At 68.8% G+C, this 54801-nt stretch carries 57 protein-coding genes and 4 pseudogenes (1 of these 61 only partly in view); 35 read left to right on the top strand and 26 right to left on the bottom strand.

Features of this window, described 5'->3' with window-relative positions; all coding sequences use genetic code 11:
- On the top strand, positions 1-781 hold the 3' portion of the coding sequence (locus MQH10_RS16575) for a carboxylesterase/lipase family protein (protein WP_242565126.1). Its footprint begins 779 nt before the window's first position; 781 of the gene's 1560 nt are visible here — the last part of the coding sequence; its start codon lies beyond the left edge, outside the window; its stop codon occupies positions 779-781.
- Positions 782-859: 78 nt separating this feature from the next.
- Positions 860-1402: a hypothetical protein gene (locus MQH10_RS16570; RefSeq protein ID WP_242565125.1), complete on the top strand. Its 543-nt coding sequence runs from the start codon at positions 860-862 to the stop codon at positions 1400-1402.
- Here MQH10_RS16570 and MQH10_RS16565 read toward each other — a convergent pair.
- The gene (locus tag MQH10_RS16565) at positions 1384-2286 is read right to left on the bottom strand and encodes a LysR family transcriptional regulator (protein WP_242565124.1); all 903 of its coding nucleotides are present in this window, start codon (positions 2284-2286) and stop codon (positions 1384-1386) included. The genes MQH10_RS16570 and MQH10_RS16565 overlap by 19 nt on opposite strands.
- A 54-nt stretch (positions 2287-2340) precedes the next feature.
- On the opposite strand from MQH10_RS16565, the gene MQH10_RS16560 reads away from it, so the two are divergent.
- The 15 genes and pseudogenes from MQH10_RS16560 to MQH10_RS16490 all read left to right on the top strand — a co-directional run bounded on the left by MQH10_RS16560 (position 2341) and on the right by MQH10_RS16490 (position 14067).
- Positions 2341-3534, top strand: a complete 1194-nt coding sequence (locus MQH10_RS16560) for an MFS transporter (protein WP_242565123.1) — start codon at positions 2341-2343, stop codon at positions 3532-3534.
- 71 nt (positions 3535-3605) lie between these two features.
- Positions 3606-5065: pseudogene (gene guaB, locus MQH10_RS16555) on the top strand (IMP dehydrogenase).
- 3 nt (positions 5066-5068) lie between these two features.
- A complete protein-coding gene (locus tag MQH10_RS16550) occupies positions 5069-5473 on the top strand; it encodes an MAPEG family protein (protein ID WP_242565122.1) in 405 nt (134 codons plus the stop codon).
- A complete protein-coding gene (locus MQH10_RS16545; protein WP_242565121.1) occupies positions 5466-6743 on the top strand; it encodes an RsmB/NOP family class I SAM-dependent RNA methyltransferase in 1278 nt (425 codons plus the stop codon). Before MQH10_RS16550 ends, MQH10_RS16545 begins: the two co-directional genes overlap by 8 nt.
- Before the next feature lie 31 nt (positions 6744-6774).
- Positions 6775-8336: pseudogene (gene guaA / locus MQH10_RS16540) on the top strand (glutamine-hydrolyzing GMP synthase).
- Positions 8337-8364: 28 nt separating this feature from the next.
- Positions 8365-8718: an ArsC family reductase gene (locus tag MQH10_RS16535; RefSeq protein WP_242565120.1), complete on the top strand. Its 354-nt coding sequence runs from the start codon at positions 8365-8367 to the stop codon at positions 8716-8718.
- Entirely contained in the window at positions 8711-9565 is an 855-nt protein-coding gene (locus MQH10_RS16530) for an alpha/beta fold hydrolase (RefSeq protein ID WP_242565119.1), read from the top strand. Before MQH10_RS16535 ends, MQH10_RS16530 begins: the two co-directional genes overlap by 8 nt.
- Before the next feature lie 50 nt (positions 9566-9615).
- Positions 9616-10077 carry a hypothetical protein gene (locus tag MQH10_RS16525; protein WP_242565118.1) on the top strand — a complete coding sequence of 154 codons (462 nt, stop codon included), beginning with the start codon at positions 9616-9618 and terminating at the stop codon, positions 10075-10077.
- A gap of 5 nt (positions 10078-10082) precedes the next feature.
- A complete protein-coding gene (locus tag MQH10_RS16520) occupies positions 10083-10634 on the top strand; it encodes an RNA polymerase sigma factor (protein WP_242565117.1) in 552 nt (183 codons plus the stop codon).
- Positions 10618-10917, top strand: coding sequence for a hypothetical protein (locus MQH10_RS16515; protein WP_242565116.1), 300 nt, complete (start codon positions 10618-10620; stop codon positions 10915-10917). The genes MQH10_RS16520 and MQH10_RS16515 overlap by 17 nt, the downstream gene beginning before the upstream one ends.
- Before the next feature lie 102 nt (positions 10918-11019).
- Complete coding sequence (locus MQH10_RS16510; RefSeq protein ID WP_242565115.1) at positions 11020-11403, top strand: DUF6249 domain-containing protein; 384 nt, start codon at positions 11020-11022, stop codon at positions 11401-11403.
- Between the two features lie 26 nt (positions 11404-11429).
- On the top strand, positions 11430-12008 hold the full coding sequence (locus MQH10_RS16505) for an RNA polymerase sigma factor (RefSeq protein WP_242565114.1): 579 nt from the start codon (positions 11430-11432) through the stop codon (positions 12006-12008).
- A complete protein-coding gene (locus MQH10_RS16500; protein WP_242565113.1) occupies positions 12001-12381 on the top strand; it encodes a hypothetical protein in 381 nt (126 codons plus the stop codon). The genes MQH10_RS16505 and MQH10_RS16500 overlap by 8 nt, the downstream gene beginning before the upstream one ends.
- A 4-nt stretch (positions 12382-12385) precedes the next feature.
- The gene (gene panB, locus MQH10_RS16495; RefSeq protein ID WP_242565112.1) at positions 12386-13219 is read left to right on the top strand and encodes a 3-methyl-2-oxobutanoate hydroxymethyltransferase; all 834 of its coding nucleotides are present in this window, start codon (positions 12386-12388) and stop codon (positions 13217-13219) included.
- Entirely contained in the window at positions 13216-14067 is an 852-nt protein-coding gene (locus MQH10_RS16490) for an SDR family NAD(P)-dependent oxidoreductase (RefSeq protein WP_336605119.1), read from the top strand. Before panB ends, MQH10_RS16490 begins: the two co-directional genes overlap by 4 nt.
- Here MQH10_RS16490 and MQH10_RS16485 read toward each other — a convergent pair.
- Positions 14064-14990, bottom strand: coding sequence for an alkyl sulfatase dimerization domain-containing protein (locus MQH10_RS16485; protein WP_242565111.1), 927 nt, complete (start codon positions 14988-14990; stop codon positions 14064-14066). The two genes, MQH10_RS16490 and MQH10_RS16485, sit on opposite strands and share 4 nt — an antisense overlap.
- The gene (locus MQH10_RS16480; protein ID WP_242565110.1) at positions 14885-15946 is read right to left on the bottom strand and encodes an MBL fold metallo-hydrolase; all 1062 of its coding nucleotides are present in this window, start codon (positions 15944-15946) and stop codon (positions 14885-14887) included. Before MQH10_RS16480 ends, MQH10_RS16485 begins: the two co-directional genes overlap by 106 nt.
- Before the next feature lie 196 nt (positions 15947-16142).
- Between MQH10_RS16480 and MQH10_RS16475 the strand changes: the two genes are divergently transcribed.
- The 4 genes and pseudogenes from MQH10_RS16475 to der all read left to right on the top strand — a co-directional run bounded on the left by MQH10_RS16475 (position 16143) and on the right by der (position 19945).
- Positions 16143-16772 (top strand): tetratricopeptide repeat protein, encoded by a 630-nt coding sequence (locus tag MQH10_RS16475; protein ID WP_242565109.1) that lies wholly within the window; start codon positions 16143-16145, stop codon positions 16770-16772.
- Between the two features lie 139 nt (positions 16773-16911).
- Positions 16912-17965, top strand: a pseudogene (locus MQH10_RS26890) (PQQ-binding-like beta-propeller repeat protein); the annotation flags it as partial.
- 81 nt (positions 17966-18046) lie between these two features.
- On the top strand, positions 18047-18319 hold the full coding sequence (locus MQH10_RS27120) for a PQQ-binding-like beta-propeller repeat protein (RefSeq protein WP_419720785.1): 273 nt from the start codon (positions 18047-18049) through the stop codon (positions 18317-18319).
- 12 nt (positions 18320-18331) lie between these two features.
- Positions 18332-19945 carry a ribosome biogenesis GTPase Der gene (gene der / locus MQH10_RS16465; protein WP_242565108.1) on the top strand — a complete coding sequence of 538 codons (1614 nt, stop codon included), beginning with the start codon at positions 18332-18334 and terminating at the stop codon, positions 19943-19945.
- Here the strand turns inward: der and MQH10_RS16460 are convergent.
- Genes MQH10_RS16460 through radA form a run of 5 tightly spaced genes read right to left on the bottom strand, consistent with a single transcriptional unit; the run spans position 19905 to position 25122 of the window.
- A complete protein-coding gene (locus MQH10_RS16460) occupies positions 19905-20645 on the bottom strand; it encodes an SDR family NAD(P)-dependent oxidoreductase (RefSeq protein ID WP_242565107.1) in 741 nt (246 codons plus the stop codon). The genes der and MQH10_RS16460 overlap by 41 nt on opposite strands.
- Before the next feature lie 10 nt (positions 20646-20655).
- Complete coding sequence (locus MQH10_RS16455) at positions 20656-21654, bottom strand: bile acid:sodium symporter family protein (protein WP_242565106.1); 999 nt, start codon at positions 21652-21654, stop codon at positions 20656-20658.
- Positions 21651-23135, bottom strand: coding sequence for an amidophosphoribosyltransferase (gene purF, locus MQH10_RS16450; RefSeq protein ID WP_242565105.1), 1485 nt, complete (start codon positions 23133-23135; stop codon positions 21651-21653). Before purF ends, MQH10_RS16455 begins: the two co-directional genes overlap by 4 nt.
- Entirely contained in the window at positions 23132-23752 is a 621-nt protein-coding gene (locus MQH10_RS16445) for a CvpA family protein (RefSeq protein ID WP_242565104.1), read from the bottom strand. Before MQH10_RS16445 ends, purF begins: the two co-directional genes overlap by 4 nt.
- 5 nt (positions 23753-23757) lie before the next feature.
- Complete coding sequence (gene radA / locus MQH10_RS16440; RefSeq protein WP_242565103.1) at positions 23758-25122, bottom strand: DNA repair protein RadA; 1365 nt, start codon at positions 25120-25122, stop codon at positions 23758-23760.
- 126 nt (positions 25123-25248) lie between these two features.
- On the opposite strand from radA, the gene MQH10_RS16435 reads away from it, so the two are divergent.
- Positions 25249-25974 carry a hypothetical protein gene (locus MQH10_RS16435; RefSeq protein ID WP_242565102.1) on the top strand — a complete coding sequence of 242 codons (726 nt, stop codon included), beginning with the start codon at positions 25249-25251 and terminating at the stop codon, positions 25972-25974.
- Here MQH10_RS16435 and alr read toward each other — a convergent pair.
- The 7 genes from alr to MQH10_RS16400 form a co-directional block, all read right to left on the bottom strand.
- Positions 25953-27050, bottom strand: a complete 1098-nt coding sequence (alr, locus tag MQH10_RS16430) for an alanine racemase (protein WP_242565101.1) — start codon at positions 27048-27050, stop codon at positions 25953-25955. The two genes, MQH10_RS16435 and alr, sit on opposite strands and share 22 nt — an antisense overlap.
- A gap of 42 nt (positions 27051-27092) precedes the next feature.
- Positions 27093-28580 (bottom strand): replicative DNA helicase, encoded by a 1488-nt coding sequence (locus MQH10_RS16425; RefSeq protein WP_242565100.1) that lies wholly within the window; start codon positions 28578-28580, stop codon positions 27093-27095.
- A 235-nt stretch (positions 28581-28815) separates the two neighbouring features.
- Positions 28816-31224 (bottom strand): TonB-dependent receptor plug domain-containing protein, encoded by a 2409-nt coding sequence (locus MQH10_RS16420; protein ID WP_242565099.1) that lies wholly within the window; start codon positions 31222-31224, stop codon positions 28816-28818.
- A gap of 193 nt (positions 31225-31417) precedes the next feature.
- Complete coding sequence (rplI, locus tag MQH10_RS16415) at positions 31418-32002, bottom strand: 50S ribosomal protein L9 (protein WP_242565098.1); 585 nt, start codon at positions 32000-32002, stop codon at positions 31418-31420.
- 13 nt (positions 32003-32015) lie between these two features.
- Positions 32016-32282 (bottom strand): 30S ribosomal protein S18, encoded by a 267-nt coding sequence (gene rpsR / locus MQH10_RS16410; protein WP_242565097.1) that lies wholly within the window; start codon positions 32280-32282, stop codon positions 32016-32018.
- 17 nt (positions 32283-32299) lie between these two features.
- Positions 32300-32665: a 30S ribosomal protein S6 gene (gene rpsF, locus MQH10_RS16405; protein ID WP_242565096.1), complete on the bottom strand. Its 366-nt coding sequence runs from the start codon at positions 32663-32665 to the stop codon at positions 32300-32302.
- Between the two features lie 314 nt (positions 32666-32979).
- Complete coding sequence (locus MQH10_RS16400) at positions 32980-33546, bottom strand: peroxiredoxin (RefSeq protein ID WP_242565095.1); 567 nt, start codon at positions 33544-33546, stop codon at positions 32980-32982.
- Between the two features lie 107 nt (positions 33547-33653).
- Between MQH10_RS16400 and MQH10_RS16395 the strand changes: the two genes are divergently transcribed.
- Complete coding sequence (locus MQH10_RS16395) at positions 33654-34610, top strand: phosphoribosylaminoimidazolesuccinocarboxamide synthase (RefSeq protein ID WP_242565094.1); 957 nt, start codon at positions 33654-33656, stop codon at positions 34608-34610.
- 14 nt (positions 34611-34624) lie between these two features.
- On the top strand, positions 34625-35926 hold the full coding sequence (locus MQH10_RS16390) for a metal-dependent hydrolase family protein (protein ID WP_242565093.1): 1302 nt from the start codon (positions 34625-34627) through the stop codon (positions 35924-35926).
- Here the strand turns inward: MQH10_RS16390 and MQH10_RS16385 are convergent.
- The 3 genes from MQH10_RS16385 to MQH10_RS16375 are packed head-to-tail and all read right to left on the bottom strand — an operon-like array spanning position 35923 to position 37562.
- The gene (locus MQH10_RS16385; RefSeq protein WP_242565092.1) at positions 35923-36699 is read right to left on the bottom strand and encodes a sulfite exporter TauE/SafE family protein; all 777 of its coding nucleotides are present in this window, start codon (positions 36697-36699) and stop codon (positions 35923-35925) included. The two genes, MQH10_RS16390 and MQH10_RS16385, sit on opposite strands and share 4 nt — an antisense overlap.
- 4 nt (positions 36700-36703) lie before the next feature.
- Positions 36704-37234: a rhodanese family protein gene (locus MQH10_RS16380; protein ID WP_242565091.1), complete on the bottom strand. Its 531-nt coding sequence runs from the start codon at positions 37232-37234 to the stop codon at positions 36704-36706.
- Positions 37200-37562: an ArsR/SmtB family transcription factor gene (locus tag MQH10_RS16375; protein ID WP_242565090.1), complete on the bottom strand. Its 363-nt coding sequence runs from the start codon at positions 37560-37562 to the stop codon at positions 37200-37202. The genes MQH10_RS16380 and MQH10_RS16375 overlap by 35 nt, the downstream gene beginning before the upstream one ends.
- Before the next feature lie 74 nt (positions 37563-37636).
- On the opposite strand from MQH10_RS16375, the gene MQH10_RS16370 reads away from it, so the two are divergent.
- A complete protein-coding gene (locus tag MQH10_RS16370; protein ID WP_242565089.1) occupies positions 37637-38497 on the top strand; it encodes an MBL fold metallo-hydrolase in 861 nt (286 codons plus the stop codon).
- 160 nt (positions 38498-38657) lie between these two features.
- Here the strand turns inward: MQH10_RS16370 and MQH10_RS16365 are convergent, their stop codons facing one another.
- The gene (locus MQH10_RS16365) at positions 38658-38990 is read right to left on the bottom strand and encodes an SRPBCC domain-containing protein (protein WP_242565088.1); all 333 of its coding nucleotides are present in this window, start codon (positions 38988-38990) and stop codon (positions 38658-38660) included.
- 113 nt (positions 38991-39103) lie between these two features.
- Here MQH10_RS16365 and MQH10_RS16360 point away from each other — a divergent pair, with 113 nt between their 5' ends.
- The gene (locus tag MQH10_RS16360; RefSeq protein ID WP_242565087.1) at positions 39104-39892 is read left to right on the top strand and encodes a thioesterase family protein; all 789 of its coding nucleotides are present in this window, start codon (positions 39104-39106) and stop codon (positions 39890-39892) included.
- Here the strand turns inward: MQH10_RS16360 and MQH10_RS16355 are convergent, their stop codons facing one another.
- The 6 genes from MQH10_RS16355 to MQH10_RS16330 form a co-directional block, all read right to left on the bottom strand.
- Positions 39893-40696 (bottom strand): SDR family NAD(P)-dependent oxidoreductase, encoded by an 804-nt coding sequence (locus MQH10_RS16355; RefSeq protein WP_242565086.1) that lies wholly within the window; start codon positions 40694-40696, stop codon positions 39893-39895.
- Between the two features lies 1 nt (position 40697).
- Positions 40698-41267: a carboxymuconolactone decarboxylase family protein gene (locus MQH10_RS16350; protein ID WP_242565085.1), complete on the bottom strand. Its 570-nt coding sequence runs from the start codon at positions 41265-41267 to the stop codon at positions 40698-40700.
- Positions 41268-41371: 104 nt separating this feature from the next.
- The gene (locus MQH10_RS16345; protein ID WP_242565084.1) at positions 41372-41845 is read right to left on the bottom strand and encodes a hypothetical protein; all 474 of its coding nucleotides are present in this window, start codon (positions 41843-41845) and stop codon (positions 41372-41374) included.
- Positions 41846-41989: 144 nt separating this feature from the next.
- Positions 41990-44047, bottom strand: a complete 2058-nt coding sequence (locus MQH10_RS16340) for a TonB-dependent receptor (RefSeq protein ID WP_242565154.1) — start codon at positions 44045-44047, stop codon at positions 41990-41992.
- Positions 44023-44352, bottom strand: coding sequence for a Plug domain-containing protein (locus tag MQH10_RS16335; RefSeq protein ID WP_242565083.1), 330 nt, complete (start codon positions 44350-44352; stop codon positions 44023-44025). The genes MQH10_RS16340 and MQH10_RS16335 overlap by 25 nt, the downstream gene beginning before the upstream one ends.
- Positions 44353-44672: 320 nt before the next feature.
- Positions 44673-45758 (bottom strand): zinc-binding dehydrogenase, encoded by a 1086-nt coding sequence (locus MQH10_RS16330; RefSeq protein ID WP_242565082.1) that lies wholly within the window; start codon positions 45756-45758, stop codon positions 44673-44675.
- A 163-nt stretch (positions 45759-45921) separates the two neighbouring features.
- Here MQH10_RS16330 and fabD point away from each other — a divergent pair.
- The 9 genes and pseudogenes from fabD to MQH10_RS16285 all read left to right on the top strand — a co-directional run bounded on the left by fabD (position 45922) and on the right by MQH10_RS16285 (position 53522).
- A pseudogene (gene fabD, locus MQH10_RS16325) lies at positions 45922-46865 on the top strand (ACP S-malonyltransferase).
- A 149-nt stretch (positions 46866-47014) separates the two neighbouring features.
- On the top strand, positions 47015-47752 hold the full coding sequence (fabG, locus tag MQH10_RS16320; protein ID WP_242565081.1) for a 3-oxoacyl-[acyl-carrier-protein] reductase: 738 nt from the start codon (positions 47015-47017) through the stop codon (positions 47750-47752).
- Positions 47753-47891: 139 nt separating this feature from the next.
- The gene (locus tag MQH10_RS16315) at positions 47892-48131 is read left to right on the top strand and encodes an acyl carrier protein (RefSeq protein ID WP_056019455.1); all 240 of its coding nucleotides are present in this window, start codon (positions 47892-47894) and stop codon (positions 48129-48131) included.
- A 79-nt stretch (positions 48132-48210) separates the two neighbouring features.
- On the top strand, positions 48211-49494 hold the full coding sequence (fabF, locus tag MQH10_RS16310) for a beta-ketoacyl-ACP synthase II (protein ID WP_242565080.1): 1284 nt from the start codon (positions 48211-48213) through the stop codon (positions 49492-49494).
- Between the two features lie 101 nt (positions 49495-49595).
- Positions 49596-50597: an endolytic transglycosylase MltG gene (mltG, locus tag MQH10_RS16305; RefSeq protein WP_242565153.1), complete on the top strand. Its 1002-nt coding sequence runs from the start codon at positions 49596-49598 to the stop codon at positions 50595-50597.
- On the top strand, positions 50597-51481 hold the full coding sequence (locus MQH10_RS16300; RefSeq protein ID WP_242565079.1) for a YicC/YloC family endoribonuclease: 885 nt from the start codon (positions 50597-50599) through the stop codon (positions 51479-51481). The genes mltG and MQH10_RS16300 overlap by 1 nt, the downstream gene beginning before the upstream one ends.
- The gene (gene gmk, locus MQH10_RS16295) at positions 51471-52130 is read left to right on the top strand and encodes a guanylate kinase (RefSeq protein WP_242565078.1); all 660 of its coding nucleotides are present in this window, start codon (positions 51471-51473) and stop codon (positions 52128-52130) included. Before MQH10_RS16300 ends, gmk begins: the two co-directional genes overlap by 11 nt.
- An 8-nt stretch (positions 52131-52138) precedes the next feature.
- Positions 52139-52471 carry a c-type cytochrome gene (locus tag MQH10_RS16290; protein WP_242565077.1) on the top strand — a complete coding sequence of 111 codons (333 nt, stop codon included), beginning with the start codon at positions 52139-52141 and terminating at the stop codon, positions 52469-52471.
- Between the two features lie 70 nt (positions 52472-52541).
- Positions 52542-53522 (top strand): aldo/keto reductase, encoded by a 981-nt coding sequence (locus tag MQH10_RS16285; protein WP_242565076.1) that lies wholly within the window; start codon positions 52542-52544, stop codon positions 53520-53522.
- Between the two features lie 3 nt (positions 53523-53525).
- Here the strand turns inward: MQH10_RS16285 and MQH10_RS16280 are convergent, their stop codons facing one another.
- Complete coding sequence (locus tag MQH10_RS16280; RefSeq protein ID WP_242565075.1) at positions 53526-54422, bottom strand: hypothetical protein; 897 nt, start codon at positions 54420-54422, stop codon at positions 53526-53528.
- Positions 54423-54801: the final 379 nt, after the last annotated feature.

Here is a 54801-nt window from a genome sequence, read left to right as displayed (position 1 = left end):
GGACGGCTTGGCCTATGCGGCCTCAATCGGTGCCTCCTCCGTCGTGGACCTGCGTCGCCTGCCCGCGGCGCGACTGCTGGAGGGGCGCGCGGGTCTGGTGACCCACCCGGTGGTCGGCCCGCCGGTCCTGCCGGTCTCGCCCTATGACGCCTATGTCAGCGGACAACAGACCCGGGTCCCGGTGCTGATCGGCTACAACGCCGAGGAGGCGCGGTCCCTGATCGACCTCAGGGCGATCACGGCGGGCAGCTATGCGAAGGATCTGGCGCGGGCCTGGGGGCCGCTGCCGGAGGGGATTGTCGCGGCCTATCCCTATGCCGATGACCTGAGTGCGCGTCAGGCGCGCGCGGACCTGGAGCGGGACTTGAGGTTCGGCTGGGACATGTGGGCCTGGGCGAGACTGCAGGCCGCGAGCGGCGCGCCGGCCTGGCTCTACCGCTTTGATCAGCAACCCCCGTTTCCGACCGGATCGGTCAGGGCCGGCTGGGGGGCAAGCCACTTCGCCGAGCTCTGGTACATGTTCGATCATCTGGGCCAGGAGCCCTGGGCCTGGACGCCCCAGGACCGGCGGCTGGCGGACGTCATGGCCGGCTATTGGGTCAACTTCGCCCGCACAGGCGATCCCAATGGCAAGGGGCTGCCGCCCTGGCCGGTCTATGATCCCCGGACTGATCAGGTGCAGAGGCTTGGCGCCGCCATCGCCACCGGACCCAACCCGGATCTTCCCGGGCTGCAGGCCTTTGACCAGACCTATGGGGCCCTGATAGGGGCGGCTCGGTGACGTCAGGCGGGTGAAACAGCTTGACCATGACCGAGCCAGGCGGGCGCTTGGCGGATCAGTCGCCAACCAGAGCCCGCCATGACCCGCCGAATTGGATCCGCCTTCGCCAATGCCGCCCTGTGCCTGGCGATCCTCGCCGCCGGGCCGGCCGCCGCCGCGGCTCAGTCCTGGGCGTTCCTGAAGGGGAGCTATTGGACCGTGCCACAGGAGAACCTGCTGGCCTATGCGGTGAGCCCCAAGCTGCCGGCGCCGCTGCCGTCCCAGGACCAGACCGTCTACCACATCACCGACTATCACGACGGCTTCTTCTGGGGATCGAACGTCACCTCCATCAACGGCAATGTCACCTGCGCGACCCTGCTGGGCTCGGTGACGCCGGACGGGCGTGTGCTGCTGAGCTTCGTCACCACGGCCTCGGACGGGACCACCAGCCAGCAGGTCGGCTACGGCCAGATGACCCAGAGCGACGGCGCCTGGACCATGCTGAACCAGACCGCTGCGCCGAACTTCGCCCACTGGGCCTATATGGTTCAGTCCCGGCCCGGTGACGCCAGCTGGGCGCGCCTGCCGGGCGTGCGCCAGTCGGTGCCGGAGTTCCTCGGTCAGTGTGGAGGGTCTTGAGGCGCCGGCGCAGTCTTCGCGCCCTCCGCCACCAGCCAGGCCCGGAACCGGTCCAGGCTCCGCTTGCCGACGCCCGGCGCGGCGAGCAGGGCGAAGGCGCTTTCGGCCTTGCGGAAGCCATAGGGCGCGACCAGCCGGCCTGAGGCGATGTAGTCCGCGACCAGGGGCCAGGACATGATGGCCGCGCCCAGGCCGGCGATGGCGGCGTCGAGTGCGAAGTGCAGGTGGGCGAAGGGCTGTTCGGGCTTCGGCGGCAGCTCGACCCCGGCCAGGGCCGCCCAGATCGCCCAGCCCTGCGGGTGGGTGGTGGCCGCCAGCCGCGGCGCCTGCAGCGGATCAGCCGCGAAGCGCTCCGCGAGCGCGGGCGACATGACCAGCCCCAGATGGCTCTGGATGAACGGCGTGGCCAGCGGATCGGCCAGGCGGGCGGTCGGCACAATGCGGACCACGGCGTCCGCGCCCCGGTGCGAGGTCGCATGGCTGGCGAGCTCCGCCAGATGCAGCCGCACCTCGGGATGAGCCTCGGCGAAGCGGGCCAGCCGCGGGATCAGCCATTTCACCGAGATGCTGGCGTTGACCGCGATATGCAGGTCCTCCGCCCCGCCGCGGATGCGACCTACGGCGCCGGCGATCTGGTCGAAGGCGGCGGTCAGGGCCGGCAGCAGCTCGCGCCCTGCCTCGGTCAGTTCCAGCCTGTGCTTGGGACCCGAGAACAGCCGCACCCCCAGGGTCTCCTCCAGCGCCTTCACCTGCCGGCTGACGGCCGAATGGGTGACATGCAGCTCCTCGGCGGCGAGCGTCGCCCGCCCGGTCCGGGCCATGGCCTCGAACGCCCGCAGCGCGTTCAGCGAGGGCAGGGGACCGGGTGTGAGATTTTCGAACATAGCCCGACCAATATGTCGGTTTCCGCGAAACCTCAAATGCCGCATAGGCTGGCCATGGCGGCTCCCATCCCCGATCCGACGCGCTCCCCGGTCATCGCCGCCGGCGGACTGGGTCTGGGGCAGATGCTGGCCTTCGGCTCCAGCTTCTATCTGATGGGCGTGCTGGGCGACGGCATGTCGGCCGACCTCCATGTCCGCCCGTCCTTCGCGGCCAGCCTGATGTCGCTCGCCTTCCTGGCCAGCGCGCTTGTCGCCCCGGCCGTGGGCAAGGCGGTCGATCGCCGGGGCGGCAAGGGCGTGCTGCTCGCCTCCAATCTCGTCTTTGTCGCCGGCCTCGTTCTCGTGGGAACCGCGCCGGGCGCCTGGGCGGTCGCCCTGGGTCTGTCCGTGATCGGGATCGGCATGGCCATGGGCCTATACGCCACCCCCTTCGCGATCCTGGTCAGCCTCTATGGCGACCGGGCGCGCCGGCCGATCACCGCGGTGTCCCTGATCGGCGGCCTGGGCTCCACGGTCGGCTGGCCCCTGACGCTCGCCTTTGAACAGCATTTCGGCTGGCGGGGCGCCTGCTTCGCCTGGGCGGCGGTTCAGGTCCTGGTCTGCCTGCCGGTCAACGCCCTGGCGGTCCCGCGCACCACGCCGGAGCCGCATGACCCTGAGGCGCCTGCGGTCCGCATCGCCTGGGACCGGCCGATGATCCAGCTCGCGGTGCTGTTCGCCGGCGCCTGGTTCGTTTCCACCTGCATGAGCGCCCATCTGCCCCAGCTGCTGGCGGCCTTCGGCCTTACGCCCGCCCAGGCGGCGGGCACGGCGGCCCTGGTCGGCGTCGCCGCGGTCAGCGTGCGCTTCGCCGAGATCACCGTCCTGCGCCGGTTCCATCCGCTCGCCGCCACCCGCGTCGCCACCCTGATGCACCCGCTCGGCGCCTTGGCGATCAGCATCCTGGGCGCCGCGGGCGCGCCGCTGATGGCGCTCGGGCAGGGGGCGGGCAACGGCATGCTGACGGTCGCCAAGGGCGTGCTGCCGCTCGAGCTCTATGGCCAGCGCCACTACGCCTATCGCTCGGCCCTGCTGTCGCGGCCGGCCGGCTTCGCCCAGATCGGCGGGCCGGTGATCTATGGCCTGGCCATCGACCACTCCCGCTGGACGGCGCTCGGCCTGTCCGCCGGCCTCTGCCTGGTCATGTTCGCCATGACCTTCGGGCTGAAATCGTCCGCCGCCGCCCCATATAAGGACCTCCCCGCATGACAAGCCGCGACGCGACCCTTGCCCCAGGGGGGCATGACCCCCTATACGCACCCCGCAAAATGGAGAGTCTCATGGAGATTCGCGAAGGGCTTACCTTCGACGATGTTTTGCTCGAACCGGGTGCGTCCGACGTGATGCCCACCCAGGTGGACACGACCACCAAGTTCACACGCGAAATCAGTCTGAATATTCCGCTCGTGTCCTCAGCGATGGACACGGTCACCGAAAGCCGCCTGGCCATCGCCATGGCCCAGGCCGGCGGCATGGGGATCCTGCACCGCAACCTCACGGTTGAGGAACAGGCCGACCAGGTGCGCGAGGTGAAGCGCTACGAAAGCGGCATGGTCATCAACCCGCTGACCATCAATCCCGACACCCGCCTGCGCGAAGTCCGCGAGATCAAGGCGCGCCGCAAGATCTCGGGCTTCCCCGTGGTCGAGCCCGGCTCCGGCAAGCTGGTCGGCATCCTGACCAACCGCGACATGCGGTTCGAGGGCTCCGACGACGTGCCGGCCAAGGCGCTGATGACCTCGGAGAACCTGGTCACGGTCCGGGAGGGCTGCTCCCAGGCCGAGGCCCGCGACCTGCTGCGCCGTCATAAGATCGAACGGCTGATCGTCGTCGACGACAACTACCGCGCCATCGGCCTGATCACCGTCAAGGACATGGAGAAGGCCCAGGCCCACCCCATCGCCGCCAAGGACGCGCAAGGCCGCCTCTTGGTCGGCGCCGCCTCCACCGTGGGCGATGCGGGCTATGAGCGCTCCATGGCCCTGGTCGACGCCGGCGTGGACGTGGTGGTGATCGACACCGCCCACGGTCACAACTCCGACGTCGCCAAGGCGGTCGGACGCCTGAAGCGCGAAACCAACCGCGTCCAGATCGTCGCCGGCAATGTGGCGACCTATGAGGCGCGCGCGCCCTGATCGACGCCGGGGCCGACGCCGTGAAGGTCGGCATCGGGCCAGGCTCCATCTGCACCACCCGCATCGTGGCCGGCGTTGGCGTGCCCCAGCTGACCGCCATCGCCGACGCGGTCCGCGCGGCCAAGGGCACCGACGTGCCGATCATCGCTGACGGCGGGATCAAATATTCCGGTGATCTCGCCAAGGCCATCGCCATGGGCGCCCACGCGGCCATGATGGGCTCGGCCTTCGCCGGCACCGACGAGGCGCCCGGCGAGGTGTTCCTGTACCAGGGCCGCTCCTACAAGGCCTATCGCGGCATGGGCTCGCTGGGGGCCATGGCCTCCGGTTCCGCCGACCGCTACTTCCAGAAAGAGGTCTCGGCCCTGAAGCTGGTGCCCGAGGGCATCGAGGGCCAGGTCGCCTATAAGGGGCCGATCGGCGCCATCCTGCACCAGATGGTCGGCGGTCTTCGCGCCGCCATGGGCTATGTGGGCGCCGGCGACATCGTCCGCTTCCAGGAAAAGGCCCGGTTCATCCGGATCACCGGGGCGGGCCTGCGCGAAAGCCACGTCCACGACGTCATGATGACCCGTGAAGCCCCCAACTATTCGAGCCCGGTTTAGACCATGAACGCAGCGCCGGAACTCCTGCTCATCGGGGCGGCGGTCATTGTCGGGATCGTGCAGCTGCTGTGGGCGACCATCGCGGCCCGCCTGCATCCCGAGCAGGACCTGAAGTGGGCGGCGGGACCGCGGGACGAACACCGCGTCCTGACCGGCGTGGCGGGGCGATTGGACCGGGCCTACCGGAACTTCCAGGAGACCTTTCCCTTCTTCGTGGCGGCGACCTTTGCGGCCTATCTGGTGGCCAAGACCGGAGAGCTCACCCTCTGGGGCGGCCTGCTCTATGTCGGGGCCCGGATCGTCTATGTCCCCCTCTATGCGGCCGGCGCGACCGGCCTGCGCACGCTCGTCTGGTTTGTCAGCATGATCGGCATCGGCATGATCGTGGCGGCGATCTTCCTTGCGTGACGGCGGGCGCCTTGCCGCGGCCATCGAGGTTCTGACCGACGTCGAAACCCGCCACCGCCCCATCAAGCTGGCCTTGAAGGGCTGGGGGGAGGGCGCGCGCTACGCCGGCTCCAAGGACCGCGCCTTCATCTCAGGGCTCGCCATGGACGTCCTGCGCCGCCGGCGTTCGCTGGCCTGGGCCATGGACGACGAGAGTCCCCGCGCCGCCGCCCTGGCCGCCCTGAAATTCTACTGGCGCTGGCCGATGGAGCGCATCGCCGAGGCCGCGGGCGACGAGGTCCACGGACCTGGTCCCCTGACGCAAGCCGAGCGCGCGAGCCTCGACCATCCTCGCGACATCGCCGACGCCCCGGCCTCGGTGCGCGGCGACTATCCGGCCTGGCTTGAGCCGGACTTCGAACGCGCCTTCGGCGACCGGGCCGCGGAGGAGGGGCAGGCCCTGTCGGCCCGCGCTCCCGTCGATCTGCGGGTCAATCTCCTCAAGACCGATCCCGTCCGCGGCGCCAAGGCCCTGGCCCCCCTGAACGCCATCCCCGCCGGGATCCTGCCGACCGCCTTCCGCATTCCGGCTCCCGAGCCCATGGAGCGGGCCGGGGCGGTGGAGACCATTCCCGCCTTTTCCAAGGGCTGGTTCGAAGTCCAGGACCTGGGCTCCCAGATCGCCGCGGCCTGCGCCGGCGAGATCAAGGGCCGCCAGGTGCTCGACCTCTGCGCCGGGGGCGGGGGAAAGACGCTCGCGCTCGCGGCCATGATGGGCAATTCCGGCCAGATTTACGCCTATGACAGCGAGGCGCGGCGCCTCGCCGACACCATCCGCCGCGCCGACCGGGCCGGCGTCCGCGCCATCCAGATCCGCTCGCCGGTGCATGCCGATCCGCTGACGGACCTGAAGGCCAAGATGGACGTGGTGTTCATCGACGCCCCCTGCACCGGCGCAGGCGCCTGGCGCCGCCATCCCGACACCAAGTGGCGGCTGACGCCGGAGACGCTCGCCAAGCGCATGGCCGACCAGGACCTGGTGCTGGACGAAGGCGCGACCTTCGTGAAACCCGGCGGGCGGATCATCTATGTGACCTGCTCGATCCTGCCCCGGGAGGACGAGGACCGCGTCGCCGCCTTCCTCGCCCGCGCGCCGCAGTTCGCCCTGCAGCCCGCCAGCTTCGACCCCGATCTCGCCCGCTTTCTGACCCCGGAAGGCTATCTGCGCCTGTCCCCGGCCAGCGCCGACACCGACGGCTTCTTCGTCGCGGTGCTGGAGCGCGCCAAATGACCTGTCTCACGCCTCGCATCTGAAGACCCGCATGACCCAGACCCCCGCTCACGAACGTGTCCTGATCGTCGATTTCGGCAGCCAGGTGACCCAGCTGATCGCGCGCCGGCTGCGCGAGAGCGGCGTCTATTGCGAGATCCACCCCTATGACAAAGTCGAGCAAATGCTCGAGGCCTACGCCCCCAAGGCGGTGATCCTCTCGGGCGGCCCGGCCAGCGTTCACGAGGACGAAAGCCCCTCGGTGACCCACAAGGTCTTCGAACTCGGCGTCCCGGTGCTGGGCATCTGCTACGGCGAGATGACCATGTGCGCCGAGCTGGGCGGCAAGGTCGAGGGCGGTCACACCCGCGAATTCGGCCGCGCCGAAATCCTGATCGAGCGCGAGAGTCCGCTGCTGGCCGGCTTGGGCGAGGTAGGCTCGAAAGAGACCGTCTGGATGAGCCACGGCGACAAGATCACCGCCATCCCGACCGGCTTCCACGTGGTCGCCGCCTCGGAAGGCTCGCCCTATGCGGTGATCGCCGACGAGGGCCGCCGCTTCTACGGCATCCAGTTCCACCCCGAGGTGGCGCACACCCGCGCGGGGCCTTGATGCTGCGCAACTTCACGCATCGGATCGCCGGGCTGAAGGGCGACTGGACCATGGCCTCCTTCCGCCAGGAGATGGTCGCCAAGATCCGCGCCCAGGTCGGCGACGGCAAGGTGATCTGCGGCCTGTCCGGCGGTGTGGATTCCTCGGTGGCCGCCGTCCTGATCCACGAGGCGATCGGCGACCAGCTGACCTGCGTCTTCGTCGACACCGGCCTCCTGCGGCACAATGAGGCCGAGCAGGTCGTGACCATGTTCCGCGACCACTACAACATCCCCCTGATCCACGTGGACGCCGGCGATCTGTTCCTGGGCGAACTGGCCGGCGTCTCGGACCCGGAGACCAAGCGCAAGACCATCGGGCGCCTGTTCATCGACGTCTTCGACAAGGAGAGCGCGAAGATCGAGGGCGCGGCCTTCCTCGCCCAGGGCACCCTCTATCCGGACGTGATCGAGAGCGTCTCGGCCCGCGGCGGCCCGTCGGCCGTAATCAAGAGCCACCACAATGTCGGCGGCCTGCCGGACTATATGAAGCTCAAGCTGGTCGAACCCCTGCGCGAGCTCTTCAAGGACGAGGTCCGCGCGCTCGGCGTCGAACTCGGCCTGCCGCCGGCCTTCGTCGGCCGCCATCCGTTCCCGGGACCGGGCCTCGCCATCCGCATCCCCGGCGAGATCACCCGGGAGAAGGTCGCGGTCCTGCAGCAGGCCGACGCGATCTATCTCGATGAGATCCGCAAGGCCAGCCTCTACGACAGCATCTGGCAGGCCTTCGCTGTGCTGCTGCCGGTCAAGACCGTCGGCGTCATGGGCGACGCCCGCACCTATGAGGACGTGCTCGCCCTGCGCGCCGTCACTTCGACCGACGGCATGACCGCCGACTTCTTCGAATTCCCCTGGGACGTCCTGGGCCGCTGCGCCACCCGGATCATCAACGAGGTCCGGGGCGTAAACCGCGTGGTCTATGACGTGACCTCAAAACCCCCCGGCACCATCGAGTGGGAATAGGCTAGGTCTTCAGCGCGGAGAACGACGGATGAGCGACGGCGTGACGGTCTATGGCATCAAGGCCTGCGACACGATGAAGAAGGCCCGCACCTGGCTGGAGGATCGCGGGGTCGCCTACGCCTTCCATGACTACAAGGCGGTCGGCGTGGATCGCGCCACGCTGGAGGCCTGGGCCGACCGGGTCGACTGGAAGGTTCTGCTCAACACCGCCGGCACGACCTTCCGCAAGCTGCCCGACGCCGACAAGGCCGACATCGACCGGGCCAAGGCCATCGGCCTGATGCTGGCCCAGCCGTCGATGATCAAACGCCCCGTGGTGGATCTGGGCGACCGCCTGCTGGTCGGCTTCACGCCGGAGATCTTCGCGGCCGCCTTTGGATGATCCGATCCCGGCGCCGGGCGATCGCACCGGCCAGCCGCCGCTGGTGGTCTATTTCCATGGCGCCCCCGGCTCGCCCCGCGAGATCGGCCTGATCGTCGGCGCCGCCAAGGCGCGCGGCCTCAGCCCGGTCTGCCTGCATCGCGCGATCCTCGCCAAGGGCCTGACCGGCGCCGCCCATTTCGACGCGGTGGCCGCCGACCTCCGCGCCCGTGCGGCGGGGCGTCAGATCGACATGATCGGCTTCTCGATCGGGGCCTTCGTCGCCCTGGAGGTCGCCGCCCGGCTGGGCGACCAGGTGCGCGGGCTCGACCTCGTCTCACCCGCCGGTCCCATCGACGGGCCGGACGATCTCAAGGGTGTGGCGGGCGCGGCCCTGTTCCGGATGGCCCGGCGCGCGCCTCTCGCGTTCCGCCTGGCCACGGCCCTGCAGGGGCTGATCGCCCGCATCCGGCCGGACGCCCTGTTCGACATGCTGTTCGCCACCGCCGCCGGCGACGACAAGCCGCTCGCCCAAGACAGCCGGTTCAAGACCCTGATGAAGCCCGTCCTGAAAGACGCGCTGGGCGCGGGCCGGGCCGGCTATGTCCGCGACCTGCAGGCCTATGTCCGCCCCTGGGCCGACGACCTCGCGCGGCTAAGCGCGCCGGTCCGCATCTGGTCGGGCAGCCTCGACACCTGGGCGCCGCCGGCCATGGCGGAGCGTCTGCGCGACCGTCTGCCCGCGGGCGCGGGGATCGAGACCCTGGCGGGTCGCTCGCACTATTCCAGCCTGATCGCGGCGGCCCCGAAAATATTTGAGCGTCTGGCGCACCCGTCTGCATCCGATCCGGCCCGCGGCGGCGACTAGGGGGTGAAAAGGGCGGATGATCCGTCCTGTCCTTCCTACGGAGCCCTTCCATGGAACATGTGTGGTTCAGCTACTGGTGGCTGGTCTTCCCGCTCGGCTGGTTCATCTTCGGCGCCTTCGACCGCTGGCTGAGCTATCAGCGCAGCCGCGACGCCCTCGACCTGATCAAGACCTATACCGCCCAGGGCAAGGAGCCCCCGCCCGAGCTGATGCGCCGGGTGCACGAGGACGCCGCCGACCCGATCCCGCCCGGCGTCGACGCCCGCTACTACAACCGCCACGTCCGGCGCGCCTATCGCCGGGCCTATCGGTTCGGACCTTACGGCGCCATGCGCTCGGCCATCTTCACCGGGGCGGTCGCCGCGGCCTTCTGGTTCTCGGCCGAGATGCACTATGTGCCGGGCGCTGACGGGCCGTTCCGCTTCGTGGCGATCATCCTGGGCTGCATCACCGCCGGCAATCTGGCCTTCGCCATCCTGGGCATGACCTTCCGCCGGCCGGACGTCGACTGACGCCGATGGCGGACCTCGACGACAATCTGGTCGAGGCCGCGCGCACAGGATCGGCCGAGGCCTTCTCCCGGCTGGTGGAGCGTCACCAGCAGGCGCTGCGGGCCTTCCTGCGCCGCGCCTGCGGGAACTGGGCCCTGGCCGACGACCTCGCCCAGGAGACCTTCATCACCGCCTGGGGCCGGATCGAACGCCTGGGGCCGGGGGCGAATGTGCGGGCCTGGCTGTGCGGCATCGGCTATAACAAGGCGCTCACGGCCCTGCGCGCCGATCGCCGGGCCAGACGCCGCGACGACGCCTGGCGGGAAGCCGCCGAGACGCCGGTCGCACCGGCGCCGGAAGATCGCATGGCGCTGGAGCGCGCCATGGCCGAGTTGCCGCTGGAACAGAGGGCCTGCGTGGCCCTTTGCCTGGCGGGGGATTTCAGCCACGCCGAGGCCGCCCAGGCCTTGGACTTGCCGCTGGGCACGGTGAAATCCCATGTGACCCGCGGACGGGCCCGCCTGTTGGCGGCCCTGAACATTGAAGACGAGGAGCCTGTCGATGCCTCCGCCCGATGATCGCCTGAAGGCCCTGTTCGCCGCCGACCTGCCGCCGGCGCGGGATCCGGTCTTCCAAGCCGCCGTGTTCGAGCGCCTGGCCCGCCGGGCCTTCCTGCTGGACATGGCCGGCCTTTCGGCCATCAGCCTGGTCGGGGCGGCTCTGCTGTGGGTGCTGTGGCCGGTGCTGGCGCCGACGCTCGCGGCGGTGGGGCAGGGGCTCGCGCCGGCGGCGCTCGCCCTGGGTCTGGTCGCGGTGCTGATCACCTTCAGCGACGGCCGGATCCTCAACCCGCGAACATGACGAAGAATTCACGGCTTAGGCTGCATCCATAGGGGATGCGGCGCGCCTCTTTCCATACATAGACGGGCGCCAACGCCCGCCCACGGAGAGAAGGAGACCCCATTGCAAGCTGTCATGATCGTCTTGATCATCTTTGGATCGATCGCATCCCTGTTCCTGGTGCCCGCCTATCTGAAGAGCCAGGAGCGCCAAAAGCTGCAGGACACCCTGCGCGCCGCCATCGAGAAGGGCCAACCGCTTCCGCCGGAAGTGATCGAGGCCATGACCTCCGACGTGAAGGTCCGTCCGAAGCCCTCGCCCCAGCGCGACCTGCGGGTCGGCATCGTCTGGGTGGGCGTCGCGGTGGGCCTGGCGGCCATGGGCCTGGCCATCAGCTTCGAGGACGCCGACGCGCTCTATCCCATGTTGGGCATCGCCGCCTTCCCGGGCTTCATCGGTCTGGCGTTCATCTTGATCTCGTTCTTCGGCCGCGGCCAGAAGTCCTAAAGGCGCTCTAGGGGGAGCAAGGCCCAATGACGGGCTCTCAACACAGGTTCGCGAGTCTCCACGATGTGGAGCTGGCCACCTTGGCGGCGACGGGGGAACGTCGCGCCTTCGGTGAGCTTGTCCGCCGACACGGGTCGGCGGTGCGCGGACTGCTGCGCCGCATGGGCGCGGCCCCGGCGGAGGCCGACGATACGGCGCAGGACGCGTTCCTAGCCGCCTTCGAAGGCATCGCGGAATATCGCGGCGAAGGCGCCTTCCAGGGCTGGGTCAAGCGCATCGCCGCGCGACAGTATCTGCGTCGGCTGCAAAGGGAGCGGCGGCTGGCCGATCTCGCTGTCGCGGCGGAGGAGGGCGAGCCGGACGTGTCCGATCCGGACACGGCGGGACGCATCGATCTGGACGGGGCGCTCAAGGCGCTCACCGCGCCGGAACGGCTGTGCGTCAGCATGTGCTATGGCGCGGGCCTGTCCCACGCCGAGGCGGCGGAAGCCTTAAATCTGCCGCTTGGAACGGTGAAATCCCATGTCAAACGTGGTCTGGAGAAGCTCCGAGCGCGACTGGCGCCGCCTGACGGCGCGCTCGAGGGGAGGCAGGGCAATGGCTGAACTCGATTTCGAGCGCAGTTTGGAGCGCCTCTTCGCCGAGGCGCCCTATTTCTCGGACGGCGAGGCCTTCGCCCAGAAGGTCGAGGGACGGCTCGATCGGGGCTGGAACATGCGCCGCTGGCTGATCGGCTGCGCCGGCGTGGTCGGCGGGGTCGTGGGCGTCAGCCAGCTTGTGATGTCCAATGTGGTCCATCGGGTGGAGACGGTTTCCGCCGGGTCCAGCCGGGTTCTGAAGGCCGGGATCGCCCAGGTTCGACCGAGCTTCGACCTGTTGTCGCTTGTGCAGTCCGACTGGGCTGTGGTTTGGGTCGCCTCCGCCCTGGCCGTTGTCGCCATGGGCTTTGTGCTTACGCGGGTGATCGAGGAGATCTGAGTTCATGTCCGCTCATCGCCAGGATACGGTGCGGCGTCTCGCCGCCCCGGACATCGCCGCGCGCAAGGGTGGCGTGCCTATCGTCTGCCTGACCGCCTACACCGCCCCCATGGCCGAGCTGCTGGACGCCCATTGCGACCTGCTGCTGGTCGGCGACAGCCTGGGCATGGTGGTCCACGGCCTGCCCAATACGGTCGGCGTCACGCTCGAGATGATGATCCTGCACGGCCAGGCGGTCATGCGGACCTCGCGCCAGGCCATGGTGGTGGTCGACATGCCCTTCGGCTCCTACGAGGGCGCGCCGGAAACGGCCTACGCCAACGCCGTGCGCATCATGAAGGAGACCGGGGCCCAGGCCGTGAAGGTCGAGAGCGGTGAGACGGTGGTCGACACCATCGCCTATCTGGTCAAGCGCGGCATCCCGGTCATGGGCCATGTGGGCCTGCGCCCCCAGGCGGTGCTGACCGACGGCGGCTTCAAGGCCAAGGGCAAGGGCGCCGACGAGCGCGCCCGCATCCTGGCCGAGGCCAAGGCCACCGCCGAGGCCGGCGCCTTCGCCCTGGTCGTCGAAGGGGTGGCCGAGGGCCTCGCCCGTGAGATCACCGAGGCGGTCAGCGTCCCCACGATCGGCATCGGCGCCTCCGCCGGCTGCGACGGTCAGATCCTGGTCACCGACGACATGCTGGGCCTGTTCGACTGGACGCCCAAATTCGTGCGCCGCTATGGCGACCTGCGGGGCGAGATCAGCCAGGCGGTCGCCGCCTACGCCGCTGACGTCCGCGCCCGCAAGTTCCCGGGCCCGGCCGAGATCTATTTCGCCAAGGCGGCCAATACGTGAGCCATCCCGCCCTCGCCGCCGGCCGCACCGCCGTGGTCATGGGCGCGGCCAGCGGCATCGGCCGCGCCGCCGCCCGCCGCTTCGCCGGGCTGGGCATGAATGTCTGCCTGGCCGATCTCGAGGGCGAGCCCCTGGAATCGGCGATCAAGGACGTGGCCAAGCACGCCGCCGTCAGTGACCACGTGTTCGGGGTGGCGACCGACGTCTCCGACCTCGACGCCGTCGAGCGCCTGCGCGACGCGGTCTATGGCCGTTTCGGCGAGGTCGCGGTGCTGATGAACAACGCCGGCGTCGGCGGCGGGGCGGGCGCCTATCAGAATAACGACCGCTGGCGACGCCTGCTGTCGATCAATCTGTGGGGCGTGATCAACGCCGTCCAGACCTTCACCGAGGACATGGTCGCGCAAGGCTCGCCCTGCGCCATCATCAACACCGGCTCCAAGCAGGGGATCACCAATCCCCCCGGCGACATCGCCTACAATGTCACCAAATCCGGAGTGAAGACCCTGACCGAGGGCCTGGCGCATCAGCTGCGCAACGTCCCGGGCTGCCAGGTCACCGCGCACCTGCTGATCCCCGGCTTCACCTTCACCGGCATGACCCGCGGCGCGCGAACCGAGAAGCCGCCGGGCGCCTGGACGCCGGAACAGGTGGTCGCGTTCATGGAGGCCGCCCTGGCCAAGGGCGACTTCTACATCCTCTGCCCCGACAACGACGTCACCCGCGCCATGGACGAAAAGCGCATGGCCTGGGCCATGGGCGACCTGATCGAGAACCGGCCGGCCCTGTCGCGCTGGCATCCCGACTTCGAGGCCGCCTTCGCGAAGTTCATGGCGGGCGAGTCCTAAGGCAGGACGATCTCGAACCAGAAGTCGAAGCGGTCAAGCACCGCCAGCAGCGCCTGCAAGGGGGCGGTCTCGCCGCTCACCAACCCCTCGGCCTGAGCCGCCTCCAGGGTCTGCTCGCCGGTCACCAGATCGACCAGGGTCCCGCGGGTCAGGCCGATCGCGTCCGCCGTGGGCCGCGCCACGCGATGGTGCAGCACGCCGTTGCGAACCCGGACCCGGAAACTCTCGTCCACATCGGTGAAGGTGAGCGTCATGGCCGGTTCCGCCCGGCCGATGGCCTCGCCGTTCAGCCGCACGCTGAGCGAATCCACCAGGGAGTCGGCAGGCAGGGTGCGCAGCTGCCCCGTCGCCCCCTGGCGCGGCCCGGCGGCGGGCGGACGGATGTGCCGCAGCTCCTGGGCGCCGGTCAGGTAGAAATCCCGCCACGGCGCGGACTCGGCCTGGTAGCCCATTTGCTCCAGAGCGTCGGCCTGCAGGTTGCGCGCCTCCATATTGTCGGGGTCGGCGAAGACCAGGTGGTTCACCACCTCGGCCACCCAGCGATAGTCGCCGGCCTCGAACGCCACCCGCGCCTTGGCGAGCAGGGGCTCGGCCCCGCCGGCCAGCTCGACATAGCGGCGGCCCGCCTCGACCGGCGGATGCTTGTGCAGATTGGCCGGATTGCCGTCGAACCAGCCGAGATAGCGCTGATAGACCGCCTTGGTGTTGTGGCTCAGCGTCCCGTAATAGCCCCGCGTGTGCCACTCGGCCGCCAGGCTCGGCGGCAGGGCCATGCGCTCGGCGATCTCCAGCGGGGTCAGGCCGTGATTGGCCATCCTCAGGGTCTGGTCGTGGATGAACTTGTAGAGGTCGCTCTGGGTCTCCAGGAACGCGACCTGGTCCTTGGCGCCCCAGCGCGGCCAGTGGTGGCTGGCGAACAGCACCTCGGAGTCCTTGGCGAACAGGTCGATCGCCTCGTCGATATAGAAACTCCACGCCTTGGCGTCGCGCACCTGGGCCCCGCGCGGGTGTAGAGATTGTGCAGCTGGCAGGTGCAGTTCTCGGCCATGCACAGCGCCTTGTGGCGCGGGAAGAAGAAGTTCATCTCCGCCGGCGCCTCGGTCCCAGGCGTGACCTGGAAGACGATCTCCACCCCGTCCAGGGTCAGCCGCGTTCCGGTCTTGGAGATGCTTTCGGTCGGCGCGATCAGGCTGACCTGCCCGCCGGACACCGCCTTGCCGAGCCCGGAATCCACATGGCCCCGAGGGCCGCGCGGCAGCAGCGCCCCGTACATGTAGGTCGCCCGCCGGTTCATGACATTGCCGGCCAGCACGTTCTCGCTGACCGCCTCGGCCAGGAACCCTTCCGGCGCGACGATCCGCGCTCCGCCGGCGATGTCGGCGTCGGTCAGCACGCCCTTCACCCCGCCATAATGGTCCACATGGCTGTGGGTGTAGATCACCGCGCTCACCGGCTTGTCGCCGCGATGCTTGCGCATGAGCGCCAGGGCCGCGGCCGCCGGCTCGGCCGAGGTGAGGGGGTCGATGACGATGAAGCCCTCGTCGCCCTCCACGAAGGTGATGTTGGACAGGTCGAAGCCGCGGACCTGGTAGATCCCCTCGGTCACCTGGAACAGGCCGTGGTTCAGGTTCAGCTGGGCCTGGCGCCACAGGCTGGGATTGACCGTCGGCGGACAGACCTCGCCGTCGGCCTGGAAGGCGAAGGGCGTCAGGTCCCAGGCGGGCCAGCCCTTGGCGTTCTCGATCCGGGCGTGGGGCAGGGTGTCGATGAAGCCTTTGCGGGCGCGCTCCAGGTCGGCGCCGTCCTCAGGCGGCAGGCTGGCGGCCAGGCGGGCCTGGGCCTCAAGCGTCGCGCGCGTCGCATCCTTCGGCTGGGTCAAGTCGCTCATCTCCCCGCAACAGGCGACGTCGAAGCGCCGCTCTTCCGCCATTCTTGATGGCTAACCCCTGGGATCGGGGGCCGCCAGCCGAAAGTCCGTTTGCTCGGAAGGAACCCCCACCGTTGCGGCGGGCCGTCCGCCGCTATAGGTTCCGCCGCTCTATTCCCTGACGCCGGTTCGTGCGGAGTTTTCCTAAGTGGTCGATGTCTTTGACGAGGTGGAGGAGCAGCTCCGCGCCGACCGGTACAAGCAGATGGCCCTCAAGGCCCTGCCTTGGATCGCGGGCGCCCTGGGCGCGGCCCTGATCGCCGCCCTGGGAATCTGGGGTTATGACACCTACACCAGCAAGGCCACGGCCAAGGCCTCGGACGAGTACGCCCAGGCCCTCGACGCCTTCCAGGCCGGCCGCACCGACGAGGCCGACCGCCTGTTCGGCGAGGTCGCGAAGTCGTCCTCCAAGGCCTACAAGGCTCTGGCCCTGCAGCAGCAGGGCGGAATCAAGCTGGCCGCCGGCAAGACCGCCGAGGCCGTGAAGCTGTTCGACGCCTCGGCCGCCGCGGCCCCGGACTTCGTGATCGGCGACGCCGCCCGCCTCAAATCCGCCTTCGCCCTGCTCGACACCGCGCCCTATAAGGACATGGAAGCGCGCCTGGAGCCCCTGATGAAGGACGGTCGTCCCTACAAGGCCCAGGCCCGTGAGGCCCGCGCCTTCGCTAAGATCCTGGCGGGCGACTACAATGGCGCCAAGGACGACTTCGTGGTCATCTCCCTGATGCCGGACGCCCAGGACGCGCCCGGGCCCGCGCCCAGGCCGCCAAGCAGCTGATCGAATCGGGCTCGGCCAAGGCCGTGGCCGGGGCGGTGAAGGCCGCCATGGCCCTGCCGCCGCCTGTCCAACTCGCTCCGGGCGCCTCGGTCCCCGGCCTTTCCCCTTCCGCGCCGCAACAGCAAGCTCAGCCCGCCCAATGATGACTCTGCGCCGTAACGGCATCCTCGCGCTCATGCTGACGGTGGCCGTGGCCGCCGCCGGCTGCTCCACGGTCGGGAAGATCAATCCCTTCCATAAGAAGGACGACGGCCCCAAGGAGTTCGCGGCCGCCGGCCAGCGGGTCGCCGTGGTGGCCTTCGACGACAAGATCGAAGTGTCCGAGGGCCTGAAGGGCGCCGACTTCTTCCTGCCCGAAGCCCAGCCGGTCACTCAGTGGGCCCTGCCGGGCGGCACGGCCGAGAACTCGATCGAGCATGTCGCCGCCGGCGGCGGCCTCTCGGTCGCCTGGAAGCGCGGCATCGGCCAGAAGTCCACCCGCGGCGCTCACGTCACCGCCCCGCCGGTGGCCGTGAACGGCAAGATCTATGTCATGGACGGCGAGGCCACGGTCTCGGCCCACGACGCCCAGTCGGGCGCCGAGGTCTGGAAGGTCGACCTGCGTCCCAAGAACAAGCGTGACGCCGAAGCCTTCGGCGGCGGCATCGCCATCGCCGACGGCAAGCTCTATGTCGCCTCCGGCTACCGGTTCGTCGCCCAGCTCAACGCCGACACCGGCGCGGTGATCTGGAAGAAGATGACCGAGGAGCCGATCCATGCCGCCCCGACCGTGGTCGGCGGCCGGGTGTTCGTGGTGGCCATCGACAACACCCTGATGACCTTCGACGCCGCCACCGGCGCCGAGGGCTGGACCTATCAGGCCCTGTCGGAATCGGCCCGCATCCTGGGCGCCTCAAGCCCGGCGGTTTCCGGCGACACGGTCGTGGCCTCCTTCGGCTCCGGCGAACTGGTCGCCCTGCGCGCCGCCAACGGCAACGACCTCTGGAACGAGGCCCTGTCGCGCGCCAGCCGGACCAATGCGCTCTCGGAAATCCGCGACATTCCCGGCCGCCGTCATCTATCAGGGCGACGTCTACGCCGTGAGCCATTCGGGCGTCCTGGCGGCCACCGACCTGCGCACCGGCCAGCCCCGCTGGACCCTGCCGATCACCGGCATCACCACCCCTTGGGCGGCCGGCGACGTCGTCTATGTCGTCGACAAGGCCGGCAAGGTCTATTGCATCGCCCGCGAGACCGGCCAGGTCTATTGGATCCGCGATCTCAACGTCGACCGTGTGAAGAAGAAGGCCGCCTGGTACAACAGCCTCGGCAAGAGCAAGACGGACGCCAAGAAGAACGTGGTGCGTCCGCTCTGGTCGAGCCCGATCCTGGCCAATGGCCGTCTGGTGCTCGGCGCCGACACTGGCGAGATCGTCGCCCTCAACGCCAAGACCGGCGTGGTCGAAAAGTCGGTCCAGGTCGGCGCCCCGCTGCTGATCGGCCCCATCGCCCTCAACGGCGCCCTCTATTTCGTGTCGGATGAGGCTCAACTCATCGCGCTGCGCTAAGCTTAGGACCTCATGCCGCTCAGACTCGCCATCGTCGGGCGCCCCAACGTCGGAAAGTCGACCCTGTTCAATCGGCTGGCGGGCAAGAAGCTCGCCATCGTCGACGACCGCCCGGGCGTCACCCGTGACCGTCGCTTCGGCACGGGCCGGATCGGCGACATCGACCTGGAGCTGATCGACACCGCCGGCTTCGAGGACGTCACCGACGACAGCCTGGAAGCGCGCATGCGCGCCCAGACCGAACTCGCCATCGACGAGTGCGACGTGGCCGTGTTCGTGGTCGACTCCCGCGAGGGCGTCACCCCCATGGACCAGGTCTTCGCCGAGATCCTGCGCAAGCGGGACAAGCCGGTGATCCTGCTCGCCAACAAGGCCGAGGGCCGCCAGGGCGACGTGGGCATCAACGAGGCCTACAGCCTGGGCTTGGGCGAGCCCATCGCCGTCTCCGCCGAGCACGGCGAAGGCATGGCCGATCTCTACGCCGCCGTCTCGGCGATCAATGACGAGGCCGATCTCGGCGGCGAGGACGAGGGCGACAAGGCCGTCAAGATCGCCATCGTCGGGCGTCCTAACGCCGGCAAGTCGACCCTGGTCAACAAGCTGATCGGCGAGGACCGCATGCTGACCGGCCCTGAGGCCGGCATCACCCGCGACGCCATTCCAGTGGACTGGACCTGGGAGGACCGTCAGGTCCGGCTGGTCGACACCGCGGGCCTGCGCCGCAAGGCCCGGGTCCAGGAGAAGCTGGAAAAGCTCTCCACCGCCGACTCCATCCGCGCCATCACCTTCGCCGAAGTGGTGATCCTGGTGATGGACGCCACCCACCCCTTCGAGGTCCAGGACCTGCAGATCGCCGACCTGGTCGAGCGGGAGGGCCGGGCCCTGGTCTTCTGCCTGGCCAAGTGGGACCTGGTGGACGACCAGAACGCCAAGATGACCGAGATCGTCGAGGAGGCGGCGCGCCTGCTGCCGCAGCTCAAGGGCTCGCCGGTCATCGCGCTCTCTGCCGAGACCGGGCGCAACCTCGACAAGCTGATGCCCGCCGTCTTCAAGGTCCACAAGGACTGGTCGACCAAGGTCAAGACCCGCGACCTCAACGACTGGCTGGCCCAGGCGATCCAGCGCCACCCGCCGCCGGCCGTCGGCGGCCACCGGGTGAAGCCGAAATACATGGCCCAGACCAAGGCCCGGCCGCCGACCTTCGTGCTGTTCGCCAGCCGGGCGAACCAGCTGCCGGACCAGTACCGCCGCTACCTGATCAATTCGCTGCGCGAGAGCTTCGACCTGCCGGGCGTGCCCATGCGGCTGACCGTGAAGTCGAACAAGAACCCCTTCGCCGAGGGCGAGGCGCTCAGCCGTCCGACCCAGGAGCGGGTCAAGAAGACCCGCACCAAGGCCAAGACCGGTCTCGCGGCCAAGACCCTGGCGGAAGCCTCGGACAAGGCCAAGGCCGGCGCCAAGGCCAAGCCGAAGAAGGCCTATGTGTCCAAGGCCCCCAAGCCGACCGGCAAGTTCAAGGGGCAGGGCGCGTCGCCCAAGGGCCGCGCCGCCAAGGTGGCGAGACCGGGCGTGAAGCCCAAGAACGCTAGCCGCGCGATTGCTTCCACTCGGGGAACAAGACGCTAGCGGCCGGCACGCCCAGCTCCGCCTGGGCGAGCTCCACGATCAGCGGCCCGATCTCCGAGGGATCGGGCAGGGTCTCCGGATCCTCGCCCGGCATGGCCTCGGCGCGCATCTTGGTGCGCATGGCGCCTGGATCGACCAGGGCGGCCCGCACGTCGGTGTTCTCGATCTCGTCGGCCCAGGTGCGGACCAGGTGCTCCATGCCCGCCTTGGTGGCCCCGTAGGCCCCCCAGAAGGCCTTGGGACGCGCGACGCGGCCCGTGGTCAGGAAGATCGCCCGACCCTTCGGCGCGGCCTTCAGCAGCGGCTCGATGGAGCGGATCAGCCGATAGACCGAGGTCAGGTTGGTGGCGACGATCTTGTCCCACGCTCCGGTGTCAATATGAGCGATGGGGGTCAGGCCGCCCAGGATGGCGCCGGCATGGACCAGCAGGTCCAGATGGCCGTGGCGCTGATGGATGGCATAGCCCAGCTGGTCGATCCCGGACCCGTTGGTCAGGTCCAGCGGGACCAGGGTGGCGGACTTGCCGGTCAGAGCCTTGATCTCGTCGTCCAGGGCCTCGAGCCCGCCCTGGGTCCGGGCGGTGGCGATGATGTGCGCGCCGGCGGCGGCGAGCGCCAGCGCGCTGGCGCGGCCGATGCCGCGCGTGGCGCCGGTGACCAGGGCGATCTGGCCGTCGAGGGGAAGCGTCTTGTCAGTCATGGCGGGCTGTCTAAACCGTCTCGGGCGTCGTGTCCGCCCGCCTTGCATAGCGCTGGGCGATGACCGCGCAGGCCATCAGCTGCAGCTGGTGGAAGATCATAATTGGCAAGAGCATCAGGCCGAGCCCCGCGCCGGGGAACAGCACGCCGGCCATGGGCACGCCGCTGGCCAGACTTTTCTTGGAGCCGCAGAACAGGATGGTGATCTCGTCCTCGGTCGGGAAGCCGAAGGCGCGCGCCGCCATCAATGTCGCCAGCAGAACCAGGCCCAGCAGCACCAGGCAGATGAACGCCAGCCGCACGAGATCCAGGGCGCTGACCTGGCGCCAGATGCCGCCGGTCACGGCTTCCGAGAAGGCCGAATAGACCACCAGCAGGATCGACCCGCGATCCACATAGGACAGAAGCTTGGCCCGCGCCGCGATCCAGGGCCCGATCACCGGGCGAAGCAGCTGTCCGGCCACGAAGGGAACCAGGAGCTGGACGACGATCGACTGCACCGAATGGAACGACAGCCCGTTGCCCTGGGCGTGCATCAGCAGGGCGCCCAGCAAGGGTGTGATGGCGATGCCCAGCAAATTGGAGGCTGTGGCCGAGGCGACCGTGGCCGCCACATTGCCCCGGGCGATGGCGGTGAAGCCGATCGAGGACTGGATGGTCGAGGGCAGGCAGCCCAGGAACACGATCCCGGGCGCGAGCGCGACTGGCGTGATCCAGGCGGGCAGGGCGGCCATCAACAGGGTCAGCATCGGGAACAGGACGAAGGTCGCCGCCAGCACCAGCAGGTGCAGCCGCCAGTGCGTGATCCCGCGGATCACCGCCTCGCGCGACAGCTTGGCCCCATGCAGGAAGAAGACGAGGCCGATGGCGATCTTGGTCGCCAGGCCGAACACCGGAGTCGCCGCCCCGTGGGCCGGCAGGATCGAGGCCAGCACGACCATGCTGACGATCAGGATGATGTACCAGTCCGGCTTGATACGGGCGAACAGCCCGGAACGCTCTGAACTCACGCGTCGACCAGGAAGGAAAGCTGACGGTCGGCGGTGTCGTTTCGACCCTCGGCGATCTCCCGGTCCAGCAGGCGGGTGGGATAGTCGCCGGTGAAATAGTGGTCGGTGAACTGCGGGTCCTTGGGATCGCGCGGTTCGGAATTCATCGCCGAATAGAGGCCGTCGACCGACAGATAGCCCATGGAGTCGACGTCCAGGATCTTGGCGATCTCCTCGACCGAGTGGTTGGCGGCCAGCAGCTTGTCGCGGTCGGGCATGTCGATGCCGTAGAAGTCTGGCCACTTGATCGGTGGCGAGGCCGAGCGCAGGTGCACCTCGGCGGCGCCGGCCTCACGCACCATACGGACCACCCGGATCGAATTGGTGCCGCGGACGATGGAGTCGTCGATCAGCATCACCCGCTTGCCGGCTAGGACCGCGTGGTTCGGCGACAGCTTCATGCGCACGCCCAGTTCCCGGGCGCCCTGGGTCGGCTGGATGAAGGTCCGGCCGACATAGTGATTGCGGATGATGCCCATCTCGAAGGGCACCCCGGTCTCCTGGGCGTAGCCCAGCGCCGCCGGCACGCCGGAGTCCGGCACCGGCACGATCACGTCGACGTCGACATGGCTCTCCTGGGCCAGGCGGCGGCCCATGCGCTTGCGCACTTCATAGACCGAGCGGCCGTTCACCACGGAGTCGGGACGGGCGAAATAGACATATTCAAAGATGCAGGGCCGGGCCCGGGCGGCCGGGAAGGGCCTTAAGGATTCGATGCCGTCGTGGTCGATGACCACCATCTCGCCATGCTCGATATCGCGGACGAATTTGGCGCCGATCATGTCGAGCGCGCAGGTCTCCGAGGCCAGCACGTACTTGCCGTCGAGCTCGCCAAGCACCAGCGGGCGGATGCCCAGCGGGTCGCGCACGCCGATCAGCTTCTTGTTGGAGAGCGCCACCAGGGCGTAGCCGCCCTCAATGCGCGACAGGGCGTCGATGAACTTCTCGACCATGCGGGCCCGGCGCGAACGGGCGATCAGATGCAGGATAACCTCGGAGTCCGAGGTCGACTGGAAGATCGCGCCCTCGGCGACCAGCTGCTGGCGCAGGGTCAGGAAGTTGGTGAGATTGCCGTTGTGGGCGATGGCGACGCCGCCGGAGTCGAGGTCGGCGAACATCGGCTGGACGTTGCGGATGAAGCTGCCGCCGGCCGTGGAATAGCGGGTGTGGCCGATGGCGGCGTAGCCGGGCAGGCGGTCCATGAGGTCGCCGCCGGCGAAGGCGTCGCCGACATAGCCCATGTGCCGTTCGGTGTGGAAACCCTGCCCGTCGAAGCTGGCGATGCCGCAAGCTTCCTGGCCGCGATGCTGCAGGGCGTGCAGCCCGAGCGCCGTGATCGGGGAGGCCTCCGCGACGTCGAAGACGCCGAAGACCCCGCATTCCAGGCGCGGCGTGTCATCGAGGGGATCACGCTGCGGCCATCGATCCTGGACGGATTTCATCGGGATTTCTCCACCAGATCGTCGATTCCACCGCGGTCGCGGGCGTCATAGCCCCCGCCGTGTCCGGAGTCACGTTTGCTGTTCGCAGAACCTTCACGGACGGCTTTCGTGAGGGCGGGTTTGAGCTTGCCGGCCATGTCCCAGCCCTTGGGCGCGAAGGCCCTGAGCGCCGCGCCGGCGGCCGTGGTCATGGGGTAAAAGGTCGCATTGGTCAGCCACTTGGGCATCAGGGCCGCCGGGGTCGCGGCGGTGAAGGCCAGGTTGAACGCCCCTAGCAGCACGAAGGCGCGGATCAGGCCGAAGCCCAGGCCGATGGTGCGGTCCATCAGGCCCAGGATCTGGGCGTCCTGGATCTTGCGCGCCAGGCTGCCGCCGATGATCCGCAGGCCGCCATAGACCAGCGCGAAGGTCACCACCATGCCGGCCACGGCGCCGGCCCAGTCCGGATCGATCAGATTGCGTCCGATCGGGCCGGTGAACCTCAGGCCATAGACCGCGACGATCGCGGCGGCCAGGAACGAGACCACGGCCACCATCTCGTGGGCGGCGCCCTGGTAGAAGCCGATCCCGGCCGAGGCCAACAGGATCGACAGCACGATGATGTCGAAATAGGGCATCGTCCTTACGTCCAATCGCTTTCGCCGATCCGCCGGATGGCGTCGGCCAGCCGCGCCACGCCGATCGCCTTCAGCGGTCCGCCGTCCGTGCCGGCCGGGGCCAGGGCCCGGTTGAACCCCAGCTTCGCGGCCTCTTTGAGTCGCGACTCCATCCGGCTGACCGGACGCACGTCGCCCGCCAGGCTGAGTTCGCCGAACACCACGCAATCCTGGGGCAGGGCGACGTCCAGGGCCGACGAGGCGAGCGCCGCCGCCGCCGCCAGGTCCGCCGCCGGCTCACTGATCCGCAGGCCCCCGGCCACGTTCAGATAGACGTCGCGATTGCCGAGCCCCAGGCCGCAGCGCGTCTCCAGCACCGCCAGCACCATGGCCAGGCGCCCGGAATCCCAGCCCACGACCGCGCGCCGCGGCGTGCCATAGGCGGACGGCGCCACCAGCGCCTGGAACTCCACCAGCACGGGCCGCGAGCCCTCGATGCCGGCGAACACCGCCGCGCCCGCCGCCCGCTCGCCCGAGGTGTCGAGGAACAGGGCCGAGGGGTTCTTCACCTCCGCCAGGCCGGCGTCGCCCATCTCGAAGACCCCGATCTCGTCGGTGGCCCCGAACCGGTTCTTGGCTCCGCGCAGGATGCGGAACGGGTAGCCGCGCTCGCCCTCGAAGGCGAGCACCGCGTCGACGATATGCTCGATCACCCGCGGCCCGGCGATCGTGCCTTCCTTGGTGACGTGGCCGACCAGGATGACCGCCACGCCCTGCTTCTTGGCGAGCCGCGTCAGTTCGGTCGCGGCCGCCCGGACCTGGGTCACCGTGCCAGGGCCTGCCTCGTGGACGTCGCTCCACATGGTCTGGATGGAATCGATCACCACCAGGTCGAACTTGTCGCGCTTCAGCCCGTCGAGGATCTCGCGCAGCGAGGTCTCGGCGGCGAGCGCGACCGGCGCGTCGGCCAGGCCCATGCGTTGCGCCCGGCTGCGGACCTGGTCCACCGCCTCCTCGCCGGAGATATAGGCGCAGCGCACGCCGCGGCGGGCCGCGAAGGCCATCACCTGCAAAAGCAGGGTCGACTTGCCCACGCCGGGGTCGCCGCCCAGCAGGATCGCCGAGCCCGGCACCACGCCGCCGCCACAGACCCGGTCGAACTCGTCCACGCCGGTGATGATGCGGGGCGGGGCCGGCGTCGCCTCGGCCAGACCCCGGAAATCCAGCCCGCGGCCCCGCGCGCTTTTCGAGGGGGCCAACGCCCCCGGCGGCCGGCTCTGCACCTCTTCCACCAGGCTGTTCCAGGCGCTGCAGGCCGGGCACTGGCCCGCCCACTTCGACTGGGTGGCCCCGCAGGTCTGACAGACATAGACGGCGCCGTCGCGGGCCATGGAGTCTCCTGATTCGGATAAGCGGCGAGCTTACCCTCTATTGCGCGCCGGTTTCCCGACTCCACGCGTTTGTTTAGGCTTGCGCCAATTGGGGCCGCCGGGCTGCGCTTTCAAGTTGGGGACGCCATGAGTGAGGATGATCGCACGCCGCCCGCGACGGTATGGCGCGGCCTGCTGACCGGACCGCGCCGGATGTGGACCCTCGGCGGCGGCCTGGTGGTGATCGGCCTCCTGGGGGCCATGGTGCTGGCCGGACGGCACGCCGCGGCGCCGCCCGCCGAAAGCAGCGGACCCAAGCTGCGCGGGGGGCAGTCGGTCGATCTTGAGAAGCTCCAGGCCGCGACCGCCAGCCTCGACGCCGCCGCCAAGGCCATGAAGTCCAAGCAGGGCCAGGTGAAGACCCTGTCGGCCGATGCGCTGAAGGCCTATCTGCCGGCCTCCGCGGTGGGCCTGGCCCGCGGCCGGATCACGGTGGAGTCCGAGGAGGACAATGACATTTCCGGCCCCACCGTCCGTGCGCACTACGCGGGCAAGACCGGGGCGCTGGATCTGTCGGTGTCCGACCTCGGCGCGGCCGGCGCGCTTGCTGCGCTCGCCGGCGCCTTCAATGTCGAGAGCGCCCCGCGCACCGACGGGCGCATCGAAAAGGTCGGCAAGGTCGACGGCCGTATGACCGCCGAGAGCTGGGATCCCGCCACGGGCAAGGGCGAATATTCCGTCCTAGTCGCCGAGCGGTTCATGATCCACGTCGAGGGCGAGGGGATGGAGCTCACAGACATCAAGTCCGCCGCCGACGCCGTCGGCCTGGCCAAGCTGGAGGCCGCGGCGGCTCAGACCGCCTCGCCCAAATAGATCCGTTCGGCCCGCTCGCTCAGCCGCACCAAGCATTCGTGGGCCACCGTGCCCGCCGCCTCGGCCAGGTCGTCGATCAGGGCGTTGGCCCCCATCAGCTCGACCATCTGGCCGGGCGCCGCCGGGGCGTCGCCGATCTCCATGGCGATCAGGTCCATATTGATGATCAGGAACGGCCGCGCCGCGCCGGCGAACCAGCCGGCCCCGCCGGATTTCCCGGCCCGGATCAGGCCGTCGGCATAGCCCGCCGCCACCATCGCCACCCGTGTCGGGCGCTGGATCACCACGCTGCCGCCATAGCCCAGCATCTCGCCCGGCGCGATGGTGCGGATGTCCAGGATCGGCGCTTCGAAGATCGCCACCGGCTTCAGGTCGGGATGCGGCCGTTCGAACGGCCCGCCGCCATAGAGGCTGACCCCCGGCCTCACGATGTCGAACCGGTAGTCAGGGCCCAGGAACACCCCGCCGGAGGCCGCCAGGCTGGCCCGCGCGCCGGGGAATAGGGCCCGCAGCGGGGCGAAGGTCTCAAGCTGGGCGCGGTTGCGGGGCGATTGCGGTTCGGTCGCCGAGCCCAGGTGGCTCATCACCAGCTCGACCTCCAGGCCGCGTAGTCGGTCCGGCGACTGGGCCAGCGCACGGGCGTCGGTCGGGGTCAGGCCCTGGCGGTTCATGCCGGTGTCGATATGCAGGCCGACATTCAGGTCCCGCCCGGATTGGGCGGCGAAGACGGCGGCGGACTCGATCTGCGGCAGGCTGGTCAGCACCGGGGTCAGGTCGGCGGCGGCGATCCGCTCGCCGGTGCCGGCCGGCATGCCGTCCAGCACATGGATCACGCAGGGCCGCTGCGGCCCCAGGGCGGCGCGCAGGGCCTCGCCCTCGCTCAGCCGGGCCACGAAGAACCGCCGCGCGCCCTCGGCCCACAGCCGGCACCCGACCTGGGGCGCGCCCAGGCCATAGGCGTCGCCCTTCAACACCGGAGCGACCTCGGCGCCGGCGGCCTGGGCGCCCAGCACGGCGTAATTGTGCGCGAGCGCGTCGAGGTCGATCGTCAGACGCGCGGAAGAGGGGAGGGCCATCGCCGGCTCTGTTAGCGCGTCGTGGAGCTTGGCGTAAGTCCGCTACCGCTGTTCGTAGCGGCTATCGCGGGCCAGGTTGCCGAACTTGGTCAGGTCGGAGTTGAAGGACAGCCGCACGGTGCCGATCGGACCGTGACGCTGCTTGCCGATGATCACGTCGGCGACGCCCGCCACCTGGTCCATCTGCTCCTGCCAGGTCAGGTGCTCCGGCGTGCCCTCGCGCGGCTCAGCCCGGCTGAGATAGTATTCCTCGCGGTAGATGAACATGACCATGTCGGCGTCCTGTTCGATCGAGCCGGACTCGCGAAGGTCGGACAGCTGCGGCCGCTTGTCTTCGCGGTTCTCCACCTGGCGGGAGAGCTGGGACAGCGCGATCACCGGCACCGCAAGTTCCTTGGCCAGGGCTTTGAGTCCCTGGGTGATCATGCTGACTTCCTGAACCCGATTGTCGCTCTTGCCGTCGCCGCCGGTGACCAGCTGGAGATAGTCGACGAAGATCGCGTCCAGGCCGTGCAGGCGCTTCAGCCGCCGGGCCCGGGCGGTGAGCTTGGCCAGGGTGATGCCGCCGGTGGCGTCGATATAGATCGGCGCCTCCTGGATCTCGAGGGCGGCGTCGCGCAGCTTGCCGAACTCGACGGCGTCGATCTCGCCCTTGCGCAGGCGGTCGCCCGACACGCCGGAGACTTCGGCCAAGAGACGCATGGCCAGCTGCTCGGCCGACATTTCCAGCGAGAAGAAGGCCACCACCCCGCCGGACACGGTCTTCTTGGTCCCGTCGGGCTGCGGCTCCCAGGCATAGTGCCGGGCGATGTCGAAGGCGATGTTACAGGCCAGCGACGTCTTCCCCATCGAGGGGCGGGCGGCGAGGATCAAAAGGTCGGATTTGTGCAGGCCGCCGATCTTCTGGTCGAGGTCGATCAGGCCGGTCGAGATGCCCGCCAGGCCGCCCTCGCGGCTGTGGGCCTCGGCGGCCATGGTCACGGCGCCGTGCAGGGCCTCGGCGAAGGACACGAAGCCCTGGGACGTGCCGCCGGTCTCGGCGAGGGTGTAGAGCTGCTGCTCGGCCGCCTCGATCTGGTCGCGGGCCGAGCGTTCCTCGTCGGGCGCCTGGGCGGTGGCGGCAATGTCGCCGCCAATGCGGATCAGGTCGCGCTTGAGCGCCAGGTCATAGATGACCCGCGAATAGTCCGCGGCGTTCGAGGCCGGCGGGGCGCGGTCGACCAGGTCGGCCAGATAGCGGACACCGCCCAGTTCCTCGAAGGCCGGATCGCGGCTGAACTGGTCGGCCAGCAGGATCGGCTCAGCCAGCTGACCCTTGCGGACATGGGTCTCGATCGCCTGGAACAGGCGCTGGTGGAAGGGTTCGTAGAAGTGCCGCGCCTGCAGGAAGTCGCCCAGGCGTTCGAAGGCGGCGTTGTCGTACAGCACCGCGCCCAAGAGGGCCTGTTCGGCCTCGATATTGGCGGGGGCGTGGGGGATGCCCGTGTCGTTGTGAGCGGGTCGAAGATCGAGAGCGGGGACCAGAGCCATGGGTTACCGATATCTTAACGCTCGCCCCGTCGGCACTGCGACGAGACGTCCGCACACAGTTATTGAGCCTCCCTGTGGAGAACGTCGGCCGGGCGGCGCGGCCGGGACCTCCGATGCCGTGAGTCTGGCCTGTGCTTACGTCAAAACCGGACGCCGGAAACGAAAACGGCGCGGAGCCGAAGCTCCGCGCGTCCCGTGTCTAGAGCGGGTGGGACCGCTCAGGACCTGGTGGGTCTTACCACTTGTAGCTCAGGCGGCCGTAGACATAGCGGCCGCCGAAGCCGAAGGGCGTGAAGGACGAGTAGGGCGCGGCGCCCGTCGTATCCAGCGCCGGGATCACCTGGTTCGCATAGGTGTCGAACAGGTTGTCGGCGCCGATCGAGGCGGTCACCCCGATCGGGAAGGTGTAGCGGGCTTCCACGTCCACCAGACCGCGCACGCCGGTGTGGTAGTCGGCGCTGCCGTCGGCCAGGGTGCCGGGGGCCAGGACGTCGCCATAGAAGGTCGACCGCACCGTGGCGCCCCAGGCCTCACGGCTCCAGTCGCCCTGCAGGGTCAGCTTCTGGCGCGGGGCGCCCTTCTCGAACCGCAGCACGGCCTGACGCGCGAACAGCGAGACCGGGGTGGGCAGGATGGTGGCGGCCGTCGTCGGGGTCTTGGTCACATCCAGGTTGTTGATGTTGCCGGCGGCGGTCAGGTCGAAGGTGCCGGCCTGTTCGTCCTGGATGCGGTAGTGGGCCACGATGTCCACGCCGACGGTGTCGGTATCGACGCCGTTGATGAAGAAGCGGGCCGCCGACGCGCCATAGGGCGACAGCAGGTCATAGATGGTGCGGGCGTTGGTGCCCACGGCCGCCGTGGCGCTGCCGGTCAGGGTTTCGGACAGGACGATCCGGTCCTTCACCTTGATCTCATAGCCGTCGACCGTCAGCTCGAACGCGCCCTTCCGGAACACGAAGCCCAGGGCGTAGTTGTCGGAGGTTTCCGGCTGCAGGGCCTTGCCGCCCAGCGCCTTGCCCACCGGGCTGACCGACGGATAGGTGCCGGTCTCGAACGGGACGCCGTTGATATAGAGGATCGAGGTGGAGGTGTAATACTGCTGCTGCAGGGCCGGGGCGCGGAAGCCGGTCGAGACCGAACCGCGGACCGCAAAGGCCGGGGTGAAGTCGTAACGGCCGGAGATCTTGCCGGTCGTGTTGTTCCCGAAGTCCGAATAGTCCTCGTAGCGGACGGCCGCCGAGGCCGAGAGCTTCTCGGTCAGATTGCCTTCGACATCCAGATAGACGCCGACCGCGCTGCGATCCTTATCGATCACGTTGGACGGCGTGAAGCCGGTGAAGCCGCGCGAGCCCAGGGCCAGGGTGGTGAAGGGGCCGCGGATATAGGAGCCGGGCTCGCCGGCGCCGATCTTGTAGGTCTCCTTGCGGGCTTCGAGGCCGAAGGCGACGTTCAGCGGCTTGACCAGGCCGACGTCGAATTCGCGGCTGAAGTCCGAGCCGAACACCAGCTGATCATAGGTCAGCTCGCCGGCGTAGAACGAATGCGGCGAGGTCGGACCCAGCGAGGGGTTCAGGGTGTGGTCGACGTTGAAGTCGATCTGGTTCTTGCCATAGACGAGGTTGACGTCGGTCTTGAAGCCGCCGAGCTCGCCCTTCAGGCCGATGCCGGCGCTGTTGTCCTCGGTCTTGGTCTTGATCAGCGGCAGATAGCCGTCGGGATAGACCGAGATGATGTTCTGGGTGGCGTCGGTCGGGGTCCGGTAGGTGGCGGCCGAAGACGCGTCGCGCTTCTGATAGCCGTACCAGCCATAGGCGTCCCAGGTGTCGTTCAGCGGCTTGCCGGCGTTGGCGTAGAAGGACAGGTCGTCCACGTCGGCGTCGCCGAACCGCGAGGTGACCTTGCCGAAGCGCGGGTCGATGTCCGAGCGGTTGGTGTGGTCGCGGGTGCGGTATTCCGCCGACAGCGTCAGGAAGCCGTCGCCCAGCAGGCTCAGGCCCTGCCAGCCGGAGACCGTCGTGGTCTGGCCGTCGGTGACGTTCTCCTTGCGGCCGTAGAAGCCGTGCAGGCGGGTCATGTACTCGCCGCTGGTGACCGACAGGCCGCCGCCGTGATCGGCTTCGCGCAGGCGCAGGTTGATCACGCCGGCGATGGCGTCGGAACCGTACTGGGCCGAGGCGCCGTCACGCAGCACTTCGATGCGGTCGATGGCGGTGGACGGGATGGCGTTCAGGTCGACGGCGGCCGAACCGCGGCCCACCGAGCCGTTGGTGTTGACCAGGGCCGTGGCGTGGCGGCGCGTGCCGTTCACCAGCACCAGGGTCTGGTCGGGGCCCTGGCCGCGCAGGGTGGCCGGACGGACCGCGTCGGTGCCGTCAGTGTTGGACGGGCGCGGGAAGTTGATGGACGGGATGGAGGTGGCGAGCGCCGTGGCCAGTTCCGTGGTGCCGCGTTGCTGCAGGGCCTGGGCCGAGACGACGTCGACCGGGGCCAGGGTCTCAAGCCGCGAGCGGCCGACCGTGCGGGTGCCGGTGACGACCAGCTCGTCAACCTCGACCGCCGGCTTGGCGGCAGGGGCGGCGACGGCGCCGCTGGTCCAGAGGGTGGCGACGGAGGCCGCCGCGAACAGAAGAGTGCGATAGGTCATTTTCTTATCCCCTAAGGCCCGGGCGATGGGGTCGCCCTGGTTTTGATCCGGCCCAGTGACGCTTAGCTAGGGGGTGTTGGCGCCGCATCAAATGACATTTTTGCAACGCTTGCGGCCGAAAGCGCACAAAAAAGCGGCGCGGAACAGGTGTTCCGCGCCGCCTTGTAGGTCGGAGGTTGAACCTCGGCGCCGTTTAGGCGTCGCCGTAGTCGCCTTCCTGAGAACCCGCGCCGCCGGCCAGCATGTCCTGGGCGGCTTCCTCGGAGGCCATACGGTCCTCTTCGAACTGCGAGGTGATCACGTTCTCGCCGCGCGCCTGGCGCTCGGCTTCGTCGGCGCTGCGGGCGATGTTCAGGGTCACCGTCACCGTCACTTCGGCGTGCAGGCGCACCTTCACTTCGTGCAGGCCGAGCGTCTTGATCGGCTTGTCGAGGACGACCATCGAACGCTCAACCTTGCCGCCTTCGGCATTGATGATGTCCGACACGTCGCGGCCCGAGACCGACCCGTACAGCTGGCCGCTTTCGCCGGCCTGACGGATCAGGACGTAAGCGGTGCCGTCCAGCTTTTCGCCGGCCTTACCCGCCTGTTCCTTGGCCTTCAGGTTGCGCGCTTCGATCTCGGCGCGCTGGGCGTCGAAGACCTTCATGTTGGCGCTGTTGGCGCGGAGCGCCTTGTGACGCGGCAGCAGGTAGTTACGGGCGTACCCGTCCTTCACCGTGACCACATCGCCCAGGGCGCCACGGCCCTCGACGCGTTCGAGCAGAATGACTTTCATAGGTCCGGCTCCCTTACTTCACGACGTAGGGCAGCAGGGCCAGGAAACGGGCGCGCTTGATGGCCTTGGCCAGTTCGCGTTGCTTCTTGGCCGAGACGGCGGTGATACGGGACGGCACGATCTTGCCGCGCTCGGATACGTAACGCTGCAGCAGCTTCACGTCCTTGTAGTCGATCTTCGGCGCGTTGGCGCCCGAGAACGGGCAGACCTTCCGGCGACGGAAGAAGGGGCGGCGGGCGGCGCCCGCAGCGGCCGGAGCCGCGGAGGTTTCGTCGGTCATGAGGATCCTCCCTTTCTTTAGAAGCTGTCTTCGCGGCGCGGTTCGCGCTCGCGGTCACGGTCGCGACGGGCCAGAACCGGCGAGAGTTCGAGGTCGAGCTCTTCGACGCGGACGGTCATGTAACGCAGCACGTCTTCATTGATCGACAGCTGGCGCTCCATCTCCTTCACCGCCGCCGGAGGGGCGTCGATGGCGAGCAGGGAGTAGTGACCCTTGCGGTTCTTCTTGATGCGATAGGTGAGGTTGCGCAGACCCCAGTACTCGATCTTGGCGACGGCGCCGCCACCCTCTTCGATGAGGGCCTTGATCGTGTCGTTGAGGGCTTCGGCTTGTTGCGGCGAAATATCCTGCCGCGAAATGACAACGTGCTCGTAGAGCGCCATAGGTCCTTTTCCCTTGTGGGCTGCGGCGCGTCCGGCGGCGGGTGACCGTCGAAAGCGATGGATCCCGGGCGAGGCGTACGGGGCTTTCCCGTACCTTTTGAATTCCGTGCCTGGGACCGCAGTCCGTGAAGAGCGGGGCTCATAGGGGAAAAAGCGTTGCCGGGCAACCTTTTCCTCCCTCGCGGAGCGGGGGAGGGGGACCGCGCCGAAGGCGTGGTGGAGGGGGCGAGGCTGGGCGCGGCATCTGGGGCCGCCCCCTCCACCGGCTTCGCCGGTCCCCCTCCCCCGTCAGGACGGGGGAGGAATTATGAACCCTACTTCGGGTGCTTCGCGCGCCAGGCCTTGAGCGAGGTCATGGTCTGGTTGACGTGGTCGTCGGCGGCCATGTTCGTATAGGCCGAGATCACCGTGCCGTCGGGGGCGATGACGTAGGAGCTGCGCGCCGACAGGTCCATCGGCATGGTCATGCCGGCCATCTTGAGCGGGGAGTCATAGGACTTGGCGATCTTGGCGCCGACATCGGCGGCCACCGGGAACTTGCCGCCGCAATGCTCGGTCTCGCTGGAGAAGGCGGCCAGCTCGTCGACCTTGCCGGCGGTGACCCCGATCAGGGTCGCGCCCTGGGCCTTGAAGTCGGCGGCGGCCTCAGAGAACAGGTGGGCTTCCAGGTTGCAGCCCTTGGTGTGGGCCGACGGGAAGAAATACAGCACCACCGGGCCCTTCTTGCGGGCGGCGGCCATGTCGAAGGTGAAGGGCTTGCCGGCCAGATAGGCCGGGGCGGTGAAGTCGGGGGCCTTGGCGCCCGGCGCCAGATCGGCCAGGGCGGGGGTGACGGCGGCCGTGGCGAGGGCGACGGCGGCGAGAATGGCGGTGCGAGTCATGGGGGATCCTCCTGCTTGGCCGATGATACGCACACTTTAGCCGTCTGGACGCAGCCCTGTCTTCGCGGCAAAGGCGGTAGCTTAGGTTTCCTGGCGGAGTTCCGGACATGACGGCGGCGGCGGACGTGGCCTTGCGCGATATCGATATCCCGGAACTGCCCAACCATTACCGGGGCAAGGTCCGCGACAATTACGACCTGCCGGACGGGCGGCGCATCATCATCGCCTCGGACCGCATCTCGGCCTTCGACCGGATCCTGGCGGCGATTCCCTACAAGGGCCAGGTGCTCACCCAGACCGCGCGGTTCTGGTTCGAGGAGACCGCCGACATCTGCCCCAATCACGTCCTGTCCTATCCGGATCCGAACGTCGTCGTGGGCCAGAGGCTCGACATCCTGCCCGTCGAGATCGTGGTGCGCGACTATCTGGCCGGCACGACCGGCACCTCGATCCTGACCCTCTACAAGCAGGGCCAGCGCACCATGTACGGTACGACCCTGCCGGACGGCCTGCGCGACAATCAGCAGCTGCCGACCCCCATCATCACCCCGACCAGCAAGGCCTTCGACGGCGGCCATGACGAGCCGCTCAGCGCCGCAGAGATCCTGGACCAGAAGCTCCTGACCGCCGAGCAGTGGGAGACGGTGTCGGCCTATGCGCTCGCCCTGTTCGCCCGCGGCCAGAAGATCGCCGCTGAGCGCGGCCTGATCCTGGTCGACACCAAGTACGAGTTCGGCCTCGACCGCGACGGCAAGATCATCCTGGCCGACGAGATCCACACCCCCGATTCCAGCCGCTACTGGTTCGCCAGCTCCTATGCCGACAGCTTCGCCAAGGGCGCCCGTCCGGAGAGCTTCGACAAGGACTTCGTGCGCGCCTGGGTGGCGGAACGCTGCGATCCTTACAAGGATGAGATCCCGCAGATCCCCGAGGCGATGCTTTGGGAGACGTCCGCGGTCTATGTGAAAGCCTTCGAGACCATCACCGGCCAGACTTTCTTTGCGCCGGACCCGAGCGAGCCCGTGCACGCCCGTCTGCGGCGCAACCTCGCCCAGTTCTTCTAGTGGAGTATCCGCCGATGCGCGCGATCCAGACCAGCCTCCTGGCCCTCACTCTGGCGCTCGCGGCCCACGCCGCCCAGGCCGGCGACGTGGTGGTTCATGCCGGAACCCTGATCGACGGGATCTCGGCCCAGCCCCGGCAAAAGGTGTCGGTGCTGATCCACGACGACAAGATCACCGCCATCAAGGACGGCTTCGTCAGTCCCGCCGGCGCCCAGGTGATCGACCTGTCCAAGGCGACCGTCCTGCCGGGCTTCATCGACGTCCATGTCCACATCGGCGCCAAGCTGCCCAGCACCACCAACGCCACCGAATACTGGGTCACCCACTCGGCCATCGACCAGGCCTTCGACGACGCCGTCTATGCCCGCGCCATGCTGCAGCAGGGCTTCACCAGCGCCCGCGACGTGGGCGGCGGCGACGACAGCGTCTCGGTGCGCGCCGCCATCGACGCCGGCAAGATTCCCGGCCCGCGCCTGTGGGTGTCGCTCGAGGCGCTCGGCCCCACCGCCGGCCACGGCGATCCGCGCTCGGGCCTCGATCCGGCCCTGTCACATCCGGGCTGGGAGAACGGCATCGTCGATACGCCCGAGATGGCCCGCATCCGGGTGCGGGAGCACAAGCGCCGCGGCGCCAATCTCATCAAGATCATGCCGTCCGGCGGCATCGCGTCGACCGGCGACGATCCACGTCAGCAGCTGATGACCGACGAGGAGATGAAGGTCGCCGTCGACACCGCCCACAGCCTGGGCATGAAGGTCGCCGCCCACATCTATCCGGCCGGCGCCATCGAGGCCGCCGTCCGCGCCGGCGTGGATTCCGTCGAGCACGGCTCCTTCGCCACCGATCAGACCTTCGCCCTGATGAAGGCGCACGGGACCTATCTGGTGCCGACGCTGACGGTGTTCGACACCTTCTACGCCGCCGCCCGCGACCATCCGGAGCTGCTGACCCCTGGCACCGCCGCCAAGGAACTGGCCAATGATCTGCTGCCCAAGCAGAACCTGCCGCGCGCGCTCAAGTCCGGCGTCAAGATCGCCTATGGCACCGACCTGGGCGAGGGCGACCACGCCATGGAGTTCCGGCTGTTCATCGAGGGCGGCATGGCCCCGATGGACGCGGTCTTCGCCGCCACCCGCAACGGCGCTGAGCTGATCGGCTCCGACAAGATCGGCGCGGTCGCGCCCGGCCGCTATGCCGATCTGGTGGCTGTGCCCGGCGATCCGCTCAAGGATGTCACCCAGTATGAGAAGGTGGCCTTCGTCATGAAGGGCGGGGTGGTCTATCGCGAGGGCGGCAAGCCTACCGCCCAGCCCTAGGCCAGGGCCCGCTTGGCCACATAGGCCGCGGTCGCCAGGATCATCAGGGCGAACAGCCGTCGTGCCAGGTCCGCTCGCCCAGCGAGCGCCTTGGCCGCCGGCAGGCCGATCGCGGTGCCCGCCGCGCCGCCGAGCACCAGCAGGCCGAACAGCGGCCAGTCCACCAGGCCGGACGCGGCGTAGCTGGCGCTGGTCGCCGCGCCGAACAGCGCCACCGACACCAGGGAGGACGCCGCGGCGTTGGCCAGCGTCATACCGGTCGCCGCCATCAGGCCCGGCGCAATCAGGAATCCGCCGCCGATCCCGAAGAAGCCGGCGGCAAGGCCGGTGACGAGGCCGACCGGCGCAAGCCTGCGGGTCAGGGCCGGGGTCAGATGCACGTCGGGATCGCCGACGCTCCTGCGGGGCAGCAGCATCGACAGGGCGACCAGCCCCATGGCGAGCGCGAACCACACCAGCAAGGGGCCCGCCGGGGTCGCCTTGGCGAACTGGGCCCCGACCAGGGCGCCGATGAGGCCCGAGCCCCCGAACACCAGGGCGCAAGGCCACTTGACCCGTCCGGCCCGCGCCTGGGCGGCCAGTCCCGCGGCGGCGTTGACCGCCACGGCCGCCGCCGAGGTCCCGATCGCGACATGGGCGTCCGCCACCCCCACTCCATAGAGGAGGAGCGGGGTCGCCAGGACGGAGCCGCCGCCGCCGAACACGGTCAGCAGAAAGCCGATCACTCCGCCGCCGGCGACGGCGATGAGGTCGGGCCAAAAATGCGCGGGCATGGGATCAGGCCTGGACCCGGTTCCAGGGCGCGAGCGCCAGGATCTTCGCCATGCCGCAGAAGCCGGTGACGCCGGCGAAGGTCAGTCCGGCGCCGACAAAGGCCGACAGGCCGTAGAAGCCCGGGTTCACCGTCACCCCCAGGATGACCCCGGTCAGGACCAGCAGCCCCGCCGTGATCATCACTTGGCGGTTCATCTCGATCGGCGCCTTGGCGTTCTCGGCGACGGGAAGCCCGGCCTTGGTCCAGGCGTCCAGACCGCCTTCCAGCACATAGGCGTCGCCATCGATACGGGCGGCCAGTCGCTCGCAATTGGAGCCGGTGCGCATGCCGGTCTTGCAGGTGAACACCGCGTCCTGGCCGGCTTCGATCTTCAGGTGAGCGGTCTCGAAGCTCGACAGCGGGCGCGACAGGGCGCCGGGCGCATGAGCGCGGGCGAATTCGTCAGGCTCGCGGATGTCGATCAGGACGGCGCGGCCGTCCTTCAGGCGCCGGGCGACCTCAGGGGCGGGCAGGGGGATCAGGCGGGACGTCATGGGATATCCTCATGTCTGGGGGACAGAAGATCTCGGCCAGCGTCGACACCACCTTCACGGCGGCCGGATCGGCGATGCGGTACCAGATGGTCTGACCCTCCCTGCGGGTGGCCAGGACCTCCTCCTGCCGCAACACCGCCAGATGCTGCGACAGGGCCGATTGCGATAGGCCGACCAGGGGCTGGAGTTCCCCGACCGATTTTTCGCCGCCGGCCAACTGGCACAGGATCATCAGGCGCCGCTCATTGGCGAGCGCGCGAAGAAGCTTGGCGGCTTCCGTGGCGCTGGCCTCGAAACGGGCGATGTCGAAGGACGCGAGATCGAACATGAGCGATATATATAAGTTGACGCTAATTTAGCAATGGCTAATATGAAGGGATCAACCCAACTGAGGCTCTTCCGATGTCCGCCGACGTGCAAGCCTTCTTCGACACCGCGACCAACACGGTGACCTATCTGGTGTCCGATCCCGCGACCGGCGCCGCGGCCCTGATTGACCCGGTCCTCGACTTTGTCGCCGCCTCAGGCAGCCTGTCCCATGCCTCCGCCGATCGGTTGCTTGCCGAGATCGAGGCGCGGGGCCTCAGCCTGAAGTGGATCCTCGAGACCCACGCCCATGCCGACCACCTCACCGCCGCCGACTATCTGCGCCAGCGCACCGGGGTTCCGGTGGCCACCGGCGCCCTGGTCACGGGGGTCCAGAAACGTTTCGCCCGCATGTTCGAAGCCGATGATGTCGACCTGACGGGCGCCGCCTTCGATCGCCTGCTGGCCGACGGCGACACCCTGGAGCTCGGCGAACTGACCATTGAGACCCTGCACACCCCCGGCCATACCGCCGCCTGCGTCACCTTGCGGATCGGCGACGCCGTCTTCGTCGGCGACACCCTGTTCATGCCGGACTACGGCACGGCGCGGACAGATTTCCCCGGCGGCGACGCGGCGACCCTCTACCGGTCGATCCGCCGGATTCTCGACCTGCCGCCCCAGACCCGGGTCTTCACCGGCCATGACTATCCGCCCGCAGGTCGCGCCCAGCCGGCCTGGGAAAGCAGCGTCGCGGAACAGGCGGCCGGTAATGTCCACATCCATGTCGGAGTGGACGAACAGGCCTTCGTCGCCCAGCGCCAGGCGCGGGATAAGACCCTGTCGCCGCCCGCCCTGGTCATGCCGGCCCTGCAGGTCAATATCCGCGCCGGCGCCCTGCCGCCGCCGACCGCGGCCGGCCATGTCTATCTGCGGATCCCGGTGCACATGACCTAGGGCAGGCGGGCCTTGTACGCCGCCCGGGTCGCCTGGAACCGGGCGAAGGGGAACTTGATCGGCACCCCCTCCAGGGCGGCGGCCAGCATCTCCAGGTGCGCCTCCCATCCGGCGCAGGATCGGGCGACGTCCTCGCTGGCCGGAAGCTCCAGGGTCAGGGTCAGGCGTGAGCCCTGGCCCTGGGGCTCGACCCGCCAGGTGACCGGCCGCAGCGGTTCGTCCGGCCCGCTCCAGGAATATTCCAGCACCGGCCGGGCTCATAGGCGCTGACCACGCTGTCGATGACGATCCCGGAATCGACGAAGTTCAGCCGGGCCCGGCCGCCGGTCTTCAGCTCGATCTCACCGGGCGCCAGCCAGTCGACGAACTTGGCGGGCTCGGTCAGCGCCGCCCAGACGACCGGGGCGGGGTGGTCGAACACCCGCGTCAGCGTCGCCTGGGCCTGGTCTCCGAAGAAATCCAGAACGCCCAGGTCTTCTGCGGCTTCGGACATGGCGGGCTCCTGATCTGTGGGTCGCCCGATTGACCGCCCCCCGCGCAGGCCCGGCCATGATCCAGGTCAAGCTTCGGCTCGCGCGCCCGAATGGAATCCGCCATTCTGGGCCCATGCAGAACGAACCATTTTTTCAAAGGGACGGTATTTATTACGTCCCGCAATCATCCTCGCGCGGCCCCTGGAACCCCCAATCCCTGCACGGACGCGTTATCGCCGGCCTGCTCGGCCACGCCCTTGAAGACGCCTTTGGCGATCCCGGCTTCGTCCCGGCCCGCCTGACCGTCGACATGTACAAGCTGCCCGGTTTCGACCCGATCGAGATCAAGACCGCGCTCGTCCGCGAGGGCGGCCGCATCAAGGTGGCCGAGGCCGAATTCATTTCCGGCGGCGTCTCCATGGCCCGCGCCTCCTGCCAGTTCCTGCGCATCACCGAGGCGCCGGCCGGCGAGGTCTACGGCCCTGGCAACTGGGACGTCCCCCTGCCGGAAGACATTCCCGCCCCCGATCCGGGAACGGGACCCATGGGTCGCATGTGGGCCACCCGTCCCATCCAGGGCGGCTTCGGCCAGCCAGGCAAGGTGCGCCAGGTCTGGATGAGCGAGGTGCGCGAGATCGTCGGCGGCGCCCCTCTGACCCCATTCCAGCGCGTCGCCATCGCCTGCGACTTCGTCAGCCCCTTCGCCCACGCCTCGTCGGAAGGCCTCAGCTACATCAATTCCGACGTCACCCTCTATCTCCAGCGCCTGCCGGTGGGGGAATGGATCGGCTTCGAGAAGACCGACCACCAGGCGACCCTGGGCGTGGCGGTCGGCGAATGCCGCCTCTACGACCGCGAAGGCCCCATCGGCCTCGCCGCCTGCGCCGCCCTGGGCCAGAGACGTCCGCCGCCGAAGCCCTAGTCAGCCGATCCGGCTCGACATGCCGCCGTCGACGTGCAGCACCACGCCGGTGATGAACCGCGCCTCGTCCGAGGCAAGGAACAGGGCGGCATAGGCGGTGTCGTCGGCCGTGCCCATCTGGCCGCCCAGGGGCACGCGGCCGGCGCGGGCGGCGCGGACCGCCTCGACGGTCTGGCCCGTGGCCTGGGCGATGCCCTCGACCGCCATGGGGGTGTCCATCAGCCCCATGGCGATGGCGTTGCAGCGCACGCCCTTGCCGGCGTTGGCCTGGGCGACGCTGGTGGTCATGCGGTTCACCCCGGCCTTGGAGACCTCGTAGGCCATCTGGTTGCCGCCGGCGATCCCGGCCAGGGACGACACATTGACGATCGACCCGGCGCCGGCCTCGCGCATCAGGGGTAGGGCGGCCTTGGTGGTCAGCCACATGCCTTTCAGGTTGACCAGCATGATCCGGTCGAAGGCGGCTTCCTCCAGCCGATGCGCCGGCCCGTCGCCGCCGCCGCCGATCCCCACATTATTGACCAGGATGTCGATCCGGCCCCATCGCGTCCTGGCGGCGTCGACGATGGCGGCCGCCTGGTCTGGGCGGGTGATGTCGGCCTGGAAGCTCCAGGCCTTGCCGCCCTCGGCGCCGATCATCGCCGCGGTCTCTTCGGCCCGCTCAGGGGCGCGATCAACGCACAGCACCTCGGCGCCTTCGCGGGCGAACATCAGAGCGATGGCCCGGCCGTTGCCCAGGGTCTCCCCCGGCGTCTGGCCCGCGCCTACGACCACGGCGACCTTGCCGGAGAGACGGCCCGCCACGTCAGAAGCCCTTCAGGTCGGGATCCAGGGTCTGGCCCGGATCGAGCTGCACCCCGAAGCTGTTCAGGATCATCGAGACCTGGGTGTACTGGCCGGCGGTGAACACCACGTCCATGCACTGCTTGTCGCTGAAATGGGCCTTCAGCGCGGTCCAGGTGGGCGTGGTGATGAACTGGTCGTGGTGCAGTTCGTCGCTGGCCTTCAGCAGGGCCGCGTCGGCCGGGCTCCAGTTGGGGGCCTCGGCCCCGACCTTGATCGCCGCGACCTCCTCAGCCGTCAGCCCGCTTCGCAGCCCGATCTCGGTGTGCTGGGTCCATTCGTAGCCGGACTTGCAGAGGTAGCCGATGCGCAGGATCACGATCTCCCGCTCGCGGGCCGGCAGGTCGTTGCGCTTGGACAGGATGTAGTTGCCCCAGGCCAGGAAGCCCTTGGCCGCCTTGGGCGCCCGAACAAAGGTGCGGAAGATGTTCAGCACCCGGCCTGTGGCCATCATCGGCGCCACGATCTCCTTCTGGTCGGCGTCGAACTCGTGGTCCGCCAGGGGCGCGATGCGCGGGCTAGTCAGTCGCATTCCGGTCTCCTCCCGGGGCGGTCGCCGCCCTCTTGAGGACCAGTCTATCGGGCTGCGCTTCCGCCCCGCAAAGCAAATGTTCGAAGAAGCGGTTTGGGCTCCGGCTAGCTGTCCAGGTGCGGCCAGGCGGCGGGATAGGTGGTGCGGCGCTCCGCGTCGGGCGCGCGGACGCTCTGGGGCAGGCGCCAGGCCAGGGGCAGCATGGCGAAGGCGGCCTGTCCGGCCAGGCCCAGCACCCCGGCCGGCGCGGCGAGGCCCTTCAGGACCGCGGCCGGGGACTGCCCGAAGATCGTCAGCGCCATGGTCATTTCCAGCGCCATCATCAGGGCGAAGGCCGCGACGCCCATGGCGGCGCGATCGAGGAACCGACGGAAGGCCCAGGGGCGGTCGAGGATCCAGCCGCAGATCAGCCAGGACACCGCCAGCATGATCGGCAATTCCAGCATGACGGCGGCGACGGCGCCGGCCAGAGGCGCGATCAGCATCACCCGCACCGCGCCCATCAGGACGCCGGCGGCGAAGGTGAGGGCGGCATAGAGGCCGGCCATGGCCCAGATCGTCTGTGCGCGGTTCATCATCGGTGATGTCCTCCCAGTCCCAGGACCATGGACCGGAGGCGCGCGGCGCGCCTTGATCGGGCGCAAATCAATGGTGTGCGACCAAACGTCCCGACGGACGGACCGCCCGAACCCGCAGGTCCGGACGGCCGCGCCCATTGGCGACTAGAAGGTCTTGCGGACCGTGATCCCGTAGGTGCGGGGCGGGTTGGTCAGGTAGCCGTAGCGGGCGCGCAGGCCGCGTTCGCGGTCGATCGCCAGCTTGGCGTGCTCGTCGGTCAGGTTGTTGACGAAGCCGGCCACTTCCCAGCTGTCGCCACGCACGCCGATCCGCAGATTGCCGAGCGCGTAGGACGGCAGCTTCAGCTGGAAGGCGAGGGTGGAGACGCTGGGCGAGCCGATCCCGAACAGCGAGACCGTGCGCGGATCGCCTTCCTGGTCCGAGATCTGGGTGTAGCGGTCGCCCACATACTGCCAGGTCAGGGTCGAGAAGGCGGTCAGGCCGTTCGACATCGGCCGGATATAGTCGATGGCGGCCGAGGCCTGGAACTTCGGCACGGTCGGCAGGCGGTTGCCGCTGCGCAGGGCCTGCAGCACGGCGCCGGTGGAGTCCCGGACGCTCGAGCGCAGTTCCGAATTGTTGGCCGAGGCCGACAGCGACAGGTCGAAGTTCTCGTTCAGGCGCGTGTTCAGTTCCGCCTCGATGCCCGTCGAGCGCGCCTTCGGCACATTGACGATGATCCGCGACGAGCAGCTGCCGGCGTCCACCGTCGCCTGCAGGTTCTCGATGTCGGAATAGAAGGTCGCCATGGTGAAGGAGCCGCGGCCCTCGGGCAGCTTGGCCTTCAGGCCGGCCTCGTAGTTCCAGACGCTCTCATTGTCGAAGCCCGGCTTGGCCAGCTTGCCGAAGGTGGCGAGGTCGGCGGCGCTGCAGAGCGGCTTGTTCAGCGGGTCATTGACCCCGCCCAGGCGGAAGCCCTTGGAGATCTGGCCGTTGAAGGTCAGGGCCTCGTTGGCCTTGTAGGCGACGATCACGCGCGGGGCGAACTCGTCGGCCTTCACATGGCCGGGATAGTCGATGGTGGTGTCGGCGAAGATGCCGTCGAAGGTCAGCTTGCGCTTCTCGTCATAGCGCGACAGGCGCAGGCCGGCGGTGACGTCCAGCTTCTCGTTGACCCGATAGGTCGCCTCGCCGAACACCGCGTACTGGACGAGGGTGTAGGGCACGGTCGAGTAATAGAGCGCGTCGACCGGCGCGCGGACGCCCTTGGTCGGGATGCCGGTCAGGGCCTGGAAGCCGCGGACGTCCAGGTACTGGGCGTAGTCGCGGTCCATGTGGCTGTAATAGGCGCCGGCCAGCCAATCGAGCTTCTCGGCGTTCTTCGAGGCCAGCCGCACTTCCTGGGTGAACAGCTTCACCTTGGTGGTGTCATAGAGCGGCGCGTTCAGGGTGTAGACATTGGCCGGCAGGCCGATCGAGCCGCCGGTGATCGAGCCGGTCAGAGCCGTCGCGTCGCGCACCACCAGCACATTGCGGTCGGTGTAGGACGAGATCGAGGTCAGGGTCATGGCCCCGAGGTCGAGATTGGCGGTGATGTCGGCCAGCTTGAACTTGTCGCTGAACTTCTCGCCGATCTGGGTGAACTGGTTCTCGTCGCCCAGGGTCACCTTCGGCCGGGTGGTCGTGTAGGGGTTGGCCAGGATGTTGAACACATCGACCCGGTTGAACCCGTGGACCGCGATGTCCTGATAGAGGATGCGCGGGGTGATGGTCAGGTTCTCGGTCGGCTGCAGCAGCAGGGCGGCGCGGAAGCCGGCGCGATCGCCGTCGTTCACGTCATGATGCACCGAGCCGTTCGGCTGGACGGCGTCGATGAAGCCCGGGAACTTGGAGCCGAAGGCCGTGACCCGCAGGGCCGCCTTGTCGCCGAGCGGCATGTTGATCATGCCCTTGATGTCGCCGCCGTCGCCGCCGTCCTGCACCTGGCTGGCCGTGGCCTCGACCGCGCCCTCGAACTTGCCGAGCTTGGGCTGGTTGGTGATGTAGCGCACCGTGCCCGACAGCGAGCCCGAGCCGAACAGCGTGCCCTGCGGCCCGCGCAGCACTTCCACGCGGTTCAGGTCGAACAGGTCCAGGTCCGGGGTGAACAGGGACAGCGAGATGGTGCTTTCGTCGAGATAGACGCCCACCTGCTCCTTCACGCCGGGCTGGTCGCGGACCAGCTGGCCGGCGGAGATGCCGCGGATGGCGACCTGGCTCTGGCCCGGGCGAGATTCTGGACGGTGAAGCCGGCGACGCTGCGCGAGATGTCCTCGATATTGGTCGCGCCGCGCTCGCGCATCTTGGTCTCGCTCATGGCGTTGACCGAGAAGGGCACGTCGATCAGGGCCTCGTCGCGCTTCCGCGCCGTGACCACCAGTTCCTCGACCTGATTATCGGCCGCGCGGGCCAGGGCCGGCGCCGCCAGGGTGAGCGCCATCAGGCTGACGCCCAGGGCCGAACGCCGCCGAAGAGTGAAGTTTCGCATGTGCAGTCCCCCGATGTTTTTCATCTTTCGCGCGCGCCCCAGATTGGGGGCGTGCGGAATCTGTCGGGGTTGTCCGGCGTGTGACAGTTTGGAGTCAACTCATAGGCGACAACAAGTCTGTGACTCCCGCCGGTTCTCGCGGAACCGTCGCCAGAAAAGCACATATATTCGAGTTCAATATTCGTCGATATACTGCCTTCGACGACCGCCTGTATTGCTTGATGTATTTAGTACTTTGGCGTGCGCGATCAGCATGGCGAAAATCCGCGCAGGTAGAAACTCCACCTGCGCGCGATTTCAGCAATTCGAACACCGTTCGCTTAGCGGCCCGGCTCGACGAGAATCTTCACGTGAGCCTCGGGATCGCCCAGGGTGACAAAGGCCTGCGCGACTTCGCTCAATCCCACCTTGCCGGTGACCACGCGGCTGACATCGATCACGCCGTCGGACAGCTGGCGCAGGGTGTAGGCGAATTCCTCGGGCGAATAGCCGAACACGAAGGTCAGCTCGATCTCCTTTGTGATGGCGATCGCCGGCTCGATCTTGTCGGTCTCCATGCACACGCCCGCGACCACGATCTGGCTGCCGGCCGGCGCCGCCTCGATCAGGGCCTGCAGGATGCCCGGCGCACCCACGCACTCGAACACCACCGGCTGGCCGAAGGTCTTGCCCATCATCCGCGCCATGGCCTGGGCGGCGCGGGCGGTCGGCACGCCGAAGCTTTCCCAGCGCGCATGCGGGCTTTCCACCGCCGGGTCGATCACCACGTCGGCGCCCAGCATTTCGGCCGCCGTCCGGCGGCGGGGCGAATAGTCCGCCGCGATCACCGGCCCATGGCCCTTGGCCTTCAGCCCCGCGATCACCGCCAGGCCGACCGGGCCGCAGCCGATCACCAGTGACACAGAGTCCTTGTCGAGCTTGGCCTTGGCCACGGCGTGCGCGCCCACGGCGAAGGGTTCGGTCAACGCCGCCTGGTCGGTCGGCAGGCCATTGGGCACCTCCAGGATCATGCCCTCGGTCAGCAGCATGCGCTCGGCGAAGCCGCCGGGCAGGGCGTTGGAATAGCCGAGCGCCTCCATGCCGGTCTGGGTCAGGGTCACCGGCACGCTGACCACCCGGGTCCCGACCTTCAGCGCCTTGGTGGTGCCCGGCCCGTGGTCGAGGATCTCGGCGCAGAACTCGTGGCCGAACACCGTGTCGGCGGTCGGGTCGAACCCGCCCGGATCCCCGCCGCCGGACGCCCGGCGCGTGGTCTCGATCATGTGCTCCATGTGATGCAGGGCGTGCAGGTCCGACCCGCAGATCCCGCAGGCCAGCGTCTTGACCAGCACTTGGCCCGCGCCTGGCGTCAGCTCGGGGATCTCGTCGCAGATGAGTTGCTTGTTGCGGCGGATGACGGCGCGCATGGAGACCTCCCGTTGTGTTTTCACCAGCTTGCGGGCTGGCCGTGCGGATTTCCAGTCTGACCCGACGTCACCGCCGCAAACTTGCCCGCCGGCCCCTAATCCCCTAACCCTCGCGGCCTCGGAATCGGCACGGCGCGCCTGCGCCACATCGGGAGTTTCCGCCATGACCCTCGCCTTCCTCTTTCCCGGACAGGGCAGCCAGGCCATCGGCATGGGCGTCGATCTGGCCGAGGCCTTCGCCTCGGCCCGCGAGGTCTTCCAGGAGGTCGACGATGCGCTCGGCCAAAAGCTCTCGGCCCTCATGAAGGACGGCCCCGAGGCCGACCTGACGCTGACGGAAAACGCCCAGCCGGCCCTGATGGCCGTGTCCCTGGCGGTCATCCGCACCCTGGACAAGGAATTCGGCGTCTCGATCGAGAAGGCGGGCTTCGTCGCCGGCCACAGCCTGGGCGAATACTCCGCGCTCGCCGCCGCCGGCGCCATCAGCCTGGCCGACACCGCCCGGCTGCTCAAGCTCCGCGGCCAGGCCATGCAGCGGGCCGTGCCGGTGGGCGAGGGGCCATGGCCTCCCTGATCGGGCCCAAGACCGACGTGGCGCTGGCCGAAGCCGCCGCCGAGGCTGGCTCCAAGGTCGGCGTCTGCGTCGTCGCCAATGACAACAACGCCGGCAATGTGGTGATCTCCGGCGCCAAGGCCGCCGTTGACGCCGCCATCGAGGCCGCCAAGGCGCTGGGCGCGCGCGCCATTCCGCTGAACGTCTCGGCCCCCTTCCACTGCCCCCTGATGCAGCCGGCCGCCGATGAGATGGCCCGCGCCCTGGTCCAGGCGACCATCCTGGCTCCGCGCGCGCCCCTGGTCGCCAATGTCACCGCCCGCCCGACCCTCGATCCGGAAGAGATCCGCCGTCTGCTGGTCGAACAGGTCACCGGCCGCGTCCGCTGGCGCGAAAGCATGCTGTGGCTGGCCGGCGAAGGCGGCGTGACCCGTTTCGCCGAGGCCGGGGCCGGCAAGGTCCTGTCCGGCATGGCCAAGCGCATCGCCCCCGACGCCGAGGCCGTCCCCCTCAACACCCCCGCCGACCTCGAAGCTTTCGCCAAGACGGTCTGAACCAAAATCCCTCGCCCCCATCGGGGGAGAGGGTAGGGTGAGGGGGACCGCCCTCGCCGCGCCCGTGACGGGGGAGCAAGACCCCTCATCCGTCAGCTTCGCTGACACCTTCTCCCTCAAGGGGGCGAAGGGAACTCGAGAGACCTGATATGTTCGACCTCACCGGCAAGACCGCCCTCGTCACCGGGGCCACCGGCGGAATCGGCGCCGAGATCGCCCGCACCCTGCACGCCCAGGGCGCCCATGTGGTGCTGTCGGGCACCCGCGAATCCGTCCTGGCCGAACTCGCCGCCGAGCTGGGAAGCCGCGTCTCCGTCGAGGCGGCGAATCTCGCCGACGCCGAATCGGTCGACGGCCTGGTCGGACGGGCCGAGGCCGCCGCCGGCCAGCTCGACATCCTGGTCGCCAACGCCGGCATCACCCGTGATGGACTTTTGATGCGGATGAAGGACGAGGACTGGGAGCAGGTCATCAAGGTGAACCTGGAAAGCTATTTCCGCCTGGCCCGCTCGGCCATGCGCGGAATGATGAAGCGCCGCTTCGGCCGCATCATCGGCATCACCTCCGTGGTGGGTGTCATGGGCAATCCCGGCCAGACCAATTACGCGGCGTCCAAGGCCGGGATGATCGGCTTTTCCAAGGCCTTGGCCCAGGAAGTGGCGTCCCGCGGCATCACCGTGAACTGCGTGGCCCCCGGCTTCATCGAGAGCCCTATGACCGACGCCCTCACCGAAGGCCAGAAGACCCAGATCATGACCACTATTCCGGCCGGCCGCCTGGGCCGCGGCAATGAGGTCGCGGCGGCCTGCGCCTATCTCGCCAGCGACGAAGCGGCCTATATGACTGGCCAGACGCTGCACGTGAACGGCGGCATGGCCATGATCTGACCGGCTGGCCTCGCCGAAGCGAACATGCTACGGCGACCCCGAACCGGCGAGGCGCAGGTCTCAAACCCGAATTCCGCGAGCGGTTGACATCCTGTCGGCTGTCGCAGATGGATCAGTTGAACAACAGGGACTTATACGAATGTCCGACATCCTTGAGCGCGTGCGCAAGATCGTCATCGAACACCTGGACGCCGACCCGGAAAAGGTCACCGAGAAGGCTAGCTTCATCGACGATCTGGGCGCTGACAGCCTCGACAACGTCGAACTGGTCATGGCCTTCGAAGAGGAATTCGACATCGAAATCCCCGACGACGCGGCCGAACACATCCAGACCGTCGGCGACGCGGTGAAGTTCATCGGAGAGCGTCTGGGCGCCTAATCAGCCCGGGTTTTCGTCGAAGATTTGACCGCCGCGCCCTTCTTGTAAGGCGCGGCGGTCTGCGTTTTGGAGCCTCCGCATGCGTCGTGTCGTCGTCACCGGCATCGGTCTTCTGACGCCTCTGGGACAGGGGCGGGAACTGAGCTGGAAGGCCATCCTGGCCGGCAAGTCGGGCGCGGGCCGCATCAGCGGCTTTGATCCCGCCGAATACGCCTGCCAGGTCGCCTGCGAGGTGCCGCGCATTGATGGCCGCGGCGGCGGCGGCGCCGATGTCGAGGGCGCCTTCGATCCCGACAAGACCATGGCGCCGAAGGATCAGCGCCGGGTCGACGATTTCATCCTCTACGCCATGGCGGCGGCTGACGAGGCCGTGGCCGACTCCGGCTGGGTTCCGGAAACCGACGAGGACAAGGAACGCACCGGGGTCATCATCGGCTCCGGCATCGGCGGCCTGGGCACCATCGAGCGCACCAGCGTCGAGCTGCACCTCAAGGGCCCGCGCCGGATCAGCCCCTTCTTCATCCCCTCGGCCCTGATCAACCTCGCCTCCGGCCAGGTCTCGATCCGCTACGGCTTCAAGGGGCCCAACCACTCCGTCGTCACCGCCTGCGCCACCGGCGCCCACGCGGTCGGCGATGCGACCCGGCTGATCAAGTACGGCGACGCCGACGTGATGATCGCCGGCGGCGCGGAAGCCGCGATCTGCCCGGTCGGCGTCGCGGGCTTCATCGCCTGCCGCGCCATGTCCACCGGCTTCAACGACGCCCCGGAAAAGGCCAGCCGGCCCTATGACAAGGACCGCGACGGCTTCGTGATGGGCGAGGGCGCCGGCGTCCTGGTGCTGGAAGAGTACGAACACGCCAAGGCCCGCGGCGCTAAGATCTATTGCGAGGTCGTGGGCTACGGCCTGGCCGGCGACGCCTATCACATCACCGCCCCGGCCGATGACGGCGACGGCGGCTTCCGCGCCATGCGCGCGGCGATCAAGGACGCCGGGATCCAGGCCTCCGACATCGACTACGTCAACGCCCATGGCACCTCGACGCCGCTCGGCGATGAGATCGAGCTGGGCGCCGTCACCCGTCTGATGGGCAATGCGGCCCAGGGCCTGACCATGTCGTCCACCAAGTCGGCCACCGGCCACCTGCTGGGCGCCGCCGGCGCCATCGAGGCCGCCTTCACGGCGCTCTCCATCCGCGATCAGATCGCCCCGCCGACCATCAATCTCGACAATCCCTCGGTGGAGACGGAGATCGATCTCGTCCCCAACAAGGCGAAACCGATGGCCATCAATGTGGCGCTGTCCAACAGCTTCGGCTTTGGCGGCACCAACGCCTCCGTGATTTTCAAGAAGGTCACGTGAGCACCAAGCGCAGGGCCGGAAAATCGAGGGGAGGCGTCTCGCCCGTGCGTCGACTGCTGACCACCGTCCTGAGTGCGGCCCTCACCTTCGCCCTGGTCGTCATGGCCGTCCTTCTGTGGGCCGTCTGGACCTATCAGGGCGCGGGCCCTGCGGCGAAATCCGGGGACTCGACCACGGTCGAACTGCGCCACGGCGCCAGCCTGCCGGAGATCGCCTCGACCCTGCAGAGGGCCGGGGTGGTGCGCTCCAGCGCCATCTTCGTTACCGCCGCCCAGATCACCGGCGCCGCGCGGCGCATGAAGGCCGGCGAGTACGAATTCCCCAGCCACGCCTCCATGGCCCGCATCCTGGACGACATCCGCAACGGCCGGATCGTCCGCCACCAGGTCACCATTCCCGAGGGTCTGACCAGCGAGATGGTCGTCGAGATCCTCGCCAAGAAGACCGACCTCACCGGCGACGCCCCGGCCCCGGCCGAGGGCACGATCCTGCCCGAGACCTATCAGTACGAGCGCGGCGACGACCGCGCCAAGGTGCTGAAGAAGATGATGGACGCCCGCGACGAGCTGCTCGCCGCGCTCTGGGCCAAGCGTCAGCCGGGCCTGCCCTTCACCACGCCCATGGAAGCCGTGACCCTCGCCTCCATCGTCGAGAAGGAGACCGGCAAGGCCAGCGAACGGCCCCGGGTCGCCGCCGTGTTCCTGAACCGCCTGCGCATCGGCATGCGGCTGCAGAGCGACCCGACGATCATCTACGGCATCTCGGGCGGCAAGCCGCTCGGCCGCGGCATCCGCGCCTCGGAGCTGGCCCAAGCCACGCCCTACAACACCTATCTGATCAACGGCCTGCCGCCGACGCCGATCGCCAATCCGGGCCGCGCGGCCCTGGCCGCCGTGCTCGATCCGCCCAAGACCACGGAACTCTATTTCGTGGCCGACGGCACGGGCGGTCACGTCTTCGCGTCGACCCTGGACGAGCACAACCGCAACGTCGCCAAGTGGCGCGATGTCGAGCGCCAGCACGCCCAGGCCCAGTCGGCGCCTGAGCCCCTGGCGGGCGGCGCGCCCGAGGCGGACGGCGCCAAGGTCAAGGCTCAGCCCTGATGGCCCTCAGCGGCATGACCGGGTTCGGCCGGGCGGAAGGGGCGCTCGGCGATTGGAGCTGGGCGGTCGAGGCCCGATCGGTCAATGGCCGCAATCTCGAGGTCCGCTTCCGCGGGCCCAACGGCTTCGACGGCCTTGAACGCGCCGCCCGCGAAGCGGCCCAGGCCCGCTTCCAGCGCGGCCAGGTCAATGTCACCCTGACCGCCAAGCGGGCCGAGGGCGCGGGCGCCGTGCGTATCAATCTCGACCAGCTGGAACGCTATCTCGCCGCCGGCGCGCCCTATGTGGCCGAAGGCCTGGCCGCGCCGCCCCGGCTCGACGGCCTCCTGGCCCTGCGCGGCGTCGTGGAGGCCGAGGCCGGCGCGGACGATCCCGAGGTGCTGTCGGCCCTCGAGGCGGCGATGAGCGCTTCCGTCGCCCAGGCCTTCGACGGCCTCTTGGCGGCCCGTCGGGAGGAGGGCGCCAGCCTGACCGGCGTCCTCTCCGGACTGATCGACAAGGTCGAGGCCCTGGTGGCCTCCGCGGAATCCGTCGCCGGCGGACAGCCGGCGGTGATCAAGGAGCGCTTCGCCCGGCGCATGACCGAGCTGGCCGGCGACAGCGCCCAGGTTGTCGACCGCATCGTCGTCGAGGCCGCCGCTATGGCGGTGAAGGCCGACGTCCGCGAGGAGCTGGACCGGCTGACGGGCCATATCGCGGCCGCCCGCACCCTGATGGCCGCCGATGGCGGCGCGGGCCGGCGCCTGGACTTCCTGACCCAGGAGTTCATGCGCGAGACCAACACCATGTGCGCCAAGTCGGCCCTGCCCGACCTGACGACGACGGGGCTCGAGCTCAAGGCGGTGATCGAGCAATTCCGGGAGCAGGTTCAGAATGTCGAGTGACGGTGATCATCCGAGACCCTGGGAGACCCAGCGCCGCGGCATGATGCTGCTGGTCTCCAGCCCCGCCGGGGCGGGCAAGACCTCGCTGTCGCGCCGCCTGGTGGCTGACCATGGCGACCTGATGCTCTCGATCTCCTGCACCACCCGCGCCCCGCGGCCGGGCGAGGAGGAGGGGCGCGAGTACTTCTTCATCGACCGCGACACGTTCAAGGCCCGCATCGACGCCGGCGAGTTCCTGGAATGGGCGGAGGTCAACGGCAATCTCTACGGCACCCCCAAGGCGCCGGTCATGGCCGCGCTGGAAGGCGGCCACGATGTCCTGTTCGACATCGACTGGCAGGGCGCCGCCCAGGTCCAGGCCAAGGCGCCGGACGACAGCGTCAAGGTCTTCATCCTGCCGCCCTCCTGGTCGGATCTCGCGCGCCGGCTGCACGCCCGCGCCCAGGATTCCGAGGAGGTGATCACCAAGCGCCTGATCCTGGGCCGCGAGGAGATCACCCATTGGGCCGAATACGACTATGTCATCGTCAATAAGAACTTCGACCGCGCCTATGCGGATCTCGGCCACATCTACCGGGCCGAACGCATGAAACCCGGCCGCAATCCCTGGCTGCCCGACTTCGTGAAGGGGCTGGGCGAGGAAGAATAGGGTCTCCGATGCGATCGCGCCTGCTCCTGACCTCGGTTCTGGCCCTCGGCTTCGCCGTCGCGGCCCACGCCGACGAGACTCCGCAGGTGGCGCACGGCCATCAGCTGGCCCAGGACTATTGCTCGGCCTGCCACGCGATCGGCCCCTATGGCGCGAGCCCCAATCCCCATTCCCCGCCGTTCCGCACCCTGCACGAACGCTATCCGGTCGAGGACATCCAGGAGGCCCTGGTCGAGGGGATTTCCACCGGCCACCACGGCATGCCGGTGTTCAAGTTCGACGAGGCGGCCAGCAACGACCTCATCGCCTATCTGAAGACCCTCGAGACCCCGAAGAAATAGCCGTCGCCCCTTGACCGGGCGGGCCTGAACCCCCTTCTCAGACCCAACAATCGTTTGGGGAAGGCGGAACATGCAAAAGCGTCGCGTGGGTGAGTTTGAGGTGTCGGCGATCGGCCTGGGATGCATGAGCCTGTCTCACGCCTACGGCCCGCCGCCCCCGCGCGAACAGGCCGAACAGGTGCTGCTGGGCGCGCTCGACGCCGGCTACACCTTCTTCGACACCGCCGCCGTCTATGGCCTGGGCCACAACGAGACCCTGGTCGGCGAGGTGCTCGGCCCGCACCGCGACAAGATCGTGCTCTGCTCCAAGGCGGGCTTGAGCCGCGGAACCCAGCGCGAGCTGAACGGCGCGCCGGAGGTGCTCAAGGAAACCTGCGAGCTCAGCCTCAAGCTGCTCAAGACCGACGTCATCGACCTCTACTATCTGCACCGCTGGGACAAGCGCGTGCCGATCGAGGACAGCGTCGGCGCCCTCGCCGACCTGGTGAAGGAAGGCAAGATCCGCAGCATCGGCCTGTCGGAGGTCTCCGCGCCCACCCTGCGCAAGGCCCACGCCACCCATCCTATCGCCGCCCTGCAGACCGAATACTCCCCGTGGACCCGCAACCCTGAGATCGCCGTGCTCGACGCCTGTCGCGAGCTGGGCGTGGCCTTCGTGGCCTTCAGCCCGGTGGGCCGGGGCTTCCTGGCCGGCGGGGTGCGCGATGCGGCGGCCCTGACCGAGGGCGACTTCCGCCGCGCCATGCCGCGCTTCATGGGCGAGGCCTTCGAGGCCAATCTGAAGATGTTCGCCGCGTTCGAGGCCCTGGCCCGCGAGGCGGGCTGCACCCCGGCCCAGCTCTGCATGGCCTGGCTGCTCCAGAAGGACCCGATCATCGTCCCGATCCCCGGCACCACCAGCCCGGCCCACATGATCGAGAACGCCAAGGCCGCGGACGTCACCCTGTCGCCCGAGGTCATGGCCAAGGTCGATGCGATCGTGAACGACAAGACGGTCGTGGGCCCGCGCTACAACGACATGATGCAGGCCTCGGTCGACACCGAGCGCTGACCCTCAGCCCCGGCCGAGGCTCTTTCGGGCTTGGGCCGGGCCGATCCCCAGCCGGCCCAGCGCGGCCAGGAAGCGCTGGGTCTCCGCCCAGTTCACGCTCACCGCCTCCAGCATTTCCGGCCGCATCAGCGACCGGGCCGGGACGATCAGCCCCTTGCCCCGCCGCTCACAGAGCCCCGCCTCCACCAGCCAGCCCACCTGCCGGCGGGCGGTCTCGTAGGGCATCTCGATTTCGGTGGCGAGCGCATAGGTGGTGATCGGCCGGCGCATGTCGTCGGGCACGATGACGTCCAGGCCGAAGGCGCCGTCCGCATGGGCCTGCCGGCGCTCCGCGTCGCTCAAGAGGTGCAGGGCGTTGGCGCGGATGATGGCCAGCAGCAGGAGCCCCGTGCTCAGGCTCAAGCCCACCGTGGTGCGCGCCAGCTTCACCTGATTCAGCACGTAATAGGCCGCTTCCCGGCTGGCGATGCGTCTGAGATCGGGCGCGACCGGCTTGCGCCGGGCCGGCGCCTGGACCCCGATCGCCGCCAGGTCGACGACATAGCGATAGGTCAGCTGGCACAGCGTCTCCATCGCCGCCTCCGCGGCGGGGCTGGTCGAGACGCCCTGGGGGATCACCACCCCGCCGTCGGCCGCCCGCCGGCAGAGCCCGCGGGCCTGAAGCTTGCCCACATGCCGGCGCGTCGTCTCATAGGGCAGGTCCAGATCGCGGGCGACGGCCAGCACGCTGACCGGCGTGCGCATGGCGTCTTCTGGATTGTTGATGAAGGCCGCATAGCGCAGGTCTTCGCCCGCGGCCTCGAAGACGGCGCGCAGATTGGCCTGGGAGATCGCCAGATAGACCACGGCGGTCACCGGCTCCCCGTCCATGGATCGGGTGACGATATCGATAGTCTTCAAGAGAAAATCGATGGAGAGGGCCATCACTTGCCGGCTTTGCGGCCGGTGTGCGCCGTACTCGACATCATCCATCGTCTTGAACGCCGGTCCCTGACACTGCGGTGCAAGTGCAGCCATACGCACGGTACGGGGATTCGGCGCGCGCCGGAGCGACTAAGTTGCTACGAAACAGAGTAGCGCGCAATCAACACAAGACATGGTTGCCGCAGATACAAAAACGCGCCCCGTTTGGGGCGCGGCGGACTTGGCGATACGCGGCCGATCCCTGGGGACCGGCCGCGCGCCAGAAGGATCTGGTCTTACTTCTTCTCGGGCGCCGGGGCCATGGCGGCGGCGGCCGGAGCGGCCGGGGCCGCGGCGGCGTCAGCGGCGGGCGCAG

This window comes from Phenylobacterium aquaticum, assembly GCF_022695515.1.
Taxonomy (GTDB): Bacteria; Pseudomonadota; Alphaproteobacteria; order Caulobacterales; family Caulobacteraceae; genus Phenylobacterium; species Phenylobacterium aquaticum.
Note: the sequence above shows the minus strand (reverse complement) of the source record. Positions and strands in the feature narration are given on the sequence as shown.

Excerpts from the sequence above, each read along its gene's own strand:
- fabF (WP_242565080.1), top strand. The coding sequence starts at position 48,211 with ATGCGTCGTGTCGTCGTCACCGGCATCGGTCTTCTGACGCCTCTGGGA.
- panB (WP_242565112.1), top strand. The coding sequence starts at position 12,386 with ATGTCCGCTCATCGCCAGGATACGGTGCGGCGTCTCGCCGCCCCGGAC.
- MQH10_RS16360 (WP_242565087.1), top strand. The coding sequence starts at position 39,104 with ATGCAGAACGAACCATTTTTTCAAAGGGACGGTATTTATTACGTCCCG.
- fabG (WP_242565081.1), top strand. The coding sequence starts at position 47,015 with ATGTTCGACCTCACCGGCAAGACCGCCCTCGTCACCGGGGCCACCGGC.
- rpsR (WP_242565097.1), bottom strand. The coding sequence starts at position 32,282 with ATGACCGACGAAACCTCCGCGGCTCCGGCCGCTGCGGGCGCCGCCCGC.
- MQH10_RS16550 (WP_242565122.1), top strand. The coding sequence starts at position 5,069 with ATGAACGCAGCGCCGGAACTCCTGCTCATCGGGGCGGCGGTCATTGTC.
- MQH10_RS16290 (WP_242565077.1), top strand. The coding sequence starts at position 52,139 with ATGCGATCGCGCCTGCTCCTGACCTCGGTTCTGGCCCTCGGCTTCGCC.
- MQH10_RS16425 (WP_242565100.1), bottom strand. The coding sequence starts at position 28,580 with ATGGCTCTGGTCCCCGCTCTCGATCTTCGACCCGCTCACAACGACACG.
- MQH10_RS16535 (WP_242565120.1), top strand. The coding sequence starts at position 8,365 with ATGAGCGACGGCGTGACGGTCTATGGCATCAAGGCCTGCGACACGATG.
- MQH10_RS16395 (WP_242565094.1), top strand. The coding sequence starts at position 33,654 with ATGACGGCGGCGGCGGACGTGGCCTTGCGCGATATCGATATCCCGGAA.
- MQH10_RS16570 (WP_242565125.1), top strand. The coding sequence starts at position 860 with ATGACCCGCCGAATTGGATCCGCCTTCGCCAATGCCGCCCTGTGCCTG.
- MQH10_RS16385 (WP_242565092.1), bottom strand. The coding sequence starts at position 36,699 with ATGCCCGCGCATTTTTGGCCCGACCTCATCGCCGTCGCCGGCGGCGGA.
- rpsF (WP_242565096.1), bottom strand. The coding sequence starts at position 32,665 with ATGGCGCTCTACGAGCACGTTGTCATTTCGCGGCAGGATATTTCGCCG.
- MQH10_RS16525 (WP_242565118.1), top strand. The coding sequence starts at position 9,616 with ATGGAACATGTGTGGTTCAGCTACTGGTGGCTGGTCTTCCCGCTCGGC.
- MQH10_RS16315 (WP_056019455.1), top strand. The coding sequence starts at position 47,892 with ATGTCCGACATCCTTGAGCGCGTGCGCAAGATCGTCATCGAACACCTG.
- MQH10_RS16285 (WP_242565076.1), top strand. The coding sequence starts at position 52,542 with ATGCAAAAGCGTCGCGTGGGTGAGTTTGAGGTGTCGGCGATCGGCCTG.
- purF (WP_242565105.1), bottom strand. The coding sequence starts at position 23,135 with ATGAAATCCGTCCAGGATCGATGGCCGCAGCGTGATCCCCTCGATGAC.
- MQH10_RS16460 (WP_242565107.1), bottom strand. The coding sequence starts at position 20,645 with ATGACTGACAAGACGCTTCCCCTCGACGGCCAGATCGCCCTGGTCACC.
- MQH10_RS16515 (WP_242565116.1), top strand. The coding sequence starts at position 10,618 with ATGCCTCCGCCCGATGATCGCCTGAAGGCCCTGTTCGCCGCCGACCTG.
- MQH10_RS16350 (WP_242565085.1), bottom strand. The coding sequence starts at position 41,267 with ATGCGACTGACTAGCCCGCGCATCGCGCCCCTGGCGGACCACGAGTTC.
- MQH10_RS16565 (WP_242565124.1), bottom strand. The coding sequence starts at position 2,286 with ATGTTCGAAAATCTCACACCCGGTCCCCTGCCCTCGCTGAACGCGCTG.
- MQH10_RS16505 (WP_242565114.1), top strand. The coding sequence starts at position 11,430 with ATGACGGGCTCTCAACACAGGTTCGCGAGTCTCCACGATGTGGAGCTG.
- MQH10_RS16435 (WP_242565102.1), top strand. The coding sequence starts at position 25,249 with ATGAGTGAGGATGATCGCACGCCGCCCGCGACGGTATGGCGCGGCCTG.
- MQH10_RS16335 (WP_242565083.1), bottom strand. The coding sequence starts at position 44,352 with ATGCGAAACTTCACTCTTCGGCGGCGTTCGGCCCTGGGCGTCAGCCTG.
- rplI (WP_242565098.1), bottom strand. The coding sequence starts at position 32,002 with ATGAAAGTCATTCTGCTCGAACGCGTCGAGGGCCGTGGCGCCCTGGGC.
- MQH10_RS16500 (WP_242565113.1), top strand. The coding sequence starts at position 12,001 with ATGGCTGAACTCGATTTCGAGCGCAGTTTGGAGCGCCTCTTCGCCGAG.
- MQH10_RS16365 (WP_242565088.1), bottom strand. The coding sequence starts at position 38,990 with ATGTCCGAAGCCGCAGAAGACCTGGGCGTTCTGGATTTCTTCGGAGAC.
- MQH10_RS16375 (WP_242565090.1), bottom strand. The coding sequence starts at position 37,562 with ATGTTCGATCTCGCGTCCTTCGACATCGCCCGTTTCGAGGCCAGCGCC.
- MQH10_RS16520 (WP_242565117.1), top strand. The coding sequence starts at position 10,083 with ATGGCGGACCTCGACGACAATCTGGTCGAGGCCGCGCGCACAGGATCG.
- MQH10_RS16400 (WP_242565095.1), bottom strand. The coding sequence starts at position 33,546 with ATGACTCGCACCGCCATTCTCGCCGCCGTCGCCCTCGCCACGGCCGCC.
- MQH10_RS16330 (WP_242565082.1), bottom strand. The coding sequence starts at position 45,758 with ATGCGCGCCGTCATCCGCCGCAACAAGCAACTCATCTGCGACGAGATC.
- gmk (WP_242565078.1), top strand. The coding sequence starts at position 51,471 with ATGTCGAGTGACGGTGATCATCCGAGACCCTGGGAGACCCAGCGCCGC.
- MQH10_RS16370 (WP_242565089.1), top strand. The coding sequence starts at position 37,637 with ATGTCCGCCGACGTGCAAGCCTTCTTCGACACCGCGACCAACACGGTG.
- MQH10_RS16445 (WP_242565104.1), bottom strand. The coding sequence starts at position 23,752 with ATGCCCTATTTCGACATCATCGTGCTGTCGATCCTGTTGGCCTCGGCC.
- MQH10_RS16345 (WP_242565084.1), bottom strand. The coding sequence starts at position 41,845 with ATGATGAACCGCGCACAGACGATCTGGGCCATGGCCGGCCTCTATGCC.
- MQH10_RS16420 (WP_242565099.1), bottom strand. The coding sequence starts at position 31,224 with ATGACCTATCGCACTCTTCTGTTCGCGGCGGCCTCCGTCGCCACCCTC.
- MQH10_RS16390 (WP_242565093.1), top strand. The coding sequence starts at position 34,625 with ATGCGCGCGATCCAGACCAGCCTCCTGGCCCTCACTCTGGCGCTCGCG.
- radA (WP_242565103.1), bottom strand. The coding sequence starts at position 25,122 with ATGGCCCGCGACGGCGCCGTCTATGTCTGTCAGACCTGCGGGGCCACC.
- MQH10_RS16380 (WP_242565091.1), bottom strand. The coding sequence starts at position 37,234 with ATGACGTCCCGCCTGATCCCCCTGCCCGCCCCTGAGGTCGCCCGGCGC.
- der (WP_242565108.1), top strand. The coding sequence starts at position 18,332 with ATGCCGCTCAGACTCGCCATCGTCGGGCGCCCCAACGTCGGAAAGTCG.
- MQH10_RS16300 (WP_242565079.1), top strand. The coding sequence starts at position 50,597 with ATGGCCCTCAGCGGCATGACCGGGTTCGGCCGGGCGGAAGGGGCGCTC.
- alr (WP_242565101.1), bottom strand. The coding sequence starts at position 27,050 with ATGGCCCTCCCCTCTTCCGCGCGTCTGACGATCGACCTCGACGCGCTC.
- MQH10_RS16560 (WP_242565123.1), top strand. The coding sequence starts at position 2,341 with ATGGCGGCTCCCATCCCCGATCCGACGCGCTCCCCGGTCATCGCCGCC.
- mltG (WP_242565153.1), top strand. The coding sequence starts at position 49,596 with ATGGCCGTCCTTCTGTGGGCCGTCTGGACCTATCAGGGCGCGGGCCCT.